We start from the raw sequence: 56,275 nt of genomic DNA, 5'->3' as shown, positions 1-56,275 counted from the left end.
AATCACGATGACGTCCGATCCTGCCAGCGCCTCGATATTTCCGCCGCCGGTCACCGTGTTTGCGCCGGTGAACTGCGTACCGTGGGCCAGGTCCAGCCCCTCGGCTTCGGCCCTGACGGCGTCAATGTCGTAGATCGCAATTTCCCGGGCTGCGTCCCGGATAAGGGCCGCGTAGGCGAGGGATGTTCCCACGCTTCCCGCACCTACGATTCCCAGCTTGGTCACAGGTCGGGTGGTGATATTGGCCATTGCAGAGCCTCGCTCACATAGGTTTGGATCCCTTTTCAGCAATGGTAGGCGCGGGTCCGGTGCAGGGGAACGGCCGGAGCATCCACGGACTCCGGTTCATCGGGACCAGCTGCTTCGGCTGCTGTTCCGCCGGATGTCCGGCTCCCGCCGAAAGGCCCCCAAGAAACTTGTCACCAGGGGGTAGACAGTCATGGAAACCGCGCGCACACTTCAAGACATGAATAGTCACCCCGGGGATGACAGCCCCGAACCACTGTGGGACAGCGTCCTGTCCCACCGGCCCCCGGAAGAGCGGGGAGCCATTGGCGGCCGCTTCGAGGCGGCCGGATTGTCAGCAGAGCAGGTGCGAACCGTCCTGGCCGACGGCGGAGACCGGCTTTACGCTGCAGCCGTCCAAGGATCCCCCGGCTGGGCGGACCCGTTTGGCGGAACCCTGGCCGCAGCCCTCCTGGCCGCTGAGGTCGGTGCCCTGGCAGCCCAGCTGGGCCGCCGGGCCTCGGGCATCAGGTCACTGGCGGCAGCTGACCTCCTCGAGGACTTCAGCGCGGTAACGGTCGCCGAAGAGCTGGGTGTGTCCCGGCAGAAGATATATGAGATTGCCCGGGGCGGCCTGCGCGGCCCGCACCTGGACACGGTCCCTTGGAGGTCTCCGTGAAACAGATCAATGAACGCGTCCAGCTACCCGACGCCAACGAACAGTATCTAGTCCATCCACTGGATCTCGCACCGGCCCGCCGGCCGTTCCTGCTGGCCTGGGTGATGGGCATCATCGGCTCGCCGCAGGTTTTTGCCGCCGTCGCGGCCCTGGTGTGGGTGGGAAGCAACAACTTCGTGGTCCCCTTTATCGCCGCCGGATCGACAATGCTCTTCGCCAACCTGGCAGCGGCCTGGTTCCGGCGCGAGGCGTGGTCCAATATCCCGGGCAAGCGCCGGGACTCGGACCGGCGTCTGCTGGGCCTAAACCTGCTGGCCGCCGTCGTGCAGGCACTGGCGCTGGCGGCAGCGGCGGTGGTGCTGATCCTGTGGTTCATTAACCGCACCGTCTCCCCGGAGGTGGCGGCCTTCGCCACCGGCACGGTCACGGCAATCACGGTGCTGATGGCGGTCGATATGGTGGCGACCGCTGTCCGGTCCCGCAGCGGAACAGCCGCCCTTGCCCCTGCAGTGAACCTGCTCGTGGTGGCGGCGGTCTCCTGGTGGGGATTCCTGGTTATCGCCGGGCGGACCGGACCGCTGGACGTGTCCACCGTCATCATGGGAGCGGCCGTCCTCCTGGCCGTGTGGGGCCTGTGGCTGATCTGGTCGCTCTGGCAGCGCCGGCGGATTGCCCGCGGCCCCAGCGGCGGAAGCGCGGCGTCGGCCGCCTAATCGTGCCAGCCAAACCCGTCGGCTAACCTGCCACCAGCGCAACTGCAGCTGCTGCCCTGACCCGGGGCGGCAGCTGCAGCCGTTATGGAGAGTGCCGGCGGCGCTCCCTAGCGTCCGGCGGCGTACCCCTGCGCTCCCCGCGGATTTGCCGCCGCCCCAAGCACTCCCGTGGCCGGATCGCTGACCACCGAGGACAGGCGGCCCAGGGCCCAGTCTCCTGCCCGGGTCACCACGTGCCCTCGGGCTTCGAGGCCTTCAATGACGGCCTCTCCCAGCCGGTCCTCCACCACGGCGCCGCCCGGGGTCCAGGTCCGCGGATAGAAGGACCCGGGAATGGATGTGGTGTGCAGGGCGGGGGCATCCACTGCCTGCTGCGGCGAGTATCCGCCAACCAGCGTGCGCAGCAGGTAGAGCAGCTGCCACTGGTCCTGCTGGTCTCCGCCGGGCGAGCCCAGGGCCGTGACCGGTTTGCCGTCCTTGAGGACCAGAGTGGGCGTCAGCGTGGTTCGGGGCCGCTTGCCCGCAGCGAGGGTGGACGGCGCGCCCTCCTCAAGCCAGGTCATCTGCAGGCGTGACCCCAGGCAGAAGCCCAGCTCCGGAATGGTGGGCGAGGACTGCAGCCAGCCGCCCGACGGCGTCGCAGAGACCATGTTCCCCCACTGGTCCACCACGTCCACATGGCAGGTGTCGCCGCGGGTCTCCCCCGTGGGAAGAACAGTGGGTTCCCCCACTCCTGCGAAGGCCTGCTGCCCGGCAAGGGCCGACGCGATGTACCCGGTACGCAGCGGCGGGACAAACGGCGTGTGACCGGGCACCGTGCCGGGGCGAAATTCATGCGAGGCCTTATCCGTGATCAGTGCGCGGCGGGTGGCGGCGTATTCCTCGCTCAGCAGGTAATCCATGGGCACATCCGCGTCGCCGTAGTAGGCCTCGCGGTCTGCTATGGCCAGTTTCTGCGCCTCCAGGATCGTGTGGGCGCCCAGCTCAGTGGAGGGGTCCAGGTATTCGTCGTCGTAGCCGGCCAGAATGGCAAGGGTCTGCAGCAGCGCCGGCCCCTGGCCCCAGGGCCCGGTCTTGGCGATGGTGTGCCCGCGGAATTCAAAGGTCAGTGCGGGTTCGTACGAGGCACTGGCGGACGCGAAATCTTCCATGGTCATGACGCCGGCGTGGTCCGCGCCGGAGGAGTGGCGGTGCGGGGCGGACAGGAAGTCCACGGCGGCACGCGCCACGAAGCCTTCGCGCCATTCGCGGCGGGCGGCATCGATCCGTTCCTCACGGCTGTCCCCCGGTTTGCCAGCCGCCGCAAGCCGGTCCAGCACCGCCGCGTAGGCTGCATTCCGGATCATTTCGCCGTCCGCCGGGATCCGCCCGCCGGGCATCCACTGCGCAGCGGAGCTGGGCCAGTGCTCCGTGAAGAGGTCCGCCACCGAGGCGATGGTGCTGCCCACCCGGCCCAGCACCGGATGGCCGTTGCGGGCGTAGCCGACGGCGAAGGCAAGGACATCCCCCAGTTCCCAGGTGCCGTGGTCCCGCAGCAGCAGCAGCCAGGCGTCGACGGCGGCCGGCACCGCCGCGGCCAGGGCCCCGGCTCCGGGAACCAGTTCCAGTCCCTGGGCAAGGTAGTGTTCCCTGGTGGCACCGCCCGGAGCGGCTCCCTGTCCCATCAGGACCACCGGCTCGGACGGGTTGTCGGCGGTCACGAACACTCCGGTCATGTCTCCGCCTGGCCCGTTGAGGTGGGGCTCCACCACGTGCAGGACGAATGCTGCGGCGGTGGCCGCATCAAAGGCGTTCCCGCCGCGTTCCAGCACTGCTTGGGAGGAAGCGGTGGCCAGCCAGTGGGTGGAAGCGCTCATGCCGAAGGTGCCTTGAAGAGTGGGGCGGGTAGTGAAGGAATCGGGGGCTGTGTAGGTCACGGGGTCGCTTTCGGCTGGAGGTGGCCACTGCTGAATACCATCGAAACTACACCCGGTGGATCGTATACAGTTGCCTGCATCACATCCAGATGAAGGAGTTCCCCGGCGTGAAGCGGTTGAATGCGGTGCCCACCGAACGGGTGCACCTGTGGTTGATGCTGGCGCTGACCTTCTCCACCGGAGTGGTGGACGCCGTCGGTTATCTGGGGCTGGACCGCGTGTTCACCGGCAACATGACGGGAAACGTGGTCCTCCTGGGCATGGCCTTCGCCGGCGGGGCCGATCTGCCGATCCTGCGGCCCCTGCTGGCACTGATCTTCTTCATGCTCGGCGCAGCCCTGGCCGGACGGATGCTGCGCAAGGGGCCGGAGGGCTGGTCCTGGCGCACGTCGGTGGCCCTGACCGTGGTGGCCGGGGGTCTCACTGCGCTCGCTGTGTTCGTGGCGGTGGCGGATGTGCAGGGCAACGCCACCCTGGGCAGCCTCACCACGTCCTCCATGGCCACGGTGATGGGGGTGCAGGCAGCCACGGCGAAGCGGCTGAAGGTAGCCGAAATCACCACAGTGGTGGTCACCTCCACCATCACCGGTCTGGCATCGGATTCCAGGCTGGCCGGCGGCAACAGCCAGTTCTGGCAGCGGCGGGCGCTCGCCATCGGGCTGATCCTGCTGGGTGCCCTGGCCGGTGCAGCAGCCTTGAAGGTCGACTTGTGGCTGGGCCTGGCAGTCTCGGCTGCCATCTCTATTGCGGTGGCTGTGATGGGCTACGTTCGCCACCACCGCGAGCTCCGGACCGGCGCCCCAGGCGTGCCTTAGAGTGGATCCATGCCCGCACAGGATGTAGCCGACTGGACTCCGGTCCACACCCGCCGGCTGATACTCCGCCGTCCCGAAGGCAGTGATGAACATGCCGCCCTGGATCTGCACACCGATCCCCGGACCAACGTGCACCATCCCGCTCCGCGCACCGTCACCCGCGCTTCCTCGGCCCGGATTTTCCATGAAATAGGACTCCACTGGTACCGTCACGGGTTCGGTGTTTGGGCCGTCAGCACCCAGGAGGATCCGCAGACACTGATCGGGTTCACCGGCCTCTCCCACCGGCTGGTCCATGCCCGGCCGGCTTTGAACCTCTATTACCGCTACCTTCCTGAAGTCTGGGGCCGCGGCTACGCCACCGAGGGTGCCCGAGAGGCTGTCCGGCTCGCGGATGAACTTCTTCCGGGCCTGCCGGTGGTCGCCTACACGACTGCGGACAACATTGGTTCCCAGCACACTGCCCTTGCCGCGGGATTGGACCGGCGGGAGGACCTCGACGTTGACCGCGGCACCTACCGGGACATCTATCTGGCCCGGGGCTGGTACACCGAGCGCCCATAAGGACCCGTCGGCTGCAAAGATTCTCCGCAGCAAACCCGGGGTGGGCCCGGCCGTCAACCCCGTTCCGCGGTAGCCGGGCATTTTTCCGGTACCGGGCGCCTAAATGCCCTGCCAGATCTACTCTGAGGGTGGGCTCTCCCGTGCTGCCTGCAGCCCGCGTTTTGGCGGCCTTGCCCGCTTCCCGTGTTTTTCCGTTGACGCCGCCATAAGGCGCGACCCGGAGGTAATCATGGACAGCTTCACCCCCAGCACCGACGCGGTAGCCAACAGCATTATCTGGTCAGCACTTCTGGCGCTCGTTCCCCTGCTGCTGTTCTTCTTCCTGCTGGCTGTCGTCAAAACCAGGGCCTACGTTGCCGGGGCCTGGTCTTTGCTGGCAGCCCTGCTCATCGCTGTGCTGGGTTTCTCGATGCCCGTGGGCCTGGCTTTGCTCTCGGCCACGCAGGGAGCAGCGTTCGGCTTGTTCCCGGTGGTGTGGATCATCATCATGGCCGTGTGGCTGTACCAGGTCACGGTCCTGAGCGGCCGGTTCGAGGACCTGCGCCGCGTGTTCGACGCCGTGGGCGGCGGCGACCTGCGGGTCCAGGCCATCCTCGTGGCCTTCTGCTTCGGCGGGCTGCTGGAAGCGCTGGCCGGCTTCGGGGCTCCGGTGGCAATCACCGTCACGATGCTCCTGGCCCTGGGGATCGCCCCCATCCGTGCTGCCGCCGCAGTCCTGGTTGCCAACACCGCTCCGGTGGCGTTTGGGGCACTGGCCATTCCCATTACGACGGCGGCCAACCTCACCAATTACACAGGCGAAGAGATCGGTGCCGTAGTGGGACGCCAAACCCCGCTGCTGGCCTTCTTCATCCCGCTGGTGCTGCTGTTCATCCTGGACGGACGAAAGGGTCTGCGCGACTGCTGGCCCGTGGCCCTGCTCACCGGCGTCGTCTTCTCCGTGATGCAGTTCCTGTGCTCCAACTACTTCTCCTATGAGCTCACCGACATTGTCGCCTCGCTGGTGGCGATGGCTGCCGCCGTCGGCTTCCTGCGCGTCTGGCATCCGCGTAACGGAGCAGAGGCCGACGCGCGGATGAGCGAGGAACTCGCCGCCGCCCGCTCGTCAGGCTGGACTCCGGCCGGCGGCGACGGGAACGCGGACGTCGGCACGGCTGCCACGGACACGGCAGCGGACCGCCTTACGCCGGGCCGGGCGTGGATGGCACTGTTTCCCTATGTCCTGGTGATTGCCGTATTCGGCATCGTGAACCTGTGGACCTGGGGCATCAACATCCCCGAGGCCCTGGAGAAGACGATCATCAAGATTCCCTGGCCTGTCCTGCATGAGAAGCTCCTGGACGCCAACGGGCAGCAGCAGTCCTCCACCGTCTACAACTTCGAGTGGCTGATCAGCCCGGGCACCCTGCTATTGATCAGCGGGCTCATTGTGGCTGTGGTCTATTCCCGGTTCAACGACGGCGGGCGGTATCCGCTGGCCATCGGGGAGGCCGTGAAGGAAATCGGCCGCACTGCGGTCCGGATGCGCTCGGCGGCCATGACCATCCTGGCGGTGCTGGCCCTGGCCTACGTCATGAACTTCTCCGGACAGACCGTCTCGATTGGAACCTGGCTGGCCGGAACCGGAGCGTTCTTCGCGTTTCTTTCCCCCGTGCTGGGATGGATCGGCACCGCCGTGACCGGTTCGGACACCTCGGCGAACGCGCTGTTCGCCAAGCTGCAGCAGACCGCCGGGATTCAGGCCGGGATTGATCCCCAGCTCCTGGTTGCCGCCAACACCGGCGGCGGAGTGATGGGCAAGCTGATCAGCCCGCAGAACCTGGCCATCGGCGCCGCCGCGGTGAACATGAGCGGGCAGGAATCGGTATTGTTCCGCAAAGTGGTTGGCTGGAGCCTCATCCTGCTGCTGGCCCTGTGCTGCCTTGTCTTCCTGCAGTCCACGCCGGTGCTCGGCTGGATGCTGCCATAGACTCCGTCCGGAGCCGGCCGCTCAGGCCCCGCCCGCAGGCGGTTCGCCCGCGACCGGCAACGGTCCGCGTCTAGGATGGGTCCATGCCCCGTCTTTCCCGCTTAGCGGCAGCTGCAGCCGCAACCGCCGCCGTCGCCGCCGCGTTCCGGCTCAGCCCGTGGCCGTCGGCGCTGCTCATCCGGGCAGTGTTCTACCGCGGCGCCCGGCAGACGGCCGCCGTCATGCGCGGCCATGTACCGGCCGGCGGTGTGACGGAACACCGGGGGCTGGCCTTTGAAGCGAACAGCGGCAGCGGCACCCTGGACCTCTTCGTTCCGGAGGCAGCCGGCGAACCGGTGCCCCTGGTGGTGTGGATCCACGGCGGCGCCTGGCTCTCGGGCAGCCGGAACGACGTCGAACCCTACCTGCGCATCCTGGCGGCCTCCGGATTCGCGGCGGCCGGCGTGAGCTACACCCGTTCCCCGCGCGCCGTCTATCCGCAGGCCGTGGAAGAAGTGGCAGCAGCACTGGCTTTCCTGGAAAAGCACTCAGCGGATTATGGTGCGGACCCCCGCCGGGTGGTCCTGGCCGGAGACTCCGCCGGCGCACAGTTGGCAGCCCAACTGGCGGTGCTCGCCACCAACCCGGACTACGCGCTGCGGACCGGGCTCCCTGTTCCCCTGAGCCGCGACGACCTCCGCGGCGTCATTCTGCACTGCGGGATCTATGACGTCGCCGCACTGGACCCGCTGCCGGGGATCCTCGGCTGGGGCTTCCGGACCGCGTTGTGGGCCTACTCCGGGAAACGGGACTGGTCCCCGACCGCCGCCGGGCGTGACATGTCCGTGCTGAACGACGTCACCGGCCTGTTTCCGCCGGCGCTTATTACCGGCGGCAACGGAGACAACCTGACGGGAACGCAGTCCATTCCGTTGGCTGAACGCCTCGTCCAGCTGAAGACGGATGTCAGGTTCCAGTTCTGGCCCGGGGACCATGAACCGGCGCTGCCGCATGAATACCAATTCCTCCTGGACCGGCCGGAAGCGCAGCAGGCCCTGACGGAAACACTCGCCTTCCTCAAGGATGTGTGCTCAACGGACACACCTTCGAAAAGCACTTGAAACAAAAGAAATATCGAGGAAACGCGAATACCCAAAACCTGAAACACGAGTCACCTAAATTGAGGAAACGGCCCGAAGAGAGGCCCGTTCACCGGCTTCGCTGATCATCAGCACGGCCCTCAGAAATAAGGTGCTCAGTGAAAGTACAAAGCATTAAAGGCGCTTTCATTCCCGTTGCAGCCACTGCGCTGGCTGCGGTTTTGGCAGGGTGCGGTTCCCAGATTGCAGACCCCGCGGCGGCCGGCCAGCCCAGCGGCGGAACAGATTCCTGCGTTGACACGTCCGGGGACAGCATCAAGATCGGCTTCCTGAATTCCCTCTCCGGCACCATGGCCATTTCCGAAACCACCGTTTTTGACTCCCTTTCCCTGGCCGCCGAGGAAATCAACGCCGACGGCGGCGTGCTGGGCAAGCAATTGGAAGTCATCAGCGAAGACGGCGCCTCCGAACCCACCAAGTTCGCCGAACGCGCCGGCAAGCTGATCCAGCAGGACTGCACGGCCGCCGTGTTCGGCGGCTGGACCTCGTCCTCCCGCAAGGCCATGCTCCCCGTCTTTGAATCCAACAACGCACTGCTGTTCTACCCGGTGCAGTATGAAGGGCTGGAGTCCTCGGAGAACATTTTCTACACGGGCGCCACTACCAACCAGCAGATCATTCCGGCCCTGGACTACCTCGCGGAGCAGGGCACCAAGACCATCTTCCTGGTGGGCAGCGACTACGTCTTCCCCCGCACCGCCAACAAGATAATCAACGCCTACGCGGAGGCCCACGGGATGGAAATCGTCGGCGAGGAGTACACGCCGCTGGGTTCCACGGAGTTCTCCACCATCGTGAACAAGGTCCGCGATTCCGGGGCCGACGCCGTCTTCAACACCCTGAACGGCGACTCCAATGTGGCGTTCTTCCGCCAGTACACGTCAGTGGGCCTCACCCCCGGCACCATGCCCGTGGTTTCGGTGTCCATCGCCGAGGAGGAAGTACCGGGCATCGGCCTGGAGAACATCGAAGGCCAGCTCACCGCCTGGGATTACTACCAAACCCTGGACACCCCGGCGAACACCGCGTTTGTCAGCGCGTTCAAGGACAAGTACGGCGCGGACCGCGTCACCAGCGATCCGATGGAAGCCGCCTACACCTCCCTTTACCTGTGGAAGGAGATGGTGGAAAAGGCCGGATCCTTCGACGTGGACAAGGTTCAGGACGCCGCCGACGGCGTGAGTTTCGAAGCGCCTGAAGGCACCGTCACGGTCAACGGGGAAAACAACCACATCACCAAGACGCCGCGCATCGGCAAGATCACCTCCGACGGCTTGATCGAAACTGTCTGGGAAGCGCCGGAGGCCGTGGAACCGGACCCGTATCTGGAGAGCTACGACTGGGCGTCGGGCCTGTCCTGATTCCCGCCGTCGTCCCCGCCCGTTCTTCCACCTGAAAGGTCCGCCGCAATGGAACTGCTGATTGGACAAATGTTTGCCGGGCTCAGCCTGGGCTCGGTGCTGCTGCTTGCAGCACTGGGCCTGTCGCTGACCTTCGGCCAGATGGGGGTCATTAACATGGCCCACGGTGAATTCATCATGGCCGGCGCCTACACCGCGTTTGTGGTGCAGCAGACCCTGGGAAGCGCCGGACTCTCCCTCCTGGTTTCACTGCCGGCGGCCTTCCTCGTGGGCGGAACCATGGGGCTGATCCTGGAAGAACTGCTGCTCAAGCGGATGTACCACCGTCCGCTGGATACCCTCCTGGTGACCTTTGGGGTCTCCCTGATCCTCCAGCAGGTGGCCCGGGACATTTTCGGCGCACCGAGCGTGGACGTTCGGGTCCCCGCCTGGCTGCAGGGCAACGTGGAACTGCTCGGCGCGCCCATTCCGCTGACCCGGCTGTTCATCCTTGCCCTGGCACTCACCTGCCTCGCGGCGCTGGCCCTGCTGCTGAAAGCAACCCCGCTGGGCCGGCGGATCCGCGCCGTCGTCGTAAACCGGGACCTGGCCGAGTCCAGCGGCATTTCCTCCCGCCGCACCGACCAGCTGACATTCTTTGTCGGTTCCGGCCTCGCCGGAATCGCCGGAGTCGCAGTAACGCTGATCGGATCCACCAGCCCGTATCTGGGTCCCAACTACATCGTGGACGCCTTCCTCGTGGTGGTGGCCGGAGGCATTGGGCAGATCAAGGGAGCCGCCATCGCCGCATTCGCCCTGGGCGTGCTGCAGTCGGTGTTCGAATTCTCCACCACCGCCAGCATCGGCAAAGTGCTGATCCTCGCGGCCATCGTGATTTTCCTGCAGGTCCGCCCGCAGGGCATCTTCACCCTCAAGACGAGGAGCCTGGCATGAGCACCGATACAGTCCGCAGCACCACCGGCGGTTTCGCCGCCCGCCTTTCTTCCGTACGGCAGTCCCGGGCAGGGGTCCTGGCCGGCTTCGCCGCCGCGGCAGTCCTGCTGCTGGTGGCTGCACCCGCACTGCTTCCGGTCTTCAGCCTGGGGCTGCTCGGAAAATTCCTCTGCTTCGCCATTGTGGCCGTGGGCATCGGTCTGGCCTGGGGCCGCGGCGGGATGCTGACCCTTGGCCAGGGTGTGTTCTTCGGCCTCGGCGCCTACATCATGGCCATGCATATGAAGCTGGCCGACGCCGCATTGTTCGGCGGTTCCGGCGTACCGGATTTCATGGCGCTGTACGGCACCGGCACCGTTCCGGGCTGGTGGGAGCCGTTCCGCAGTCCCGTGGTGACCGTTCTCGCCGTCGTGCTGGTGCCCGGGCTGGTGGCGCTGGTCCTGGGTCTGGCCATCTTCAAGCGCCGGGTCAAGGGTGCCTACTTCGCCATCCTCAGCCAGGCCCTGGCGGCCGCGTTTGCGGTCCTGCTCATCGGCCAGCAGGCCACCACCGGCGGGTCCAACGGGCTCAGCGGTTTCCGTTCCTTCTTCGGCCTGGACCTGGCGGACCCGGCGAACAAGCGGATGCTGTACCTGCTGACCGCCGTGGTGCTGCTGCTGGTCGTGGCAGCGGCACGGCAGCTGATGCACAGCCGGTTCGGTGAACTGCTGGTGGCCGTGCGCGACCAGGAGGAACGGGTTAGGTTCCTGGGCTACGACCCCGCGACCGTCAAAACCGTGGTCTACGTGCTGGCTGCAGCGATGGCCGGCGTGGCGGGCGCGTTGTTCGTGCCGCTCGTGGGCATCATCTCCCCCGCCGACGTTGGCGTCACCCCCTCCATTGCGTTCCTCATCGGGGTGGCAATCGGCGGCCGGTCCACGGTGCTGGGCCCGGTCCTCGGCGCGCTGGGGGTGGCCATCGCGCAAGCCTCTCTCGCATCCTCCTTCCCGTCCTTCTGGGTCTACTTCCAGGGACTGCTGTTTGTCCTGGTCATCGGGTTCCTGCCCGGCGGCCTGGCCTCGCTGCCCGCCGTCCTGGGCAGGCTGCGGCGGAAGAGGAACGACGACGGCGGAGCCGCCCGGGAGTCCGGCCCGCCAACAAGTGCACCGCCTGTCCCGCCGGCCATGCCCCCGGCGCCGGCAATCTCAGCCGTTGCTTCACCGCTTGCCACCGTTCCCGCAGCTAAGGAGCTCCGCCCGTGAAACACCAGACGATTGCCGCGGATCAGCCGCACCTGCTGCTGCCCCAGGGAGAGCCGCAGGCCGGCGGCCAGCGTTCCGGACGGCCGCAGTACCTGGAGGTCCGAAACCTGCGGGTGGTGTTTGACGGGTTCACCGCCGTCGACGGCGTCAACCTTGACGTCACCCAGGGCGACCTGCGGTTCCTGATCGGTCCCAACGGCGCCGGCAAGACCACCATCATCGACGCGATGACCGGACTGGTTCCGGCCACCGGATCCGTCAACCACACCGGTACCGAGATTCTCGGCCGCAAGGTCCACCAAATCGCCAAGCTCGGCGTCGGCCGCACCTTCCAGACAGCCAGTGTCTTCGAGAACCTCTCGGTGCTGCAGAACCTGGACATTGCGGCCGGTGCCCGGCGGCGGCCGCTGGAGTTGCTGCGCCGACGCCGCGGCACCGATCCGGCCGTGGATGAGGCCCTGGAAATCATCGGTTTGGAGCATCTGGCGGCCAGGCAGGCCGGAACCCTGGCGCACGGGCAGAAACAGTGGCTGGAGATCGGCATGCTGCTGGTGCAGAACTCGGAACTGCTGCTGCTGGATGAACCAATCGCCGGCATGAGCCAGGACGAGCGCGCCCAGACCGGCGAGCTGCTGCGCCGGATCGGCGCGAACCGGATCACGCTCGTCATTGAGCACGACATGGATTTTGTCCGTGAGTACGCCACCTCGGTGACCGTCCTGGCTGCCGGCAAGGTCCTCAGCGAGGGCAGCGTGGCACAGGTGCAGGCGGACCCGCGTGTGCAGGAAGTCTACTTGGGCACCACGCCCGCGAAAGGACACTGATGCTGGAAATCAAGGACCTCAAGGCCGGGTATGGGCGCACCGAAGTGCTGCACGGCGTCTCCGTGACGGTGCCCGATGACGCCGTCGCCTCCGTCCTGGGGCACAACGGCGCCGGCAAATCCACGCTGCTGCGCGCCGTCGTCGGCATTATCCGCCCCACAGCCGGAACCATCCGGTTCAACGGCGAAGACATTGCGGGACTGCGCCCGCATCAGCGGGTGGCGCGCGGACTGGCCTACGTTCCGCAGGGCCAGCAATCCTTCGGGCCGCTGACCACCCTGGAAAACCTGCGGCTGGTGGCGGACGGGCGCAAGCGCGGCAAGGCACTGGTGGATGAAGCGCTGGACATGTTTCCGGCGCTGAAACCGCTGCTGGCCCGGCGCGCGGGACTGCTCTCCGGCGGGCAGCGGCAGCAGCTGGCTATTGCCCGCGCACTGATCACCGAACCCACCCTGCTGATTCTGGACGAACCCACGGAGGGCATCCAGCCCAACGTTGTGGCCGAAATTGAGCAGACCATCATGAACCTCGCCTCACGGTCCGGCATGCGGGTACTCCTGGTGGAACAGCACATCGGCTTCGCACTGCAGGCCGCGGACACGTACTACGTCCTGGCGGCCGGGCGGGTCAGCTCAAGCGGCCGCGGCGGTGCATCAGCTGCGGAAACAGTCCGCACGGCCATGCTGATCTGAGAACACCTGCGCTGCCCCACATCTCCGGTGCAGGATCCGGCGGCAGGCTGACCCCCGCCCGGATCCGCGCTAGGCTCGAGCCCAAATCAGTCGTCAACAGAGGGGAAACGATGCGCCGGGCACTGACTACGCTGCTGCTGGTCCTGATCACGCTGACCGGGGGTGCCGCCGCTGCCGCTGCCGTTACCCCGGACGAGGTGATCGTCGAAGACACCGCAGGAGTCCTGGACAGCAATACACTCCTGCCGGCACTGGAAAACATTGAGTTCCGGGAACCCACCACAGTTGCCGTCTATACCTACAACGGGCCGGCGGACAATGAGGACGGAACCGTTCTTAATGCCGAAGTGCTGCGCTTCGCCCGGGCAGAGCACCCCGAGTGGCTGAGCGAAGACGGCCAGAAATGGGCGGACGGACTGTTCATCTTCGCCCTGGATCCCACGGGCCGGTGGACCGGTACGTACTACGGCGAGGACCGCAAGATATCCCTCGATCAGCAGGAGGACATCCGGAGCGAAACCAATGAGCTGTTCGCCGAGGCGAACTGGACCGAAGGAACCATTGCCGCCGTCGAAGAAGCGGCCAAGCTGATCAACCGTCCCTGGTACCTGTCCCGCGGCGCCATCATCGGGTTCATCGTTGCCGGGGTTGCCGCGGCGGGATCGGTAGTCACCTACGTGGTGGTGCGGCGGAACCGCCGGACCAAAAACCGGAAGCTGCTGACCGAGGCCGACGCCAGCTATTCCAGCGTGACCCGGGACCTGGACGCTACGGAGGTCAACGCCAACACCATTCCGGACGATTCCTCCTACGGGTCGCGGGTGCTGGAGGAATACCGCACGTTCATGACTCGCTACAACAAGGCCACGGCGCTGAACAACGCCGCCCACGCTCTCTCCGACAAGGACCTGATGAACCGCAGCAGCACGGTGACGGTGGAAGAGTACGCGGATGCCGCCCTTGAACTGGACGGTCTGGATGACGTCATTGCGGACACGAATGCGCTGCTCAACAAGGCCCCGGGCTGGGAGCGGGCCTGGGACCGCCAGACCGATCCGTTGCAGGAGGATCTGGGCCGCCTCGATGACCTGCTGGAAGGCAAGGACGCCGTGGCCGGGGATTCCGCGACTGCCCGCGCCCTGCTGGCCTTCCGGCGGCAGACCCGCGAGGACCTTGCCGCTGCCGCCACGGAACTGGCTGAGGACCGTATTACCCCCGAACAGGCGCTGGACCGCATCAAGGCCGCGCGGGAAAAGCTCTCGGATCTGCTGGACAAGCACGCCCAAACCGTCATCTCGGCGCAGGCAAAGACAGACAGCGAGCGCAAGCTCATGCAGAAGGAACTGGACAAGGCCTCCGCGCCGGGCCGCCGGGACCGCAGCTACCGTCCCGGAATCGTGGACACGGCCTTCCCCGCCTACTTCTACTACTCGGTGGGAAGCTTCAACACCGGCATCCAGCACGGCACCAGCAGCGTGGAATCGGCCCGCAGCTCCGCGTCCGGCTCCACCGGGTACGGCGGCTCGGGAGGCAGCTTTTCCGGGGCGGGCAGTTCCGGAAGGTTCTGACTGACCTGCAGCAGCTCCCTCCCGTGCGTCTCACACCCTCCAGCTTGTACTGACCTACAGGGGAACCCGGGCGTCCGAATGATCAACAAGCCGGCGGGCCGCTCGAGCATGGGCGGAGGCTTCAGCGGACCGCCGGTCCGATTCAAGCAGGGCCGCGCGCCGGGGACCCGGCACCGGCGCCGGCCTGTCGGAGTGTGGCAGGGAAACCGTCCCTGCATTGCGCCGTGCTTCGGTTTTGGCACGCGCGGCGGCAAGCAGCATTTCCCGGCGGACGGCCGCGCGCTCCCCCGGAGCAAGATACTGCACGTGGCGGCCGCTGCTCAGGCGGCGTGCACCCTGGTTGAGCACAAGCCGCAGATCACGCAACCGGGCTTCAACGCTTCCGCCGGGGCGCTCCGTTGCATTCAGGTAGGTGTCACAGGCCCGATGCATCTCCAGCAAAGTATTCGCGGAGGCAGAAGAGCCGGGACGAAGCTCGCTCAGGGTCTCGCGCACCTGCAGACGGATATCAATAACGGTGGAACGGCACCGCGCAGGATCAAGCCCGGACTCAGCGGTGCCGGGACCGTTTTCGGCTAGCGCCCGTTTCAGGTGCACCTGGGTGATCAGTGCCTGCAGCGCCCTTCTCTCGCGCGCGCCCTGAAGCCAGCGCAGCCCCGGCACGGCGGCCGCGACGCCGAGAACCACGCCAATCAGGCTTCCTACCAGAAAAAACCACCACATGTTTTGTCCCTCCCCCAGGATGCGGCTCCGGTTCCGCCGCTGAAAGGGAACAGTACGAACACATTGGCCGGTGCACCAGAGAGATTCGTGAAACGAGTAGCAGCTGCTTGCACCTGTGCCGCCAAACACCACGGGGCATGAGATTCCTCGCAGCAGCCGGCCGGGACCCGCCAGCTGGCGGTAAACGCGCCGTTTGGCGTCCAGAAGCGCGTCCTAGCTTAAAAAGATGAAGATCTTCTCGCTTCCCGCGGTGGGAGTGGCGGCTGGCGCAGCCGCCACTGCCGGATTGGCCGCAGCTGTGGCGCTGCACCGGCACCCCCTGCCGTCGGCACTGCTTATTCGCGGGGTTTTCTCCAGTGCCAACAGATTCCAGGCAACGAAAATCCAGCCCCATATTCCCGGTTTCCGCGTCACGCGCCACCGCGGACTGCACTATCTCGGGACCGGCGGCAAACCGTCCCTGGACCTGTTCCTTCCGGCCACAGACCGAAAACCGCTCCCCGTGGTGATGTGGATCCATGGCGGGGCCTGGATTTCAGGTTCCAAGGAAGACGTGGCACCCTACCTGAAGGTCCTCGCCGGTTACGGCTACGCGGTGGTGGGCGTGGGGTATTCCATCTCGCCCGAAGCGGTCTATCCCACCGCGGTAAAAGAGCTGAACGCGGCGCTGGCTTTCATACGCGAACACGCGGACCGCTACGGGCTGGACCCGAACCGCATTGTTCTCGCCGGTGATTCCGCCGGGGCGCAGCTGGCCGCCCAGCTGGCGCTGGCCGTCACCAACCCGGAGTACGCCAGGGACACCGGTGTTGTCCCCGCGGCCGCACCCGGGCAGCTGCGCGGAATCCTGCTGAACTGCGGTGTTTTCGATTTGGACGCCGTGGCCAGCATGGCAGGCCCCGTGGGCTGGGGCCTGAGGAAGGCGCTCTGGTCCTACACCGGTTCCAAGGACTGGGCAGCGACCTCGGCCGCAGCCCACATGTCCATCCCGGCGCACGTGGACCACCGCTTTCCGCCCACCTACATTTCCGGCGGCAACGGCGACAATCTGACCCTTACCCAGTCCCTTCCCCTGGCGGACCGGCTGGAGGAACTTGGCGTGCCGGTGGTCCGCAGTTTTTGGCCCCAGGACTACAGGCCGGCCCTGGGCCACGAGTACCAGTTCCAGCTGCACCGTCCCGAGGCAAGGGAATCGCTGCAGCAGACCGTTGCCTTCCTGGAGGATGTGACCGGCGTTTCCGCCCTGCCCCGGCGGCCCCTCGAGAAGGTCATCGCCCTGGAGGAGGACCTGCTGGCGGAACTTCCGGAGATCGAGGAGAAACTCGCAGCGTAGCGGTAACCCGCAGCCTCAGCTGCGGACGATAACGACGTCCAGGTTCCGCGGCCCGTGCACTCCTTCGACCCGTTCCAGCTCGATGTCCGAAGTGGCGCTGGGACCACTGATCCAGGTCAGCGGACGGGTGCCGTCCAGCCGGCGCAGCGCTTCGGGAAGAATCCCGGCGATGTCCCCTTCCCGGACCACACAAATGTGGTGGTCCGGAACCAGCGTGATGGCGCGCCGGCCCTGGTTCGGGCTGCCGTCCAAGATGATTGTTCCGGTCTCCGCCACGGAGACGGCGCTGCCGGTGACCACGGCGTCCACCGCATCCAGCTCCGCCACGCTCAGCGGCGCGTCCGCGGCGTCGACCCGGCGGCGCCCGGGGGCCGCTGCTTCCGCGTCCGCCAGCCAGGCGCCGTCGATCCCGGCGGGAACCACGTAACTGGCGGCGTCCCGGAGCAGCTCGGCGATCCGCGGAGCCAGCCCCGCTTCATCCACCACGGTGACTCCGGCCTTGTAATCCACCAGCCGGTCCACGAGCAGTTCAATGCGTTCTTCGGCGCTCATGCCGGAGTCTTCGCGGTAGGTCCGCGGAATCTCCGGCGCCGCAGGGTGATCCCGCAGCGCTGAGCGCAGCCGGTCCAGGATGTCTGTCCGTGCGCTCATGCCTGTTCTCCCGTGCTCGCGGAATCCGTGGGGGTGGACCCCGCAGCGGGATCCTTGTGGTCCTTGGCCCACCAGTCGCGGAACGATGCGGCGGGCGGAGCCGGGATGTCCCGGCTCTGTGTCCAGCCGCCCACGAGGCCGGGCAGCTTGGTGATCTTCTTCTTGCGTCCGGCAGCAATCCGGCCCAGGGGCAGTCCCTTTTCCAGCAATCCAAGATGCTTGCCGGAGGAGAACGCCCAGGCAGCGCCCTTCATCATCAGGTCCATCTGGGAGGGCAGCTTCTTTTTGCCCCGCTTGCTGTCCACGTCCTCGGCGCGCAGGTGCACCAGGATTTCCGGGATGTTGATTTTTACCGGGCAGGCGTCATAGCAGGCGCCGCAGAGCGAGGAGGCATACGGCAGCGAACTGTTTTCCTCGGAAGTAATGCCGGTCATCAGCGGCGACAGGATGGCGCCGATGGGCCCCGGATAGGTGGAGCCGTAGGCATGGCCTCCGGTGCGTTCGTACACCGGGCATACATTCATGCACGCCGAGCAGCGGATGCAGTGCAGGGCCGAGCGGCCCATTTCATCGGCCAGGGCGGCGCTGCGGCCGTTGTCCAGGAGCACCAGGTGCACGTTCTGCGGGCCGTCGCCTTCGGTGACGCCGGTCCACAGCGAGGTGTAGGGATTCATCCGTTCCCCGGTGGAGGAGCGCGGCAGCAGCTGCATGAACACTTCAAGGTCCTGCCAGGACGGCAGCAGCTTTTCCACGCCCATGACGGTGATCAGGGTTTCGGGCAGGGTCAGGCACATGCGCCCGTTGCCTTCGGATTCGACGACGGCGAGGGTCCCGGCGTCTGCGATCGCAAAGTTGGCACCGGAGATGGCCACCTTGGCGGAAAGGAACTTCCGGCGCAGGTGGGCACGCGCAGCTTCGGCCAGCTTGGCCGGGTTGTCGGTGAGGTCCGGGTCGACGCCGGGCATTTCCCGCAGGAAGATGTCCCGGACCTGGGTGCGGTTCTTGTGGATGGCAGGGACCAGGATGTGGCTGGGCTTGTCATGGTCCAGCTGCACAATCAGCTCGGCCAGGTCGGTTTCAAAGGCGGCAATGCCCTGTTCTTCCAGGTACTCGTTCAGGCCGATTTCCTGGGTGGCCATGGACTTCACCTTGACCACTTCGTCCACGCCCTGTTCGCGGATCAGGTCGCGGACAATCTCGTTGGCTTCAGCAGCGTCCCGGGCCCAGTGGATAATGCCGCCGCGGGCCGTGAAGTTCTGCTCAAACTGTTCCAGCAGCTCGGGCAGCCGGGCCATGACGGCCTGTTTGGTGGCGCTTCCGGCGCTGCGCAGGTCCTCCCAGTCCGGCAGTTCCCCCACCACCCGCAGCCGCTTGTCGCGGATGGTGTGGGTGGCGTGGCCCAGATTGACGCGCAGCTGGCTGTTGCCCAGCTCGCGCTTGGCCGCCGAAGGGAAGGACTCGGTGGCGTTGAGGTTGCCCTGCCCGAAGACGGGCAGCGTTGGCATGCCCAGGTAGGTGGTGCTCATCGGGAAGCCTTTCCGCTCACGAGAACGTCTCCGGTGACGGACACCGGATTTTCACGGGTGCTGGCGAGGATATCGGCGAGGTGCAGGGTGGTGACGCTGCTGCCTTCCCGGGAAAGCCCGCCGCCAATGTGCAGCAGGCAGGAGGCGTCTCCGCCGGAGCACAGCTCGGCTCCGGTGGCTCTAATGTTGGCTGTTTTGTCCTCGAGCATGGCGGTGGAAACATCCGCGTTCTTCATCGAGAAGGTGCCGCCGAAGCCGCAGCACTGGTCAGCCTGGGGCAGCGGCTGCACGGTGATCCCGCCAACGCTCTGGAGCAGGTTCAGCTGCCGGTCACCCAGCCGCAGCAGGCGCATGCCGTGGCAGCTGGGGTGGTAGGTGACGTTGTGCGGGAACCAGGATCCCAGCTGTTCGGCGGCGTTGGTGACGCCGAGAACGTCGGTCAGGAGTGCGGACAGCTCATATGTCTTGGCGCCGACGGCTTCCGCCCGGGCTTCCAGGGCTGCGTCGCCGCAGGACCGGGCCACCATTGCATGCTGGTGTTTCACCGAGGCGACACAGGAACCGGAAGGCGCGACGGCGACGTCGTAGTCCTGCGATTCGAAGGCTTCAATGTGGTTGCGGACCACGGGAACGGCCTCGGGCAGGTATCCGGAGTTCACGTGCATCTGCCCGCAGCAGGCCTGCCCGGCGGGGAACACCACTTCGTGCCCCAGCCGCTCGAGGATGGCCACCGTTGCCCGGGCGGTGCGCGGATACATCGCGTCCACGATGCAGGTGGCGAATAGAGCGATTCTCATGGCTGCCTTTCAGCGGGGCAATGCCCCGAACGTGTGGTCTGACCATAGTAGAACATGTTACGGCGGACACATCCAAGCCCGCCGGTGCTGGTGACCACCATCACAGACATCCGCAATTTGCGCTAGACTCCTATGGTCTGACCACTGTGGCCTGACCATACCTTGCCCCTCAAAGCGGAGGAACCCCGTGGAGTCGTTCATTCCCAGCACTGATCCGGTGCTCAACAGTGTTGCCGTGTCGGCACTGGTGGCCCTTGTGCCGCTGCTGACCTTCTTTGTGTTGCTTGCCTACGTCAAGGTCAAGGCGCACGTAGCGGGCGGGGTGGCCCTGCTGGTGGCGCTCGCCGTTGCCGTCTTCGCTTTTAAGATGCCGGCGGGCCTGGCCGCGCTGTCCGCCACCCAGGGCGCCGTCTTTGGCGCCTTTCCGGTGCTGTGGATTGTCATCATGGCCATTTGGCTCTACCAGATCACCGTCCTGAGCGGCCGGTTCGAGGACCTGCGCCGGGTCTTTGATGTCATTGGCGGCGGGGACGTGCGCGTGCAGGCCATCCTGGTGGCGTTCTGCTTCGGCGGCCTGCTGGAGGCGCTGGCCGGGTTCGGCGCCCCCGTGGCCATCACGGCCACCATGCTCGTGGCGCTGGGCATCAAGCCGCTCAAGGCCGCAGCCGCCGTGCTCGTGGCCAACACCGCACCTGTCGCCTTCGGCGCCATGGCCATTCCGATCACCACCGCCGCATCGCTGACCGGCCTCGATGCCGGCCACATCGGCGCAGTTGTTGGGCGGCAGGCGCCGGTGCTGGCCGTCGTCGTGCCGCTGATCCTGGTCTTCATCCTCGACGGCCGCCGCGGCGTCGGGGACACCTGGCCGGCCGCCTTGATCACCGGTGTTGCCTTCGCCGCCGCGCAGGTGCTCTGCTCCACCTTCTTCTCCTACGAGCTCACCGACATCGTGGCGGCGCTGGCCGGCCTGGGTGCCGCCGTCGTCTTCCTGAAGTTCTGGCAGCCCCGCGGCCTGGAAGCCGCCCGCGAGCGCATGGGCCTGCCGGCCCTGACAGCCGCAGGTTCCGCTTCCGTCAACGCCGGCGGTTCCGGAGACCGCGGCCGCAGTGCCGCAGCCGTGAAGGACGGGAACTCTCTGACCCGCTCCCGCACCCTGCTGGCCCTCTTCCCCTATTTCCTGGTGATCCTGATCTTTGGCATCGCCAAGCTGTGGAAGTGGGGCGCGGATGTTCCCGCTTTCCTGGCCTCCACGGACATCAAGGTGCCCTGGCCCTGGCTGCACGACCGCCTGCTCAGTGACGCCGGTGAGCCCGTCTCCTCCACCATTTACACCTTTAACTGGCTCTCCAGTCCGGGCACGCTGCTGCTGATCACGGGGCTTATTGTGTGTGCGGTCTACGCCAAGTACGACGACGGCGGCCGGTATGCCATGACCGTGGGCAACGGTGTGGCGGAGATCTTCCGCACCATCTGGAACATGCGCTGGGCCGGCCTGACCATCCTCTCCGTGCTGTCCCTGGCCTACGTCATGAACTTCTCCGGACAGACCGTGTCCATCGGCACCTGGCTTGCCGGAACCGGGGCGTTCTTTGCCTTCCTCTCCCCCGTGCTGGGCTGGATCGGCACCGCCGTCACCGGCTCCGACACCTCAGCCAACGCCCTGTTTGCCCGGCTCCAGCAGACCGCCGGCATCGAGGCCGGCATCGATCCGAACCTGCTCGTTGCCGCCAACACCACCGGCGGCGTGGTGGGCAAGCTGATCAGCCCGCAGAACCTCGCCATTGCGGTCACCGCCGTGAAACTGGACGGCCAGGAATCGGTGCTGCTGCGCAAGGTGGTGGGCTGGAGCGTTGGCCTCCTGCTGGTGCTGTGCACCCTGGTCTATCTGCAGTCCACGCCGATCCTGGGGTGGATGCTGCCGTAGCCGGACTCCCCGTTTCGGGGAGCAGTTGCAGCAGGCTGCGGTTGCAGCACAAGTGCGGGGCCGGATCTTCTCCGGCCCCGCACTTTGCTGTCCGGCTACCGCAAGTCCTGAGGGTCGTTTTCCGGTTCCGGCACATGGCAGGATGGAGCGGTGACAGATCAACCGCGGCGCAGTTATGACCTGCTGCTGGAAAACATTGAAGCCGACCTCCGGTCCGGCGCCATCTCCCTCGGTGACCAGCTGCCCGGCGAACGGACACTTGCCGAGACGTACGGCATCTCCCGGGCCTCCGTGCGGGAGGGCATCCGCATCCTGGATGCCATGGGCGTGCTGCGTTCCTCCTCGGGCTCAGGACCCAAATCCGGAGCGATCATCATCTCCGAGCCGTCGGCCGGACTTTCCTCCGCACTGCGCCTGCACATGGCAAGCAGCAGGCTTCCGGTGGCCGATATTGTCCAGACCCGGATTCTGCTCGAGACCTGGGCTGCAGCAGCGGGCGCCGCCCAACCTCCGTCGGACGCTGCGGACACCGCCCTGGCGAGCGCCGCCGCACTCCTGGAAGCCATGGACGCCCCGGGCATTGAGCGCGAGGCCTACCACCTGCTGGACGCACAGTTCCATGTGGTGCTCAGCTCCCTGGCCGGCAACGCGGTCATTGAAACCATGATGGCCTCCCTCAGCGGCGCCATCAGCGGATATGTGCAGAAAGCCGTGGACGGCATGGACGATTGGCCCGCCGTCATGACACAGCTGCAGCGCCACCACCATGGGATCTACGACGCCGTGGCCTCCCGGCGCGGGGATGACGCCGCCGAACTTCTGCGCGAGCACATCCAGTGGTTCTATCTGCAGGTTCCGCGGGAAGAGAAGGACGCCTCCTCCTAACACCCGGCCCGGACCTGGCACGGCGACTACCCGAGTATCGCCGTCGTCTTGCACGGACGGGCGGAGGCTGTGGCCTGACCAACTTTCCTCCGGACGTGTTGACGCTTACATTTGAAGGCGGGAGCACCGTCGTTCCCTCTGGATGGTTGGATCAGGATTAGATGAGCGTTCAAACAGCAGTTCCGACAGCGGCGTCCTTTGCGGCGCTTGGCACACAGGACATCAGCACCCGGGACATCGACCGCCGCAAAATGGCCCACGATGCCTCGCACTACCTGCTGATTCCGGAAGCGGTGGCCACGCCCCGCACGGCAGACGACGTCGGCTCCCTCCTGCGCCGCAGCCGTGAACTGGGGATTCCGGCCACCTTCCGCTCCGGCGGCACCTCCCTGTCCGGCCAAAGCCAGAGCGACAGCCTGCTGATTAACACCCGTCAGCATTTCCGCGGCATCGAGGTGCTCGACGGCGGTGCCCGGGTCCGGGTGCAGCCCGGCGCCACAGTGCGGGCGGTCAATTCCAGGCTGGCAGCCCACGGACGCAAACTTGGCCCCGACCCGGCGTCGGAGATCGCCTGCACCATTGGCGGCGTCGTCGCCAACAACTCCTCGGGCATGGCCTGCGGCACTGAGTTCAACACCTACCAGACCATCGAGTCCATGGTGATGGTGCTGCCCTCGGGCACCGTGATCGACACTGCCGCCCCCGACGCCGAGACCAAGCTGCGGACCCTGGAACCGGAACTTTTCGAAGGTTTGCTGCGCCTGCGCGGACGCATTGTGGCCAACCCGCACTCCGTGGCCACCATCGAGCGGCTGTTCTCCATGAAGAACACCATGGGCTACGGCCTTAACGCGTTCCTGGACTACGAAAGTCCGGTGGACATCCTGACCCACCTCATGGTCGGCAGCGAAGGAACCCTGGGCTTCGTGGCCGAAGCAACCTTCCGCACCATTCCGGCGCTGCCCAAGGTGGCCACCGGACTGATGTTCTTCGACTCGCTGGACGGGGCCGCCACCGCCCTGCCCGAGCTGGTGGCCTCCGGACTGGCCACTATTGAACTGATGGATTCGACGTCGCTGCGCGTGGCCGCGGCGGATCCCGCCGCTCCGCCGGAACTGCGGAATCTGGACATCGTCTCCCACGCCGCTCTGCTGGTGGAGCACCAGGGACGCACCGCGGAAGAGCTGGCCGATAAGCGCGAAGCCTCGCGGGGCCTTTTTGAATCGCTGGCGCTGGCGGCTCCGTTTGCCATGACGGACAATGCCAAGGACCGCGCTGCCATGTGGCACCTGCGCAAGGGCCTTTACACCACTGTGGCCGGCGCCCGTCCTTCGGGCACCAACGCCCTGCTGGAGGACATTGTGGTTCCGGTGCCGTCACTGGCTTCCACCTGCAAGGAACTGTCACGGCTCTTCACCGAGCACCGCTACCAGGACTCGGTCATCTTCGGCCATGCCAAGGACGGCAACATCCACTTCATGCTCAACGAGCGCTTCGATGATCCGGTGGAACTGGCCCGTTACCAGGCGTTTACCGAGGAGATGGTGGACCTGGTGCTGGACAACGGCGGCTCGCTGAAGGCCGAGCACGGCACCGGCCGGATCATGGCCCCCTTTGTCCGCCGGCAGTACGGCGACGAGCTGTATGAGGTCATGTGCGAGCTGAAGGCCCTGGTTGATGCACCGAACCTGCTCAACCCCGGCGTCATCATCAACGATGACCCGGCGTCCTACATCGCGGACCTCAAGGTGGCCCCTACTGTTGAAGCCGAGGTGGACCGCTGCGTGGAGTGCGGCTACTGCGAGCCGGTCTGCCCCAGCAAGGACCTCACCACCACGCCGCGCCAGCGCATTGTGCTGCGCCGGGAAATTGCCGCCGCCGAAGCCCGCGGGGACGCTGTCCTGGCCAAGGAACTGCGCAAGGACTATGAGTACGACGGCGTCCAGACGTGCGCTGCGGACGGCATGTGCGTCACGGCGTGCCCGGTGCTGATTAATACCGGCGACCTGGTGCGCCGGCTGCGCAAGGAAAACGCCAATGCAGTTGCCGATGCCGGGTGGAAGACCGCCGCGGAGCACTGGTCTACTGTCACGGTGGCTGGCGGCAAGGCGCTGAGCCTGGCCAACGCCATGCCGGCGCTGCTGCCCAAGGCGGCCACCGCCGTCGCCCGAGCCGTGGCCGGCACCGAAAACGTTCCCGCCTATGAAACCGTGCTGCCCGCCGGCGGCTCCAAACGCACACCGCGGGAGGACCCGGCCGCCGTGGCCGTCTACTTCCCGGCCTGCATCGGAACCATGTTCGGTCCGGCCGGCAAAGGGGAGGGCGTCTCCGCGGCCTTCCTGGAGCTGTGCGGGCGCGCGGACATCGGTGTGCGGATTCCGGCGGGCATCGAAGACCTGTGCTGCGGCACGCCCTGGAAGTCCAAGGGCTATGGCAAGGGCTATGCGGTCATGACCGAACGCGTGCTCGCGAACCTGTGGGAAGCCACCGGCGGCGGCGCGCTGCCTGTGGTCTGCGACGCAGCCTCCTGCACCGAGGGCCTGGACACCATGAAACGGCTGGCCGGGGAAAGCCCGGACTATCCCGGGCTGCAGTTCATCGATTCGGTGGACTTCGTCCGGGACACCGTCCTGCCGCAGCTGACCGTGACGCGGAAGCTGCCGTCCATGGCCCTGCACCCCACGTGTTCCTCCACCCAGCTCGGGGCCAACGATGCCCTGCAGGCGATTGCCCGGGCTGCGGCGGAGGAAGTGTTTGTGCCGCCAAGCTGGGGCTGCTGCGCCTTTGCGGGTGACCGCGGGCTGCTGCATCCGGAGCTGACGGCTTCGGCCACGGACAAGCAGGCGGCTGAGATCAACGAACGCGAGTTCGCTGCCTATGCCTCCGTGAACCGGACCTGTGAGATCGGCATGTCCAAGGCCACCGGCCACACCTACCGGCATGTGCTGGAGTATCTGGCCGAAGCCACTCGGTGAGTCTCGCGTTCGCCGACACTCAGGGATGCTGGGACTCCGACGGCAGCGTGGGCGGAATCTCGGGGAGCTCCTGCAGCGACCACTGGTTGCCGTCCGGATCGCTGAAATACACGAAGGTCCCCCAATCCAGCGGGGTGATGTCGCTGGCGGCCACGCCATGGTCCACCAGATGCTGCCGTGCATCCGCTGCGCTGGGAACCACCACCTGGATCCGCTGCGTACCGGGGACCATGTCCGTGGTCCCCGGGCCGATGACCACGGAACAGGCCGATCCCGGCGGCGTCAGCTGCACGAAGCGCAGCTCCGGATTCACGCGCTCATCGAAGTCCGCGTTGAAACCGAGCTGGTCCACGTAAAATGCCTTGGAGGCGTCTACGTCGGACACCGGTACGGGTACAAGTTCGATCTTCCAGTCCATGCCTTTCACGTTAGGACCGGTTTGTCCGGCGGAGAATCCCTCCGCGGCCAACTACGGTCCGCAAGAGACGCGAACATGTGCTGCGCCCCTCCTGCGGACGAAAACGGCATGAGGGCAAACATCAGGGTGCTGAGGAATAAACCCCCGGCCGCACCTTGTTGGCGCTTATATGACTGATACGACGGAAACTTCACCCGCCCTGTCCCCCACCATCGACCTCAAGGACCTCGGCACCGTTCACCGCCTGGGCTTCGGCGCCATGCGGATTGTGGGACCCGGTGTGTGGGGCGAACCTGAGAGCCGGGGCACCGCCGTCGACGTGGTGCGCCGCGCCGTCGAGCTGGGCGTTGACTTCATCGACACCGCCGACTCCTACGGCCCGAACATCAGCGAAGAGATCATCGCCGAGGCGCTCTACCCCTACCCGGACGGCGTGCGGATTGCCACCAAGGTCGGCTTTGTCCGCACCGGACCGGACGTCTGGGTCCCGGTGGGCCGCCCGGAGTACCTGCGCCAGCAGACCGAGCTGTCGCTGCGCAAGCTCAAGGTCGACTCCCTTGACCTGCTGCAGCTGCACCGCATTGACCCGAAGGTGGACCGTGACGAGCAGTTTGCCGTGCTGCGCGACCTGCAGCAGGAGGGCAAGGTCAAGGCCCTGGGCCTGTCCCAGGTCTCCGTCGAGGATCTGGAAGCGGCGGCCAAGTTCTTCACCGTCTCCACTGTGCAGAACCGCTACAACCTCACCGACCGCTCCTCCGAGGATGTCCTGAAGTATTCCGAGGACAACGGCATCGGTTTCATCCCGTGGGCACCGATTTCCGCCGGCGAGCTGGCAAAGCAGGGTGGCCCCGTTGATGAGGCAGCCAAGCGCCTCGGCGCCAGCACCTCGCAGGTGGCCCTGGCCTGGCTCCTGCGCCGCTCCCCGGTCATGATGCCGATCCCGGGCACCGGTTCCATCGCCCACCTCGAAGACAACCTGGGTGCCGCCAACATCGCGCTCGACGACGCCACCTTCGCGGAGCTCGACGCCGCCGGCGCCGCCGCAGCCGCCAAGTAAACAGACTTTCCCCACTGTTCCGCATTTCCGCCAAGCAAAGGAGCCACAACGCATGGCTAACATCCTGATGGTCGTATCAGCCGCCGATTCCCTCACCATGAAAGACGGCAGCGAACACCCAACCGGCTACTGGGCCGAAGAGCTCGTGGAATCCCACCGTGTGCTGCGCGAAGCCGGGCACACCGTCCGCATCGCCACCCCGGGCGGCACCAAGCCGACGGTTGACCAGGTGTCCCTGGCCCCCGAGTCCGCCGGCAGCCCGGAAAAGGCCGCCGCCTTCACCCAGTACATCTCCTTCATCGACGCCGAGCTGTCCTCGCCGCTGGTGCTCGCTGACGCTGACATCTCCGAGTACGACGCCGTTGTCATGCCGGGCGGGCACGGCCCCATGGCGGATCTGGCCTTCGACAAGGATCTGGGACGGATCCTCATTGCAGCCGACAACGACGGAAAGATCATCGCTCCGTTCTGTCACGGCCCGGCAGGTTTGCTGAGCGCCGAGACCGAGAACGGCGACTTCGTCTTTGCCGGCCGCAAACTCACCGTCTTCACGGACGAAGAAGAGCTGGGCGGCGGCACCGGAGAAAACACCCCTTGGTTCTGCGAGGACGTGCTGCGCAACAAGGGCGCCGTCGTGGAGTCCGGCCCGGCATGGACCAGCTATGTGGTCCGCGACCGGAACCTGATTTCCGGCCAGAACCCCCAGTCCAGCGAAGACGTGGCCAAGGCCGTGCTCTCCGCCCTGGCTGAGTAAAACCATGACGGTCCTGATCGCCGGCTGCGGTGATCTGGGCACGGAAGCCGGCCTGCGGTTCGCCGCGGCCGGCTTTTCCGTGCTCGGATGGCGCCGCTCCCCCGAAAACATTCCTGCTCCGATCATGGGCCGGGCCGCCGACCTGACCGGTTCCAGCGGTGAGCTGCCGCGCATTCCTGCGGACACCGACGTCGTCGTCATTGCCGTGGCCGCCGGCCGGCGCAGCGAGGACGCGTACCGCGCTGCATATGTGGACGGCACCGCCAACGTCCTGGACGCACTGGAACGCGACGGCGTGCACCCGCAGCGGATCCTGTTCGTGTCCTCCACAGCCGTGTATGGCGATGCCGGAGGTGCCTGGGTGGACGAGAACACACCGGCGGCACCGGCGTCCGCCACCGGCGCCGTGATCCTCGAGGCCGAGGAGCTGCTGCACTCGCGCCGGCCGGACGCCGTCGTGCTCCGGCTGTCCGGAATCTACGGACCGGGCCGCACCCGGCTGATCGACTCCGTCACGGCCGGCACCGCCGCGGTTCCGGCCGTCCCGCAGCTGACCAACCGTATCCACCGGGACGACGCTGCGGCGGCGATTGTGCATCTGACCACGGCGGTGGCGGATCCCGCTCCGCTGTATGTGGGCGTTGACGATGAGCCGGCGGACCTGGCCGACGTGCTGCGGTTTCTGGCCACGGAACTCGGACGGGACCTGCCGGAGCCTTCGCTGACGGAATCCAGCAGGGGCGGGGACCGCAGACTCTCCAACGCGCGGCTGAGTGGCACCGGGTTTACGTTTACCTATCCCACCTTTCGGGAAGGGTATCGGGCGGTGCTCGCCGGGGCCGGCGTCCGGCACGGCTAGCGGGTCGAGTCGCTGTCAGTAGGTCCGGATCACCTGGGAGTCATCCTTCGAGCCCAGCCACGCTCACTGGGTGCCTGAAACTGCCCTCGTCACCTCGGCATCGAGTCCCTGCAGCATGCGGGGGCCGCGATCGGAAAGCATCCAGGATCCGCCGGCACCGCCGACGACTGCAGGCAGTACCTTCGTCAGGTCCAGGCCGAGCCTTTCCGCGAGGGCAAGAGCTTCGCGGCCTGCCCTGCGGCTACGTGGCGGAGCCCAGCAGATCCACAAAGGCAGCCGGATAGTCCGTAATGATCGCATCCACGCCAAGCCCAATCATCCGGGACATTAGCCTGCTCGTTGACCGTGTACACCCACAGCCCCAGCCCGGCGGCCCGGATGGCCTCAGTACCGGAGACGTCCAGCGAGGAGTGATCCGCAACAATTCCCTGCACGCCCCGGCTGGCGCTTTCGGACAGGAGAGCCGCGCCCGGAACCGTTTCGACCAGCTGCCACACGGGAATGCCCGGCGCCGCTAAGGCGAAGGCGCGAACCGCCCCCGGGTCAAAGGAGCTGACTGCAACGGGGTTGTGCCGGAGCAGTCGGCTCCAGGCCGGTCCTTTCAATGCGGCAGCGAGGGCCTCCTCCACGCCGGGTGAGTCCTGCGGTGCCTTGATGTCGAGGTTGACGCCCAGGGCGAAGTCGACGGCGGCAGGCAGGTCGGCCAGGAACAGGATCGGTTCCCCGGCATAGCGCCCGTCGAAATAGCTGCCGGCATCCAGGCGCCGGAGTTCATCAGCGGTGAAGGACGTGATGGGAGCGTCGGCACGGTCGGGAAAGACCTCGGACGCATTGGTGGTGCGGGTGCCGGTTCCGTCATGGAAAAGGAACAATTCTCCGTCGGCGCTGAGCCGGACATCCGTCTCCACCATCTCGGCCCCGGCGTCGCGCGCCTGGGCGAAGGACACCGCCGTGTTTTCCGGTGCCAGCCCGCTGTTGCCGCGGTGTCCCACCACCAGCGGTCCGTGCATGTCGCCTGTCGCCATTTTCCGCATGCTCCCTCAGTTGCCGCTGGTTCTGTCCTCCCCCACTGTATTCCGGCTTGTATGCAGCCACTTGCCGTTCTTTAAGACGCAAGAGGCGGCCTTCCCTCCAGGGAAAGCCGCCTCAGTGACGTTATTGCCGGCCGGGTGTTCAGATCAGCCCTTCGGAATGGGCGGGCCCAGGATCAGGAGAACGAAGAAGACCGCGGCCACCAGTACCAACGTCACCAGGGCAGCTGCCACCGGACGGCGAAGCACCAGAGCGGCGACCTTGTCCACCGGGTTGGAAGGTTCCTCGCCGCCCGGCGCCATGCGCCAGCCGCCGTCCAAGAGCCCGCGGCGGTCCACGGAGCGTTCAAACGGAATGGTCGCCCAAGGAACGACGGCGAGCACCACGCCCAGGATGCCGGTGCGTGCCGGCCACTTCTGGTTGGCCCAGACAAAGAGGGTCACCGCTGCGTAGGACAGGAACACGAATCCGTGCAGGCCTCCTGCGACGGGGGTGAAGCTCTCATTGTCGAAACCGTATTTGGCCACCAGGGCGGCGATGAGCAGTGTCCATGTAACAGCCTCCGCAAAGGCCAGGGAGGTGAAGAGTTTTCGGGGGGTCATGGTGGTGCGCTTACCTTCCACAGGGGTCTTGCCAACAGTATGTCAGGATCGTGCGGGCGGTGGCCAATCGGCGTCCGCGTCCCTCATACCCCTGTGTTCATTCGATTGCCGGAGCGAAGCGGGGGCCGGTTTCCCATCTCAAGAAACCGGCCCTCTCCTCCCCCGCGGCTGCTACTGCACGGAATTGTTGTAGTTCTCGACTTCCCGCTGCAGCTCGGTGACCGCATCGGTCAGCTCGGTCTTGCTGTCTCCGCCCAGCAGCGCGCCTTCGAGCGCATCTTCTGCGGCTTTGCGGGCCTGCGGCATGGATCCGGCCGAGCAGCCCTGCGTTGCCGAAGTCAGCTGTGTGGCTTCCAGCTGCTGCACAGCAACATCGAACTGCGGGTACTGCTTGCGCCATTCAACATCCTTGGGCTCGTCCAGGGCAGCCTTTGAGATCGGGAAGTACCCGGTGCCGGTGTGCCAGGTTGCTTGGGTTGCCGGCTCGGCCAGGTACTGCATGAACTGCCAGGAGGCCTCCTTCTCGGCGTCGGAATGCCCCTCTCCGGAAACCCAGAGCGAAGCTCCGCCAATGATCGGACCGGAATCGTTCTCCTCGATCTTGGGATAGAACCCCACACCCAGTTCAAAGCCCTGTTCCTCGGCTGCCTTCTGCATTCCGCGCAGGGCGCCCGTCGACTCCAGCGTCATTCCGATGGTTCCGCTCTTGAAGGCATTCTGGGCATCAGCAGTCACCCGGCCCGTGTTGCCCGCGACGCCGGTGGCCACCAAATCCTTCCACCAGTCGACAAACTCCACCGCGGAATCATTGTTGAGCGTGTACTCCGTCGCCCGCTCTCCGGAACGGCCGTTGTCCGGGCTGCAGTAGAGCTCTCCGCTGGCAGCAATTTCCTGCTCCAGGAGCCATCCGTAAATGGCTGCGTTGAAGCCGAATTCGGCCGGGCCGCCGTTCACCTTGGACAACTGGTCCGCCGCGGCACCCACCTCGTCCAGGGTCTCCGGAGCTGTTTCCGGGTCCAGCCCGGCTGCCTCAAACAGGGTTTTGTTGTAGTAGAGCACCGGCATGGAGGTGTTGAACGGCATGGACCAGAGCTCGTCGTTGATCGAGTAGTAGCCGGCGATGTTGGGCTGCAGATCGGATACGTCGTATTCGTCCCGGTCGATGAAGGCCTGCGTGGGCAGCACCGCCCCGGAATCGATCATGAACTGGGTACCGATGTCATAGATCTGCACCATGGTGGGCGTGCTGTTGGACTGCACTGCCGCCTTGTACTTGGTGATCGTGGTGTCGTAATCGCCCTGGTAAACGCCCTTGACTTCAATCTTGCCCTGATTGGCAGCGTTGAAGTCAGTAATCAGCGCGTCCAGCGTCTCGCCATTGGTACCGTCCATGGAGTGCCAGAAATTGACCTCGGTCACGCCGTCGGCCTGTTCCAGGACATCGGCAGCCGGTGCCCCGCTGTCATCGGCCGCTTCGCCGCCTCCTGAGCCGCAGGCGGACAGGGTCAGGGCCAGGGCGGCGGTTCCTGCCGCCAATGGCAGGAATCGACGTCGTCGTATGGTGCGCATGTGGTTCCCTTCATCGGTTGTCGCAGTCGAACATGATCGGGCCGTCATTTGAGCGAACCGGCGGTGAGGCCGCGGACAATGAAGCGCTGGCCGAAAATCACCAGCAGCAGGGTGGGAATGATGGCCAGCACGGTTCCGGCAAGAACCAGCCCGGCATTGAAGTTGTCTGCTGAACGCAGCTGCGTGATGCCGATCTGGATGGTCTGCATCTCGGGCGTTTGGGTCACCAGCAGGGGCCAGAAGTACATATTCCAGGCAGACAGGAAGGACCAGATGCCCAGGGCGGCCAGCGTCGGCTTGGACAGCGGCACCAGCACGGAGACCAGGAACCGGAAGTGCCCGGCACCGTCAATCCGCGATGCCTCCCACAGTTCCACGGGGAAGGACAGGAACGCCTGGCGGAGCAGGAAGATGCCAAACCCGTGGGCCAGGAACGGCAGCACGAGCGCGGGTGTGGTGTTGATCAGTCCCAGCGAGCTCATCGTCAGGTAGTTCGGGATGATGATGGCCTCAGACGGCACCATCATGCTGCACAGGAACAGAGCGAACCAGAAGGAGCGCCAGCGGACCTTGAGGAACACCAGCGCATAGGCGGCCAGCAGGGAGGTAACCAGCTGGCCCAGCGTGATGAGGCCGGCCATGACCACCGAGTTCACGTACTGACGCCCCAGCGGAATACTGCTTAGGGCTCCGGTGAAGTTTTCAACCCGGAAGCCGTCAAACGGCCACAGCGAAGCAGGGTAGGAATTGATGTCCCCGGGTCCCATGAAGGATCCGACAAAACCAAAATAGACCGGGAAGAGCACGACGACGGCGCCGGCTGAGAGCGCCAGATACGTCAGGACACGGCCCAGGGTGAGGGGACGGCGGCCGCGCCGCGGTGTGCCTGCGTTTCCCGGCGGGGTGAGGTTTCCGGCACCGCTGCGGGTGGCCGATCCGGCTGCGGAGGGGGTTGCTGTGCGGCTCACCGGTAAAACACCTTCCGCTCCAGGATGCCGAATTGAATCACGGACACCACCACCACGATGATGAGCAGCACCACGGCCTGCGCGGAGGCGTAGCCAAAGTTGGAGTTGTTGTTCGCAAAGGCCTGCTCGTAGATGGAGTACACCAGCGTGGTGGTGCTGTCCTGCGGGCCGCCCCTGGTGAGGATGTGGATCTGGCCAAAGCTCTGCAGTGCGTGGATGGTTCCGGTCACCAGCAGGAAGAACAGCTGCGGGGTCAGCAGCGGCATGATGATGGAGCGCTGCATCCGCCATCCGTGGGCGCCGTCGAGCCGGGCAGCCTCAACAATGTCTTCAGACACGGCGCCGAGCCCGGCGGAGAGGACCAGCAGGTTGTAGCCAAGCTGCATCCATACGGTGGCCAGCGACACTGACAGCAAAGCCCATGCCGGATCGGTCAGCCAGCCCACCCGTTCCACACCGAAGAACGCCAACATGCCGTTAAGCACCCCGGTGGCCTGATTAAACATGACGCCGAAGATCACGGAGGCAGTGGCCACTGAATAGGCGAACGGAAGGGCGAAGGCGGTGCGGAAAAAGCGCACCGCCTTTATTTTCTGGTGCAGCAGCAATGCAAGGACAAGGGCCAGCACAATGGACGGGACCACCGTGAGGACAGTGAAACCCAGGGTCACCAGCATGACGGTCCGAAATCCGCCGTCCGTAAACAACCTTAGGTACTGGTCCAGGCCAACAAATCCCGAGGGCCGCCCAAAAAGATCACTCCCTTGAAAAGAAAGGAACACCGAGCGTCCCAGCGGATAAAACAGGAATGCGGCGAAGACCAGCAGCGCGGGCAGCAGGTACCACCAGGCTTTGATGCTGCCCCGGTCAGTGGTGCGGGCCGCCTGCGGATGTGTCCGCTTCCGCCTGGTGCGGAGTTCCGTTGGCACAACTCCAGGAACGCTCACCTATCCACCCTGCCGAAATCCCTCATTCGTTCATTCCCATCCGGAGGGCAACGTTGCTCCGTCGGCGTGCTGTGATGGCGCCACAGTACCTACGGGGATTAAACGAAAGCAAGGAAACCGGAGATGAACTTTTGGATTTCGCTTTTACCGCAACGCGCCCGGGGATGTGAGGACGCATGGCAAGCGAAGAAGGGACCGGCGATTGCCGGTCCCTTCTTTTGTTAGCCGTTCAATGCACGATGTCCGGTCACACAGATTCCTCGGCCAGTTCGTCTTCCTTCATTTGGCCATCCTGGCGCCGATGGCGCGGAGGAGGAGGCCGCTGAGCAGGCGGCCCGGTCACGGCAGTTCACCGACTTGATGCGGCTGGAGGCTCTGCTGGAACGGGACCGCAAACTCTCGAGTCCGGATGACCACACCCGGATCACCACCAACCTGGAGTTCCATGCCGCCGTCTGGGAGTGCGCGCATAACCCGGTTCTGACCGATCTATTGGAACGTCTCTCCACCCATCTGATTCATGCCCCCCCGCCCCACGCTCTCCGTAGACCAGCGGTGGGATGACGCTTTGGACGAACATGAGGCACTCATCGCTGCCATCGACCGGCAAGATGTTGAGGCCGCCCGCGAACTGGCCCGGGCACACATGGAAACTGCCCGGCGGATCCGGCTCAAGCTGCTGCGCGAGGGTGCTCTGGAACAGCCGCTGCGTCCCTATGTCCGCTAGCTTCCGCCGCCGGACCGCGGGGGCTGCTTCCCGTAGGTCAACGGTTCCGTGATCCAGTCCAAATCCTTCCAGCGGTCCACCCGCTGCAGGATTCCGAAGCTGGAGCGGAAGAAGTCCTCCACCGCCTTTTGCGGGTCAGGCGAGGCAAAAGCATCCTCCAGCCGCAGCACAAACTCGCTCTCCTCAGGTAAAAACTGGGCCATAGACGGTTCCAGCAGGGATCCGTAGGTGCCGATGTCCGCCAGGAACGGATAGGGCAATGCGTAGAACGACGGCGCATTGTTCTTGGTGTCGCCGGGCCAGAATCCCACTTCGAAGAACTTCTCGTCGAAACCGTTCCTTCCAATCACATCCGTACCCGAATACGGTGCCGGCTGCCCGCTGAAGACGTTGCCGGAGAGGTCCATGGTGCCGAACCAGTACGCCGGCATGTCCACCTTCCCGCGCATCGGGGCGAGGAAGCCGGCCAGGCACCGGTAGGCGAACTGCAGGTTCGCCAGAAAAAGTTCCACAGCTTCCCGGTCATAGGAATGATGCTTGGCGTCCTGGTCAAAAGGAACGGGATCGTGGAACTCCTGCGGAGCCGTGTTGATCGGCGTGGGAGTCCCTGCGACCTCCAGCGCCTCCATGAGCTGCCCGTAAAAATCCGCGACGCTGAGTCCGTCCACCAGCGGTATTCGTACCCGCGCGCCCAGGCTGTTCTGCACGTCCACGTGATGCTGCGCAAGGTTGAAGTAAATCTCAAAGTTGCAGGCATCCGCCGGAATGATGCCGGTGCCGATGCCCTGAATGGTGCAGTCCATCCGGACGTGCGCCCACTCCGGCCGTTTGTAGCTGCGCCCCAGCTTCACCTTTCCGGCCATCTGCAGGAACAGATGCAGGGTGTCGGCGGTGTCCTGCCAGTCGGTGTAATTTCGAAATCTCTGATCCATGGGAGGGGCCTTCTCACGGTTGCGGAGCCAGCGGCCGGACCTGCCGCGCCGGGTTCCTCCCAGTGTGAAACGTGCCTGTTTCACGGTCAATGACCAGCGGGACGCTGGCTAGACTGAAAATCCCAAACCCGACGGAGCACTGATGAATCCCGCCCCCGAAAACGCTGCCGTTCCCGCAGCCGTAATCGCCGACGTCGACACCGGAATGGACGATGCCCTGGCACTGGTGTTCCTGGCCCGCGACCCGCGGATCGACCTGCTGGCCGTGACCTGCGTGGCCGGCAACACCGATGTGGACCAGGTGGTTCGGAACACCTTGGACGTGCTGCATGCCGCCGGAGCCGGCAGCGTTCCCGTGGCCCGGGGTGCGGAGCGGCCGCTGCTCAACGAGCCCCGGAACGCCCACGCCTTCCACGGCGCCAACGGATTGGGCGGACTCGAGCTTCCGCGCAGCCCGCACTCCCCCGCAGCCATGGCCGCCGTCGAACTGCTGCACCGCACCGTTGAGGACTCTCCGGTTCCCGTAACACTGCTGGCACTCGGGCCGTTAACCAACGTGGCGCTGTTCCTGCGGGCCTACCCCGCCACGGCCCGCAAACTGGACCGCATCGTGTTCATGGGCGGCTCGGCCGGCATCGGCAACGCAACCTCACATGCCGAGTTCAACGCCTGGCATGACCCCGAAGCCCTGGCCATGGTGATCCACAGCGGCATTCCCACCGTCATGTACGGCTTGGACGTGTTTGTCCAGGCGACGCTGGAACCCGCACAGTACCTTCCGCTCGCCCGGTCCAACGACGACGGCGTCCGTCTGGTCGGAGATATCCTCACCGTGGGCGGGCTCCGCGGCGGCGGAACCGATCCGAAGCCGGTAACCATCGGCGACGCCGGAGCTGCCTGCCTCGTTGCCGTTCCGCAGACGGTGGAGCTGCTGCGGTACCCGGTACGGGTGGAACTCTCCGGGCACAGCCGCGGCCAGACACTGGTGGACCGGCGGCTGCAGCCGGGAGAAAGTGAGCACCACGGCGACGCCGGACCCGTACCGGTCATCGAGGTGGCGCTCGGCCTGGATCATCCGCTCATGGTGCAAGCCTTTCTGGACACCGTGCAGCTGCGGGCCGAACGGCAGCCCTAACTCCTGCCGGGTGCGGCTAAACCTTGGCCGCTCAGAAGCACAGGATTCCGGCCGTCAGTGGTGCACGCCACTGCCCGGCACCCTTGTTCCGCTGCACCCTAGGCGCCTAGGCTGGACGGGGAGTTTGTTGCCTGCGCGCACATTTTTCCGCCACTCTCCACACCCTCTCCCCCACACACTTCGAAGGAACCCGTTGAGCACTTCCCCCAGGACCCCGGGCGTCCGCCCCAGCTACCGTCCAGGGATCAAGTACATCCTGATGCTTGGTGCCCTCGCGGCGCTTCCGGCGGTCACCACGGACATGTACCTGCCATCGCTGCCAACCGTTGCCTCGGAGCTGAACACCAGCCAGGCCGCAGCCCAGTTCACCATGTCGGGCACCCTGATTGGCGCTGCCGTCGGACAGCTGGTGATCGGTCCCTTCTCGGACCGGTTCGGACGCCGCCTGCCGCTGCTGATCGGCATCAGCCTTCACGTCATTGTTTCGCTGCTGTGTGCCGTGGCGCCCGGAATCGGAACGCTGATCGGCTTGCGGGTGCTGCAGGGATTCTTCAATGCGGCGGCCGGCGTGGTGGCGATCGCCGTCATCCGGGACCGCTTTGTCGGTTCGGATGCCGCCCGGCTGCTGTCGCGGCTGATGCTGGTCATCGGGCTGGCACCGCTGCTGGCACCAACCATCGGCCAGGCGGTGGCCGGCATCTGGCAGTGGCGGGCGGTTTTTGTTGCCCTCGCCCTCATCGGGCTGGTGCTGGTCCTTATTGTCTGGCGGTTCATGCCCGAAACACTGCCTGCGGAGCGCCGGCGCACCCGTGGGGGTCCGAGCGTCTTCCGCGGCTACAAGGTGCTGCTGCGGGACCGGCATTTCCTGGCCCTGGCATTCATCCCCGGCCTGGGCATGGCCGTCATCATGAGCTATGTGGTGGGTTCGCCGTTCGTGTTCCAGGATGAATACGGCCTGACGCCGGGCCAGTATGCCCTGGTGTTCGCCATCAACGGCGCCGGCATGGTCATCTCCGCCCAGGTCAACGCCGCCCTGGTCCACCGCTCCTCGCCCACCCGCATCCTCCGGGTGACCGTGCCGGTAATTCTGGGGCTGTCCCTGCTGCTGCCTGTCGTGGTCATCACCGGGATCGGCGGAGTCTTTGGGCTGGCCGCCGGACTCTGGCTGGTGCTGGGCATGCACGGGCTGATCGCGGCCAACGCCACCGTCATCGCGCTGGGCAACTACGGCCACATGGCCGGTTCGGCCGCAGCCATGATCGGTGCGCTGCAGGTGGGCGTGGCCGGCGTCGTCAGCCCCCTCGTGGGCGTGTTCGGCGGCGGGGCGCTTGCCATGTCCGGCGTGATCATTGCCTGCTGCGCCGTCATGTTCCTGGTTCTTGCGATCGCCACGCCGGCCTACCGGCGGGGCGGCCCGGCGACATTGGAAGGCGCAGCCGCTTCACCGGAGCCGGACACTGCAGACCAGCCCGATGCCGCAGCCCGCACCGCTACCGAGGCCGAACTGCCGGAGCGCTAACGTCCTTCAGCCCGCTCCCCGGGTGGGGGTTTCCAGCGAGGGCGGCGAAGTGGCCCCGCACCAGCACGACATGACCCCGGCACCGGATCTGGTCGAAATCCTGCCGCACGGTCTGGGCCAGCTGACCCGGCCCTTCGGCACCAAACCCGTGGATGCCGCCGTCGGCGCCCTGTCCCTGATGCGCACACAGCCGCGCATCGTTGCTGCCAACCCGGTTCGGCATCCCGGCCATGGCGGCCGGTGGACCACACCCGGCGGCTGCACTGTGATGTCCGGGTCACCCGCTAGGCTTACCGCATGTATTCCGACCTGCCCGCTGACCAGCTCGCGGCCTACACGTCCACCCAGACCCGTCCCGAGGACTTCACCGATTTCTGGTCCGAAACCCTGGCACAGGCACGCTCGCACCCTCTGGACCTTCAGGTCGCTGCGGAGCCCACGGTGCTGGAAGCGATCGACGTGTACGACGTGCAGTTCGCCGGCTGGAATGGTGAACCGGTGCGGGCCTGGCTGCGGGTGCCGCACGGGGCCGCCGGGCCGCTGCCCTGCGTGGTGGAGTATGTCGGTTACGGCGGCGGGCGCGGCGAAGCGCACGAGAACCTCTTGTGGGCTGGCGCCGGATTTGCCCACCTGCACATGGACACGCGCGGCCAGGGTGCTTCCTGGAGCAAGGGGGCGACGCCGGACGGTGCCGGCAGCGGCGGACCGCAGGTTCCCGGCGTGATGACCCGCGGCATCCTGGATCCGCAGACCTACTATTACCGCCGGTTGTTTACCGATGCCGTCCGGGCTGTTCAGGCCGCCCGCGAACTGACCGTGGTGGACCCGGACCGGGTGGCGGTGACCGGGATCAGCCAGGGCGGCGGCGTCGCCCTGGCTGTTGCCGGACTTTGCCCGGACCTGCGGGGCGCCGTGGTGCGGGTGCCGTTCCTGTCTGATTTTCCGCGCGCCCTGCAGATCACCGATGCGTACCCCTACCGCGAAGTGTGTGATTTCCTCGCCGTCCACCGTACCGAGGCCGGGCGGGCGCAGAATACGCTGCGCTATTTCGACGGCGTGAACTTCGCCGCCCAGGCTACGGTTCCGGCTCTGTTCAGTGCCGGCCTCATGGATACCACCACTCCCCCGTCCACCGTGTATGCCGCGTACAACGCCTATGCCGGGCCCAAGCAGATCACGGCGTGGCCGTTCAACGGGCACGAGGGCGGCGGTGCCGAGGACGACCTCGCTGCCGTACACTTCCTGCGCGAGATGACTGCCGCCGGCTAACTGCCTACCCCACGGCAAAGGAGAGAACGACGACGGCGGCCAGCACGCCCGCGCGCACTGCCACTGCCGTCCGTCCGGGTTCCTTCTTCTTGGACTTCTTCTTCACCTTTCGCGACGGCTTGGTCCGGAGCGTGACTCCGCTGCCGGGCTCGGGGCTGTCGGATTCCGTGGTGCCGGGTTCGGATTCCTCGAAGTCCAGCAGCCCGGCATGCGACGGCAGCTCCGGCCAGCGGATGACCGCTCCGGCGACGGCCACTGCCAGAGCAACCATGGCCACCACCCACAGCAGTATTGTGCCAGGACTCCACGGCACCACCAGCCGGAAGAATGCCGCGGTTGCTACTGTCTCCAGAAGGCTGGACAGCAGCGCCATCCGGCTGATGCCGGGACCCCGTCCGCCAAAGTTCCACGCGGACCGGGCCACGGACAGGCAGGTCACGGCCAGAACTCCGGCCAGCAGCCAAGAGAGGAGGGAGAAGGCCATCAGATGCCCTCCTTCAGCAGGGTCAGGGCGGCTTCTTCCTGGCCTGTTGCCACATTGGAGAAGATGAGCACCGCCCGTCCGGCGTCGCGCTCCAGTGCCGCCATGGCAGCGAACCCGCCGGTCATACCGTTGTGCCACGTCACAGCTCGGTCGGGTGCTTCGGATGAGACCTGGGTGAACCAGGCCAGTCCCACCTGTTCGCCGTCGCCGGCATCCCACTGCGGATCGAGAGCCTTTGAACCCGGTGCGGTGCCCGCCAGCATCGCCTGGGTGTACCGCGCCATGTCGGCAGCGGTTGAGCGGATTCCGCCGGCCGGAGCCGTGCCGTTGCCTGTCCAGGCTCCCTGGCCCAGCCCGCCGGCGCTTCGGCCGGTCGGGGCATCTGGCCGCAGGTTGTCCGCTGTCACCGGCGCATACGTGTCCTTCATATCCAGGGGATCCAGGATGCGCTGCTGGAGCAGATCGGCGTAACTCATGCCGGCTGCTTTGGCGAGGAGTTGGCCCAGGAAGGCGTAGCCGAGGTTGGAGTAGCTCACGCTGCCCCGCCCGCCCACCGGGGCCGACTGGGCGTGCTCCAGAATTGCGGCCGGTGAGGCCGGATACGGATCGCGGTGCAAAGCCACCCCCAGAAAAGCGAAGACCAGAGACCCCGGATCGGTAGCCAGGCGGGGAAGCCCGGAGCGGTGGCTCGCCAGCTCCGCCAGGGTGACTGTGCCGATTTCGGCGTCAGAGTCGGCCAGATCAGGCCCCAGGATGTCCGCGACGGTCGTCTCCAGGGTCAACTCACCGCGCTCGACGGCGTCGGCCAGCAGCGCTGCCGTGAAGGTCTTGGATATCGAGCCAATTTCGAATTCGGTGTGTTCGTCGGCTCCGAATCCGGCGAACTTGGCAGTGCCGTCCTCAAGATAGACCACGCTGACCTGGTGGGCAGGTTTCTGCAGAAGGGGCCGGACGGCTTCGGCCAAGGCTCTGTCCCCGGAGATATCGGAAGACAACCGAGGCGTCCAGGGTGCGGCCAGGAGCCCGCAGGCCAGGACCGCGGCCGCGGTCAGGATCCCCAGGATCTTTCGTCGTTGATTTCCCATTTCAGTTACCTCCGGAGGCAGCGGTCAGAATGGCCAGCAGCGGAATGACCCGTGCCGGGGGAATCGCATAGCGGGACCGGGCGTGCGGCGTCAGCCAGCCGGCGGCCGTCAGTTGGTGGATGTGGTGGTACATCTGGCCTGAGGTTCCCAGCCCCAGATCGTCCACCAGGCCGGCCACGGTTTCTGTTCCGCCGAGGACCGCCCGCAGGACAGCCAGCCGGACAGGATGTCCCAGCGAGGCCAGCGAGTCGGCGAATTGGGTCCAGTCGACGTCGAGCAGATGCCCGGTTTCCAGTCCGTATTGATACTCATAGCGCGCACCGCCCGCAGTGCTGGCGGTGCCGGCGAAAAGAACGGCACCGGGATCGGGGTAGCGGTCCCGCAGTCCGTTGAGTGCCCAGAAGACGTCCGTTGGGTCTGCGTCCGGCGATTGCTGCCGCGACTCAACCTGCTGCTCGAGAGCGCCAAGCCTCGTCTCCAGTGCTTCCAGCCGGGCCTCGAGGGCTTCCCGTCCGGCATCTTGTTCTCTGGCCATGCCCAATATTTACGTAAATCCAGATCAATTACAAGGATTCCAGAATTGTTTACGAAATTTCAGAAAGTCGGCCTAATTCGGCCTAACAGGGGCTTAGTGAGGCACCCGATCACGCATGGACCGCGCCTGGAACCGGGGAACCAGCACGCCAAACACGACAAATGCGGCAGTCCAGAGCACGAGCCCCACCAGCAGGAACATCCCCACAATGGCGAAATAGTCCGCGGCCGTCCGGGTGGGGTACCAGCCGCTGAGAAAGAGCAGCGGCAGGACGGTTCCGATCATCACGGCAAAGTGAACCACCGTTTGCCGGCCGAGCGTCCACCTCTCGACGTCGTAAATAACGGATGCTGCCGCTACGACGCCGAAAACGAGCGCGGCGAACAGCGTGCCGCGCCCATCGTCCGCTTCTCCCTGTGCGTAAAGCGCGACGGAGATTCCCGACATGATGATGAGCGGAACTCCACCCCTTAGTACTGCCTGCCCCCAAAGTTTCATGCGCCCAAACCTACCGGACGCACCGCACGCAGGGCGCAGGGGCCGATGTCACCCTGTCTTGGCCGCGGCCTGCCGGTATCGTGCCAGAACCTGCGGCGCGGCGTCTGCGTTCACCACGGATTCGCTCGCGGCCGTCCACTCCGGCCAAGCACCGGTGAGCACGGCGGCCGCCTGCCGCGCGGCCCCGTCTGCCACATACTCCCCTGGGGAGGGCACGGTAACGGGCAGGCCGAACACTGCAGAAACGGCGTGCTGGAGCGCTTCGGAGCGGGCCCCTCCGCCCACCAGGATGACCCGGCGGGCTTCAATGCCCAGGTTTCGCAGCGCCTGCAAGCCGTCTGCCAGGGAACAGGCGATGCCTTCGACGGCGGCGCGCGCCAGATTCTCCCGCGTGAAGTTGGCCAGGGTCATTCCGTCCAGCGATCCCGTGGCGTCGGGAAGGTTCGGGGTCCGTTCCCCTTCAAAGTACGGCACCAGGCTCAGCCCGCCGGCGCCGTCCGGGGCCGTCAATGCGAGCCGGGTCAGTTCCGGAAGGTCCACTGACAGCAGCGCCGCGGTGGCATCCAGGACCCGTGAGGCATTAAGCGTGGCGGTTAGCGGCAGGAAATGGCCGGTGGCATCGGCAAATCCGGCCACCAGACCGGTGGCGTCGGCGGAAGGATCGTCGGTCACCGCAAACACGGTGCCGGAAGTACCTACGGACACGACGACGTCGCCTACCCCGGCTCCCACGCCCAGGGCGGCACCGGCGTTGTCCCCGCTGCCCGGTGCAATGAGAGCGCCCGACGGCGTCCGCTGGTCCGCTTCCAGCGGCCCAAGCACCCGAGGCAGCAGCGGTACGTGCCCCAGAGTCTGTTCCAGCACGGCGGGAAGGTATTCGCCGGTGGCCGGTGACCAGTAGCCGGTTCCTGACGCGTCCGAGCGGTCGGTGCGCAGTGCCTCGAGCCCGGCGCGGCCGCTGCCGGGTCCGTAGCCGGCCAGCCGCCAGCTCAGCCAGTCGTGCGGCAGGCAGACCGCGGCCGTGCGGGCAGCATTTGCCGGTTCATTCTCCGCCAGCCAGCGCAGCTTGGCCGCAGTAATCGAGGCCACCGGCACGGTGCCGGTCTCTTCCGCCCAGTAGGCCGCGCCGTCGGGTCCGGCCTCGGAGACCATCTTGTCTGCCGCCGCCGCGGAACGCACGTCGTTCCACAGCAAGGCCGGGCGGACCACCGCGCCGTCCTCGTCGAGGCACACCATGCCGTGCTGCTGGCCGGAGACCGCCACGGCCTCGACGTCGTCGAGCCCGCCCGCAGCCTGGATCGCTTCCTGCAGGGCCCGCCACCAGATTTCGGGATCGATTTCGGTGCCCTCGGCATGCCGTGCGGTTCCGGAGCGGATCAGGGCGCCGGTGGCGGAATCCCGAATGACCACTTTGCAGGACTGAGTGGAGCTGTCCACTCCGGCGACCAGTGCCATGGCGGTACCTTTCATAGTTTGGGTGCAACTCTTTTTCGACACTGCACCGCCGGGCCCGTGGCAACGGACCCGGTGGCAGCAGCACGGCGGCTCTTTAGCGGGCGCCCATGAGGTGTTCCAGCGCGAGCTGGTTCAACCGGACAAATCCGAAGGAGCGTTCGGCCGCCTTGTCTGCGTCGAAGTCTTCGAAGGACGAAGTGTCGGCCAGGAGGTCCGCGGTGCTTTCCCCGGCATCGAGCGTGGACTGGCCCAGCTCGAATACACCGGAGGTCGTCAGCGCTTCCTGGACCTCGGGGTCTTCGCGGAAGGAGAGGGCACGCTCCTTGAGCAGTAGGTACATGGACATGTTGGCCTTCGCGGATTCCCACACACCGTCATAGCCTTCGGTGCGGGAAGGCTTGTAGTCGAAGTGGCGGGGACCTTCGTAGTGCGGGCCGCCGTTGGGGAAACCGTTTTCGAGCAGGTCCACCGTGAAGAAGGCGCTGGTCAGGTCGCCGTGGCCAAACACCAGATCCTGGTCGAACTTGATGGACTTCTGCCCGTTGAGGTCAATGTGGAAGAGCTTGCCGGCCCACAGTGCCTGGGCGATGCCGTGGTTGAAGTTCAGCCCGGCCATCTGCTCATGGCCGGTTTCCGGGTTCAGGCCCACAATGTCGCCGTGCTCCAGCTCGTTGATGAAGGCCAGCGCGTGGCCGACGGTGGGCAGGAAGATGTCGCCGCGGGGTTCGTTGGGCTTGGGCTCCAGCGCCAGGCGCAGGTTGTAGCCCTTCTCCTTGACGTAGCCGGCGACGATGTCGACGCCTTCCTTCATCCGGTCGTAGGCGGCGGCAAAATCCTTGGAGCCGTCATACTCGGACCCCTCACGTCCGCCCCACATGACGAAGGTTTCAGCACCCATTTCCGCGGCCAGGTCCATGTTGGCCATGACCTTGCGCAGCGCGAAACGGCGGATGGAGCGGTCATTGGAGGTGAAACCGCCGTCCTTGAACACCGGATGGCTGAAGAGGTTGGTGGTGACCATGGGAACCTTGAGGCCGGTTTCGGCCAAGGCTGCCCGGAAGTTCTTGAGGATCTGCTCGCTTTCGGAGGCCGTGGCGTTGAACGGAATCAGGTCATTGTCGTGGAACGTGATGCCGTACGCGCCCAGATCGGCGAGCCGGTGGACGGCCTCCACCGGATCCAGCTCCGCACGGGTGGGAACACCGAACGGGTCATTGCCGGTCCAGCCCACTGTCCAGAGGCCAAAGGTAAAGCGGTCGGAAGGTGAGGGCGTCGTTGTCACAGTTCACTCCAAAAGCCGATATTAGTTGGGAACAACAACTTATGGCTCCCAGGCTCAGCTGTCAATGCCTTCTGCTTCCTTAAACGCGGACTCTCAACCCTCCTTGGACCATATTTCTGTCGCCGCACAACAAAACCGGACATCCGCGTCCACATGGGGTTACGCTGAGAAACGGTCCGGTTTGCGGTCCGGAACAACGCAGACAAACAACTTCCCGGCAGAAACGGCAGAGCATGCACAACGGCACCCCCTCCGGCACGGAGAGTATCCGCGCGCAGAACCTCTCCCGTGTCCTGACCCTCCTGCACCGCCGCGGACCGCTCTCCCGTGCCGATCTGACCCGCCTGTGCGGTTTCAACCGTTCCACCGTGGGCGCGCTCGTGGCCGAACTCAGCGAACTGGGACTCGCGTATGAGACGGAGCCGCCGGCCCTCAAACGGGTGGGCCGGCCCAGTCCGCTGGTTCACGCGAACGATCGCATTGCGGCCATTTCCGTGCATCCCGACGTCGATGCGGTCACGGTGGGCGTGGTGGGGCTGGGCGGCAAGGTCCACCGCAGGGTCCGGTACGACGCCGGGTCCCTGCCTTCGGTGACGGAGACCGTCAACATTTCCAAGGCAGTGGTCGAAGGCATGCAGACCGAGCTGGCGGGCATGACCCGGGTAATCGGAGTGGGTGCAGCCGTGCCGGGACTGGTCAACAGCACCGACGGTTCCGTCCTGCTCGCCCCGCACCTGCAGTGGTCCAACGAGCCCCTCGCGGCAGCCCTGAGCACCGGCCTGGGATTACCGGCTCGCGCCGCAAATGATGCCAATCTCGGCTCCCTGGCCGAAAGCCTGTTCGGCGCAGCGGTGGGAGCGTCCGACGTCGTGTATCTCAACGGCAGCGCCAGCGGCATCGGCGGCGGCGCAATGGTGGGCGGCGTTCCGCTCCGCGGGGCGGCGGGCTTCGCCGGGGAACTCGGCCACACCGTGGTGACCCCCGGAGGCACACCCTGCCATTGCGGGCGCCGCGGCTGTCTGGAAACGGAGGTCAGCCTGGGCAGGCTGCTGGCGCTTTTGGGGCTGAACCATGCTGATCAGGACCAGCTCGAAGACGCCATGACGCAGAACAGCTCCCCCGCGCTGATCGCCGAAGCCAACCGGCAGCTGGACCTGCTCGCGGAGGCCTTGACCAACTTCGTGAACATCTTCAACCCGGGCACCATCGTGCTCGGCGGCTTCCTGGGCGTGCTGCACTCTTTCGTCCCCGGCCGTCTGGAGTCCGGGGTGTCGGCCGGTGCCATCGGCGGATTGGGCAGCAAAGTGTCCATCCGCCGCGCCGCCCTGGGCACGGATCTCCTGCTCGTGGGTGCTGCCGAGCTCGTGTTCTCCGGGCTGCTGGCCGATCCGGCGTCGGTGGGTTCGCTTTAGGGGGCCGAACCAGAGGAGACAGCACAAAGCCCCTGGTCCGGGCCTAATAAGCCCGCCGCCCGGTCCGGGCGAGGACCAGACTGCAGCGGTCGACGACGCCGTCCGGAACCAAAACCGGCGGGCCGAAGAGCCCGGGCGCATAGGCCTGCCGGCCAAACACATCCATCGCAGCGTCCACGGCCTCCAGATCCGAGCCGGCAAGCTCGGCGTCCAGCCCTTGGGACACCGCTAGATCCCAACGGTGCACAATAAGGTCGACGCCGTAAAACCCGGCGAGTGTCCCGCCAACGGTATCGGGCCCAAAATAACCGTCAAATACCCGCCCGGCGATGGCAGGATCGGCCAGCAGCCCGGACACGAGGCGTTCATGGCTGCGCCAGATCTCCCCCGGATCACCGCCGTCGGGCATTCGGCCGGCGAGTCCGTGCTCGTCCAGGAATTCCCGCTGGGTAGACACCACGTGGTCCACGATGTCTCGGGCAGTCCATTCCGCGCACGGTGTAGCCGCGTTCCAATCACTGGTCCGGGCGGCCACCGAGCTGAACAAATCCGCGCGGCTGCGCCACACCTGCAAAGCTGTTTCCATGATTCCCTCCACGTGTCGTCCTGGGCTAGGTTTTCCTCAACCTACTCGGCGCCCTGCAGGGTGTCTTGAACAAATCCGACAGCGACCGGGGCGTGAAACATGTTCGACGACGGCGGCGGAAGCGAAATCAGCAGAGGCCACCTGCGTGACGCGAACGACCGGTCATTCACCATCTACCGCTACGAGCCGGACCCGGCGGTGCGGCAGTGGCTGCGCGTCTTCTGGATTCCGGTGTGGGAGGTGCCCGAAGGAGAGTCCCGTGAACAGCGGATCCTTACCTATCCCCTGTGCCTGCTGAGCATCTCCGCAGAATATGCGCGGCTGATCGGACCCCGGACGACGGCGGCCCGGGTGACGCTGTCGGGCAGCGGATGGACCTTCGGAGCGATGGTCCGGCCCGGCGCTGGCAGGACTCTGCTCGGCCGGGATGTTTCCACGCTGGCAAACCGCCACCTGGATCTGGCGGACGTCCCCCTCCTGGCTGATCTGGTGCCCGGCGTGCGTGAGCTGATGCGGGAGCATCCCGCCGTTCCCGAAGTGCATGTTGCGGTGCAGCAGCTGGTTCAGGAACGGTTCACGCTGCTTGGCCCGGACACCCGTGAGGCCGCCCTGGCCAACCGCGTGGCGGCCCGGGTGGAAGAAGACCCGGGCATTGTCAGTGTTGCCTCCCTCGCTGACGCCGTCGGTTTGAACGAGCGGACCCTGCAACGGCTGTGCGGCCGTTTTTTGGGTGTCACTCCTCAGTGGCTGATCCGCCAGCGGCGGCTGCAGGACGCCGGACAGGAGCTGAGGTCAGGCTATGGTTCACTCAGCGGAATTGCAGCAGACCTGGGCTATTCGGACCAGGCCCACTTCTCCCGCGACTTCCGCCGTGCCACCGGATGGACTCCCGGTGAGTTCGCGGCTCTGGCTGACCCGCTGAGGAACGCCAGGCGCCCATAGGCCGGTTAGTGCTGCGAGTGAGTTCTGGACTTAGTGCGCCCGCGGGGTCCGGTGGAACATTGTCGCCTGCACGGCCAGCAGGATGACGGCTCCCAGCACTCCAGCAGCGGTCATGGAAGGCCCCAGCGTATACAGGTTCAGCCGCAGCTCCTGGGATTGCGTCTCGGGCAGTCCGGAACTCTGGGCCTGGTAATCGTCCCACGGGGAAGCGACGAACCCGAAGAGCCACCCCATCCCCAGGACCAGCATCAGTGTCACCAGGGCCCAGGCTGCCCAAAGGCTCCAATTGCGGCGCTGCTGCGGCGAAGGATCCGCAGACGCCGAAGCGGTGACGTTCGCCATGCCGGTGGAGTCCGGATTCTCGACGGCCCCGTACGGCGGACCCGCGGTGTGGTCGGCTTCGATCTGCCGTCCGCCGCCGTCGTCGATCACTTCCACCCAGTCTCCGGCGCGTCCGGGCTCAGGCCGGGCGTAGCGTCGGTATTCCTCTTCCGGTGTGCGCTGTTGGTTTCCCATGCGGGGAGCCTAGCCCAAAGCACTCCGGGGCCAGCTCCAACACGCGAGCATTCTGGAGGGACGGTATCCCTTACCGAACCGGCAAACCTGCGGCCGCGGCCACGGCGTCACGGGCTGTTGCTCCCACACCGATCAGCGTGGCCGATGCCGGTCCGCACCAGTCTCCGTAGCCAAGGAAGAACAACCCGGGGCTGTCGACGGATTGGGCGGGCAGCTGGGCATCAGTCGCCGGAACCCCGTTCCGCAGGGTCAGGCCCAAAGGCTGCAAATGCTGCAGGTCCGGCCGGAAGCCGGTGCACCAGATGATGACGTCAGCATCCAGCTTGCCTCCGTCCTCCTCCTGCACTCCCCCGGGAAGAAGGCGGGCAAACATCGGCCGGGCGTCCAACAGCCCGGCGTCACGGGCCTTTCGCACCGCCGGAACGGCAACAATGTCTCCCAAGGAAGCGACCCCGCCTGTTCCGGGTTCCCCGGCAGCGAGAGCCTTTACCCGGCGGGTGGCGATGTCAAACAATGCCCGGCCGTCGACGTCGTCGGGCAGGTACCGCGGCGGCGTCCGGGTCACCCAAGTGACATGGGCGGTCGGGACAAGGTCCGCGGCGATCTGAGCCCCGGAATTGCCGCCGCCCACCACCACAACGTTTCGTCCCGCGTAAGACTCCGGACCCCGGTAGCCGGTGGTGTGCAGCTGCTGTCCGGTGAACCCGTCGCTGCCGGGCAACCGCGGAATGTCCGGGGTGTTCCAGCTTCCGGTGGCGTTGATGACCACCCGGCTGGTCCACCGCCCGTGGTCGGTATCAACGACGTATCCGCCGCCCTCACCCATGCGAACAGCTTCCACCCGGACCGGGCGGTGCACCGGCAGGTCATAGCGCGATTCATAGGTGCGAAGATAGTTCGCGACGTGGTCGGCGGAGGGGTTGCCTTCGCCCTGCCAGGCAGGCATCTGGTAGCCGGGCAGGGAGCTGTAGGCGGCCGGGGAGAACAGTTCCAGACTGTTCCAGTAATACTGCCAGGCGCCTCCGGGCTCCGCGTTGGCGTCCAGGATGGCAAAGGTTGGAGCCGGACCGGAGCGGCCCGAGGCCTCGTCCCGCCGCAGCCGGTTCAGGTAGAACCCGGCGGCGAGACCGGCCTGGCCGCCCCCGATCACCAGGACATCGACATCCCGCCCCGAGGTGACGGGCAATCAGCTCTCCCGTGCCGCGGAGCGGCCGTGTTCCAGGCCGGTGGGAATACCTAGGAACTGCGGTTCGGGTGCGCTGCAGCAGGACGACGCCGCCGGGGCAGGTTCCGGTGCCGCTTCGGGAGCACCGCAGCACGACGACGACGCTTCCGGTTCCGCTTCGGGTACACCGCAGCAGGAGGCTGCTTCCGCTGCCCCGTCAGCAGGCGCATCGCAGCTGCCGCCGAGGTCCGTGGAGCAGACGCCGGTTTCGGGCAGGACCAGCTGAACGTCGTCGGCGGCCTGCTGGTCTCCGGCCAGGGCGGCGGCGATGGAGCGGACCTGCTCGTAGCCGGTGGCCATCAGGAACGTGGGGGCACGTCCGTAGGACTTCATGCCGACAATGTAGAAGTCCTTTTCCGGGTGGGAGAGCATCTTGGCGCCGTGCGGTGCCACGGTTCCGCAGCTGTGGAACTCGGGGTCGATCAGGGGACCGAGTTCCCTGGGTGCCTCGACGGCGGGGTCAAGGTCCAGCCGGATTTCGCGCAGCAGGTCCAGGTCCGGACGGAAACCGGTGGCGGGCACCAGCAGGTCCACGTCCAGCTGCTTCTCGCCGGCCGGCGTATTGCCGATCACGGCGAGGGTATCGGAGGTTTTGAAGCCGGTGATGGTGAAGGAGGTGTGGAGCTCGATCCGGCCGTCCGCCACCAGGGTGCGCAGCCGGCTTCCCAGCGCGCCGCGGGCGGGCAGGCCGTCCAGGTCGCCGCCGCCGTAAACCCCGTTGGCGGAGGCGCTGTGGATGGCCCAGCTGATCCGGGTGCCGGGTTCCTGCTCCGCCAGTTCGCCCAGCGCCAGCAGGGTGTTCGCCGCCGAGTGCCCGGCGCCGACCACCAGGACGTGTTTGCCGGCAAACCGGGCGCGGTCGCGGCCAACGACGTCGGGCAGCGGGCCGGTGATCAGCCCTGCCTCACACGCGTCGGTTTCCCCGACTGCCCGCAGCCCTGCCTGGCCCAGCGGGTTCGGAGTGTGCCAGGTGCCGGAGGCGTCGATGACGGCGCGTGCCCGGTAATCGGTGACCGCACCCTCTGTGTCTTCCACGCGGAGAAGGAACGGCGTGTTCTCCCGGCCGCCGGTGCGGGTCTTGTCCAGTCCCTCGCGGCTGACGGCGAGAACCCGGGTGGAGGTGTGCAGCGCGTCGGCGATCGCGGGGACGGCGGCCAGCGGTGACAGATACTGCTCATGGAGCTCGGCGCCGGTGGGAAGGGTTTCGGCGTCCGGTTCCTGCCACCCCGTGGGGACGAGCAGGCGGCGGGCGGCGGCGTCGACGTCGTACTGCCACGGCGAGAACAGGCGGATGTGGCCCCAGGATGCGACGGCGGAAGCGGGTGTGGCGCCGGCTTCGAAGATGATCGGGGTCAGGCCGCGTTCAAGCAGCTCTGCGGCGGCGGCCAGGCCCACGGGTCCGGCGCCGATCACGGCGACGGGAAGTTCGGAAATCTCGGTGTTCTCAGGCATGGGTGTTCTCCTTTATGCGTGCTGGGGCAGCAGGTCTGCAATCAGATCCTGAATCCGGGCCTTGATGTCGTCCCGGATGAGCCGGACCGCTTCCACGCCCTGTCCGGCAGGATCCTCGAGTTTCCAGTCCTCGTAGCGTTTGCCGGGGAAGATCGGGCAGGCATCGCCGCAGCCCATGGTGATCACGACGTCGGACTCCTGCACGGCCTCGGTGGTCAGGACCTTCGGCAGTTCCGCGGACATATCGATCCCGTCCTCTGCCATGGCCACCACGGCGGCGGGGTTAACGGAGTCTGCGGGTGCGGAGCCGGCGGAGCGGACCTCGATCCGCCCCCGGCCCAGGGTGCGCAGGTAGGCGGCGGCCATTTGCGACCGGCCGGCGTTGTGTACGCAAACGAAGAGGACGGAGGGCTTGGCTGTGGTTTCGGTGGTGCTCATCGGTTCGTCATTTCTGGAGAGGCGGGTGCGGCGGAGGGCCAGTACTTTTTCTGCGCCCACAGGGCAACGTAAACCAGGGCCACCAGCACCGGGACTTCGATCAGGGGCCCGACGACGCCGGCCAGGGCCTGCCCGGAGGTCACCCCGTAGGTGCCGATGGCCACGGCGATAGCCAGTTCAAAGTTGTTGCCGGCGGCGGTGAACGCCAGTGTAGTGGTGCGCGGGTAGCCCAGGTTCAGGATCTTGCCGAGCAGCATGCCGACGCTGAAGACAACCACGAAGTACACCAGCAGCGGCAGTGCGATCCGGGCGACATCGAGCGGGTTCGAGGTGATTTCGTCTCCCTGCAGGGCGAACAGCAGCACGATGGTAAACAGCAGACCGTAGAGAGCCCACGGGCCCAGCTTCGGCAGAAACGTACCCTCGTACCAGTCCCGGCCCTTCGCTTTTTCGCCGAAGGTGCGGGTCAGGAAGCCGGCGAGCAGCGGGATGCCCAGGAAGATCAGGACGCTGAGCGTGATGGCCCAGAAGGAGAACTCAACACTGGTGGTTTCCAGTCCCAGCCAGCCGGGCAGCACCTGCAGGTAGAACCAGCCCAGGGCGCCAAAGGCCAGGACCTGGAAGACGGAGTTGATGGCCACCAGCACGGCGGCGGCTTCGCGGTCCCCGCAGGCCAGGTCATTCCAGATCATCACCATGGCGATGCAGCGGGCCAGGCCCACAATGATCAGTCCGGTGCGGTACTCGGGCAGGTCCGGCAGGAAAATCCAGGCCAGAGCAAACATGAAGGCGGGAGCGGCCACCCAGTTCAGCACCAGCGAGGTGATCATCAGCTTCCGGTCCGCCACCACTTTGGAGGTTTCGTTGTAGCGGACCTTGGCCAGCACCGGATACATCATCACCAACAGGCCGACGGCGATGGGCAGGGACACGTTGGCGACCTTGACCGAGTCCAGGGCCGGGCCGATGCCGGGGACCAGCCGGCCCAGCAGCAGGCCGGTCACCATGGCGGTGAGGATCCACACGGGCAGGAAGCGGTCCAGGGTCGACAGCCGGGCAGTGACCTGACCGGTTTGGGGTGGTGTGGCGGGGATGCTCACGTAACTCCTTGAGGCAATTGAGACAGCAGGCATCGAGAAAGATCGATATCCTTCAATCCCGAGTATTCTCCCAGACATCGACGGATGTCAATCTAGGTGCATAATGGACGAGTGACCACCGTTTCTACAGCCACCGATCCCGTCGCCGAAGCCTGCTGCACGCCGGTAACGTCCGAAGCGCTCAGTGCCGAGGATGCCCAGCGTTTTGCCCAGCTGCTCAAAGCCGTGGCTGAACCGACGCGGCTGCGCCTGGTCTCGTTGATCGCCGCACAGGAGAACAAGGAAGCATGCGTCTGCGATCTCACCGAGCCGGTCGGCCTGGGCCAGCCCACCGTGTCGCATCACTTGAAGATCCTTGTGGACGCCGGCATCCTGCACCGCGAGAAGCGGGGAGTCTGGGCCTACTACTCCATCATCCCGGGGGCACTGGAACGGGTTGCCGCCGTCCTCAGCCCCCGCTGAGCGGAGGGTGAAGCGCGCCTCGGCAGACCAGCCCGTCCTCAAGGTCCTTGCTCCAGGCACGGGCGTACAAGCCGAGTGCGGCCTCATCACGCACGGAGATGCCCAGGCGGTTGAGCATATGCCTGCCCTGGGTCATGGTCATCTGCTGGGCACTGCGGCTGACCCGCGCCTTGTACGCGCCGTAGAGGTACTGGTCGATAGCACGCACCCAGCGCTTGCGCCAAACGTCAACGGAAGGCTCAGAGGCAAGGGCGGCCATAATCCGGTGGGCAGGAACAATCCGCGGAGCAAGCTGGTCCTTCAGCATCTGGCGCGCATGCTCCGAGCGGAGTCCGTAGGAAGCAGTGCAGCTGCGCAGGTGCGTGTCCCAGTAGTACGTCCAGCTCACTGTCCGGCGGTCAGCCCACACAGCCGACCGCGGCCCCCGCATCATGCTGTGGCACGTGTCGAAGAGCAGCAGAGCGGCCAGCGGCGAGCGCATGTTGCTGCCGGGGAAACGGCCGACCGCCCAAATAGCCAGGTCAGAGGAAAGCTCCGCAATCTCGCCCGCCAGCTCCATACCTTGGATGCCACCGTACTTTGCCACTAGTGGTTCCAGTTGCCGTGGCACCGGCCCCGCCCACGGCAGGGTGAATGCCTTGGTTTGGGTTTGAGCAAGCCTTACGGAGCCAAGCGTCGGGCCGGACCGGAGAGCCAGCGCGTTGGCAAAGTCCCACACACGGTCCACCACGTCGGCGGGGGCCACCACATTCATGTTTAGGGAGGGGCTGTTCTCATCTTCGCTGCGTGAGAAGCCCGCCCGGCCGGCACCCCAGTTCCGCGCCTGCGCGCTCAGCGGCGCAACAACATGCTTGACCCACCCGTCACACGACCCCTTCTCCTCCGGTTCAATAGTCATGGCCCACCAAAGGCTGGTCTTTCCGGCCCGCTGCCTGCCGGATCTGTCCGCTGACCCTTCAACTGTCCTCGGTATCGTGGTGTGACTCATTCCATCCTCCGGATTCGTGGCTGCTGAGGCGGGACTGCCTGGACTCGAAAGTGTGACACAGGAACCGCGTGAGCCATGTCCAAGCGAAAACAAAGCGTGACCTGCACGAAGTTCTCTCTTGAAAGCCCCTCACCGGCTGCGTAGTGTTTCAAAGTTAGCCGAAGACCCCGGCGTTCCCGGCCCGCACCGGAACGTCGCCTGCCATCCGCTCCGGCCGGAACGGAGCCAACATCGGATGCCGCCGGCCGGAGAGGATTTCCCGCGCCAGCAGCTCACCGGCAATCAACCCGAGAGTCGCTCCGGAATGCGTAAACGCCACGTAGCAGCCGGGCAGCCCGGTCAGCTCCCCCAGCACGGGCCGGCCGTCGCCGGGCACCGGCTTCAACCCGATCCGCCAGCTCTGTGCCACCAGCCGCGGGTGGCCGGCAAGCAGAGCCGAGGCCTCGTCCACCAGGTCCAGCACCACCTGCGGATCCACCGACCAGCCGCCGTCGTCATTGGGTGTGATCTGATCCAGATACCAGGTGGAATCCATCGCGAGCCGGGAGCCCGGATGCGGCCGCACGGATACCCGCGGGGTGTTCAGCACTGCCCTGAGGCCGTGTGCCTTGGGTTCGGTCACCACCAGCATGGCCAGATCCGATCCGTCCTGCAGCTGCACGCCCAGCCCATCAAGCAGGGCGGGAGTGCCGGCGCCGGCGGCCACCAGCACCACGTCAGCCGGACACACCTCCCCGGATTCAGTGCGGAGCCCGACGGCGGCGCCTCCTTCCACGATCACGGAGGCCTGTCCCGCTGCGGTGACCAGGGTTCCGCCGAGCAGCGCGAATTCTGCCAGCAGGTGCCGGATGAGGTGTGGCAGGCTCACCCAGCCCTCGCCGGGATTGAACAGCACTTCGGCCGGCAGTGCCGCCGGGTCCAGGCCGGGGGCCACGCCGGCAACGCCGCTCGCCGGAACCAGCCGTGCGTCATATCCGCGGTCCCGCTGCGCCTCGCACCTGTCCGAGAGCGCACCGCCGTCCCAGTACACGCCGCCGTCGAACCGGAGCCAGTCGAGGTCAGGGTTTTCCGCGAGCAGGGTCCGGTAACGGTCCAAGCCGGCCAGCCGCAGCTGGTGATACTCCGGCGGATAGCCGCCGCCGGAGTTCAACCACGAAAGGGAGCGACCCGATGCTCCGCTGGCCGGATGCGCCTCAGTCACCAGGGTGACGGACGCTCCGCCGCGCAGCAGCTGCACCGCCGTCGACACTCCCAGAATCCCGGCGCCGAGCACGGCGATCTGCGGCCCGCTCCCGGAGCCCCCAGCAGCGGTGCCCCCGGCAGCGGAAGAACTCACAGCCGCACCTCAGATCTCGCCCAGGGCCATCTGCGCCGACAGGTACTCCGCCTGCCGGATCGCCAGCGCCACAATGGTCAGCGTGGGGTTCGCTGCCGCGCCGGTGGTGAACTGCGAGCCGTCGGAAATGAACAGGTTCGGCACGTCATGCGTCTGCCCGAACCCGTTGCACACCCCGTCCTCCGGCCGCAGGCTCATCCGCGCCGTGCCCATGTTGTGGGTGGAGGGATACGGCGGCGTCCGCACCGCCGAGGTCGACCCCACAGCTTCATACAGCGCCTGTCCCTGCCCGTAGCCGTGTTCGCGCATGGCGACGTCGTTGGGATGGTCGTCGAAGTGCACGTTCGGTACCGGGAGTCCCAGCGGGTCGGTGACCGTGGTGTTCAGCGTGACCCGGTTGGTTTCCTGCGGCATGTCCTCCCCCACAATCCACATGCCGGCGGTGCGCCGGTAGCCGTCCAGGATGGAGGCGAAGCCCGGTCCCCACGCCCCGGGGTCCACGAAGGAGGCCAGGAACGCCGGACCGAGCGAAATGGTTTCCATGTAGTAGCCGCCGGCGAACCCGCGGTCGGGATCATGCCGGGACTCGTCCGCGATCAGCCCGGCCATGGTCTCACCGCGGTACATGTGCACCGGCGCCTCGAACTGGGCGTACACCGAACCGGTGGTGTGGCGCATGTAGTTCCGCCCCACCTGCCCCGAGGAATTCGCCAGCCCGTCGGGAAACAGCGGCGAGCCCGAGAGCAGTAGCAGCCGCGGCGTTTCGATCGCGTTGCCCGCCACCGCCACCACCCGCGCCTTTTGATGATGCAGCTGTCCGTCGCCGTCGGCGTACACCACCCCGTCCACCCGGCCCTCGGGGGTGGAGGTGATCTGCACGGCCTGGCTGTCCGGGCGCAGGTCCAGCCGGCCGGTCTTCAAGGACTTGGGAATCTCGGACACCAGCGTTGACCATTTGGCGCCGGACTTGTCGCCCTGGAAGTTGAAGCCGTCCTGCACCGAGGCCGGCCGTCCTTCATAGGGTTCGGCGTTGGTGGCGTAGGGACCGGTGGCAAAGTGACGGTAGCCCAGCTTCTCGGCACCGTTGGCAAACACCTTGTAATTGTTGTTCGCCGGAAGCGGCGGCCTGCCGTGCACATGGGTGGAACCCATCTTCCGCTCGGCGCGGTCGTAGTAGGGTTCCAGGTCCTCCAGGGTGAGCGGCCAGTCCAGCAGGTTGGCGCCGTCGATCCGTCCGT

55 protein-coding genes and 1 pseudogene (2 of these 56 only partly in view) are annotated in these 56,275 nt (G+C 66.2%); 27 read left to right on the top strand and 29 right to left on the bottom strand.

Annotation, left to right across the window (positions count from 1 at the left end; all coding sequences use genetic code 11):
• Window positions 1-249: the 5' end (the start) of an L-lactate dehydrogenase gene (locus tag CXR03_RS13480; protein WP_104104293.1), read on the bottom strand. It extends 714 nt beyond the left edge of the window; the window shows 249 of its 963 coding nt (coding positions 1-249); it begins with the start codon at window positions 247-249; its stop codon lies off the left edge, out of view.
• Window positions 250-466: 217 nt separating this feature from the next.
• On the opposite strand from CXR03_RS13480, the gene CXR03_RS13475 reads away from it, so the two are divergent.
• Both CXR03_RS13475 and CXR03_RS13470 read left to right on the top strand, forming a co-directional pair.
• Complete coding sequence (locus tag CXR03_RS13475) at window positions 467-904, top strand: hypothetical protein (protein WP_146070518.1); 438 nt, start codon at window positions 467-469, stop codon at window positions 902-904.
• Entirely contained in the window at window positions 901-1,617 is a 717-nt protein-coding gene (locus CXR03_RS13470; RefSeq protein WP_146070517.1) for a hypothetical protein, read from the top strand. Before CXR03_RS13475 ends, CXR03_RS13470 begins: the two co-directional genes overlap by 4 nt.
• Window positions 1,618-1,724: 107 nt before the next feature.
• On the opposite strand, the gene CXR03_RS13465 is transcribed toward CXR03_RS13470, so the two are convergent.
• A complete protein-coding gene (locus tag CXR03_RS13465; protein WP_258073646.1) occupies window positions 1,725-3,473 on the bottom strand; it encodes a gamma-glutamyltransferase family protein in 1,749 nt (582 codons plus the stop codon).
• 167 nt (window positions 3,474-3,640) lie between these two features.
• Here CXR03_RS13465 and CXR03_RS13460 point away from each other — a divergent pair, with 167 nt between their 5' ends.
• The 10 genes from CXR03_RS13460 to CXR03_RS13415 all read left to right on the top strand — a co-directional run bounded on the left by CXR03_RS13460 (window position 3,641) and on the right by CXR03_RS13415 (window position 14,639).
• The gene (locus tag CXR03_RS13460; protein ID WP_104104665.1) at window positions 3,641-4,348 is read left to right on the top strand and encodes a YoaK family protein; all 708 of its coding nucleotides are present in this window, start codon (window positions 3,641-3,643) and stop codon (window positions 4,346-4,348) included.
• A gap of 9 nt (window positions 4,349-4,357) precedes the next feature.
• Entirely contained in the window at window positions 4,358-4,912 is a 555-nt protein-coding gene (locus CXR03_RS13455) for a GNAT family N-acetyltransferase (RefSeq protein WP_104055064.1), read from the top strand.
• Window positions 4,913-5,141: 229 nt separating this feature from the next.
• Window positions 5,142-6,881, top strand: coding sequence for an L-lactate permease (locus tag CXR03_RS13450; protein ID WP_104104289.1), 1,740 nt, complete (start codon window positions 5,142-5,144; stop codon window positions 6,879-6,881).
• An 83-nt stretch (window positions 6,882-6,964) separates the two neighbouring features.
• Entirely contained in the window at window positions 6,965-7,981 is a 1,017-nt protein-coding gene (locus CXR03_RS13445) for an alpha/beta hydrolase (RefSeq protein WP_104104288.1), read from the top strand.
• 137 nt (window positions 7,982-8,118) lie between these two features.
• On the top strand, window positions 8,119-9,381 hold the full coding sequence (urtA, locus tag CXR03_RS13440) for an urea ABC transporter substrate-binding protein (RefSeq protein WP_181034604.1): 1,263 nt from the start codon (window positions 8,119-8,121) through the stop codon (window positions 9,379-9,381).
• Window positions 9,382-9,429: 48 nt separating this feature from the next.
• Entirely contained in the window at window positions 9,430-10,314 is an 885-nt protein-coding gene (gene urtB, locus CXR03_RS13435; protein ID WP_104104287.1) for an urea ABC transporter permease subunit UrtB, read from the top strand.
• Window positions 10,311-11,555 (top strand): urea ABC transporter permease subunit UrtC, encoded by a 1,245-nt coding sequence (gene urtC, locus CXR03_RS13430; protein WP_104104286.1) that lies wholly within the window; start codon window positions 10,311-10,313, stop codon window positions 11,553-11,555. The genes urtB and urtC overlap by 4 nt, the downstream gene beginning before the upstream one ends.
• The gene (gene urtD, locus CXR03_RS13425; protein ID WP_258073645.1) at window positions 11,552-12,379 is read left to right on the top strand and encodes an urea ABC transporter ATP-binding protein UrtD; all 828 of its coding nucleotides are present in this window, start codon (window positions 11,552-11,554) and stop codon (window positions 12,377-12,379) included. Before urtC ends, urtD begins: the two co-directional genes overlap by 4 nt.
• Window positions 12,379-13,071, top strand: coding sequence for an urea ABC transporter ATP-binding subunit UrtE (gene urtE / locus CXR03_RS13420; protein ID WP_104104285.1), 693 nt, complete (start codon window positions 12,379-12,381; stop codon window positions 13,069-13,071). Before urtD ends, urtE begins: the two co-directional genes overlap by 1 nt.
• Before the next feature lie 110 nt (window positions 13,072-13,181).
• Window positions 13,182-14,639, top strand: coding sequence for a DUF5129 domain-containing protein (locus tag CXR03_RS13415; protein ID WP_104104284.1), 1,458 nt, complete (start codon window positions 13,182-13,184; stop codon window positions 14,637-14,639).
• 54 nt (window positions 14,640-14,693) lie between these two features.
• Here the strand turns inward: CXR03_RS13415 and CXR03_RS13410 are convergent, their stop codons facing one another.
• Window positions 14,694-15,362 (bottom strand): hypothetical protein, encoded by a 669-nt coding sequence (locus CXR03_RS13410; RefSeq protein ID WP_104104283.1) that lies wholly within the window; start codon window positions 15,360-15,362, stop codon window positions 14,694-14,696.
• A gap of 226 nt (window positions 15,363-15,588) precedes the next feature.
• Here CXR03_RS13410 and CXR03_RS13405 point away from each other — a divergent pair, with 226 nt between their 5' ends.
• Entirely contained in the window at window positions 15,589-16,695 is a 1,107-nt protein-coding gene (locus tag CXR03_RS13405) for an alpha/beta hydrolase (protein ID WP_104104282.1), read from the top strand.
• Window positions 16,696-16,710: 15 nt separating this feature from the next.
• Here CXR03_RS13405 and CXR03_RS13400 read toward each other — a convergent pair whose 3' ends face one another.
• From CXR03_RS13400 to CXR03_RS13390, 3 genes are read right to left on the bottom strand one after another with little or no spacing between them, the layout of a single operon-like run.
• On the bottom strand, window positions 16,711-17,346 hold the full coding sequence (locus tag CXR03_RS13400; RefSeq protein WP_104104281.1) for a lactate utilization protein C: 636 nt from the start codon (window positions 17,344-17,346) through the stop codon (window positions 16,711-16,713).
• Window positions 17,343-18,872, bottom strand: a complete 1,530-nt coding sequence (locus tag CXR03_RS13395) for a LutB/LldF family L-lactate oxidation iron-sulfur protein (protein ID WP_104104280.1) — start codon at window positions 18,870-18,872, stop codon at window positions 17,343-17,345. The genes CXR03_RS13400 and CXR03_RS13395 overlap by 4 nt, the downstream gene beginning before the upstream one ends.
• Window positions 18,869-19,669 (bottom strand): (Fe-S)-binding protein, encoded by an 801-nt coding sequence (locus CXR03_RS13390; protein ID WP_104104279.1) that lies wholly within the window; start codon window positions 19,667-19,669, stop codon window positions 18,869-18,871. Before CXR03_RS13390 ends, CXR03_RS13395 begins: the two co-directional genes overlap by 4 nt.
• Before the next feature lie 187 nt (window positions 19,670-19,856).
• Between CXR03_RS13390 and CXR03_RS13385 the strand changes: the two genes are divergently transcribed.
• The 3 genes from CXR03_RS13385 (at window position 19,857) to CXR03_RS13375 (ending at window position 25,453) form a co-directional block, all read left to right on the top strand.
• Window positions 19,857-21,593: an L-lactate permease gene (locus tag CXR03_RS13385; protein ID WP_104104278.1), complete on the top strand. Its 1,737-nt coding sequence runs from the start codon at window positions 19,857-19,859 to the stop codon at window positions 21,591-21,593.
• 150 nt (window positions 21,594-21,743) lie between these two features.
• The gene (locus CXR03_RS13380; RefSeq protein ID WP_104104277.1) at window positions 21,744-22,478 is read left to right on the top strand and encodes a FadR/GntR family transcriptional regulator; all 735 of its coding nucleotides are present in this window, start codon (window positions 21,744-21,746) and stop codon (window positions 22,476-22,478) included.
• Window positions 22,479-22,639: 161 nt separating this feature from the next.
• Window positions 22,640-25,453 (top strand): FAD-binding and (Fe-S)-binding domain-containing protein, encoded by a 2,814-nt coding sequence (locus CXR03_RS13375; RefSeq protein ID WP_104104276.1) that lies wholly within the window; start codon window positions 22,640-22,642, stop codon window positions 25,451-25,453.
• A gap of 19 nt (window positions 25,454-25,472) precedes the next feature.
• Here CXR03_RS13375 and CXR03_RS13370 read toward each other — a convergent pair whose 3' ends face one another.
• Complete coding sequence (locus CXR03_RS13370) at window positions 25,473-25,871, bottom strand: VOC family protein (RefSeq protein ID WP_181034603.1); 399 nt, start codon at window positions 25,869-25,871, stop codon at window positions 25,473-25,475.
• Window positions 25,872-26,040: 169 nt separating this feature from the next.
• Between CXR03_RS13370 and CXR03_RS13365 the strand changes: the two genes are divergently transcribed.
• From CXR03_RS13365 to CXR03_RS13355, 3 genes are read left to right on the top strand one after another with little or no spacing between them, the layout of a single operon-like run.
• Window positions 26,041-26,928, top strand: coding sequence for an aldo/keto reductase (locus CXR03_RS13365; RefSeq protein WP_104104275.1), 888 nt, complete (start codon window positions 26,041-26,043; stop codon window positions 26,926-26,928).
• Between the two features lie 52 nt (window positions 26,929-26,980).
• Window positions 26,981-27,682: a type 1 glutamine amidotransferase domain-containing protein gene (locus CXR03_RS13360; RefSeq protein WP_104104274.1), complete on the top strand. Its 702-nt coding sequence runs from the start codon at window positions 26,981-26,983 to the stop codon at window positions 27,680-27,682.
• A gap of 4 nt (window positions 27,683-27,686) precedes the next feature.
• Window positions 27,687-28,541, top strand: a complete 855-nt coding sequence (locus tag CXR03_RS13355) for an SDR family oxidoreductase (protein WP_104104273.1) — start codon at window positions 27,687-27,689, stop codon at window positions 28,539-28,541.
• 108 nt (window positions 28,542-28,649) lie between these two features.
• Here the strand turns inward: CXR03_RS13355 and CXR03_RS13350 are convergent.
• The 6 genes and pseudogenes from CXR03_RS13350 to CXR03_RS13325 form a co-directional block, all read right to left on the bottom strand.
• Window positions 28,650-28,766: pseudogene (locus CXR03_RS13350) on the bottom strand (NAD-binding protein); the annotation flags it as partial.
• Entirely contained in the window at window positions 28,727-29,551 is an 825-nt protein-coding gene (locus tag CXR03_RS13345; protein WP_258073693.1) for a glycerophosphodiester phosphodiesterase family protein, read from the bottom strand. The pseudogene CXR03_RS13350 and the gene CXR03_RS13345, both read right to left, overlap by 40 nt.
• A 168-nt stretch (window positions 29,552-29,719) precedes the next feature.
• The gene (locus CXR03_RS13340) at window positions 29,720-30,175 is read right to left on the bottom strand and encodes a DUF3817 domain-containing protein (RefSeq protein ID WP_104104271.1); all 456 of its coding nucleotides are present in this window, start codon (window positions 30,173-30,175) and stop codon (window positions 29,720-29,722) included.
• Between the two features lie 171 nt (window positions 30,176-30,346).
• Complete coding sequence (locus CXR03_RS13335; RefSeq protein ID WP_104104270.1) at window positions 30,347-31,744, bottom strand: ABC transporter substrate-binding protein; 1,398 nt, start codon at window positions 31,742-31,744, stop codon at window positions 30,347-30,349.
• 44 nt (window positions 31,745-31,788) lie between these two features.
• Window positions 31,789-32,712, bottom strand: coding sequence for a carbohydrate ABC transporter permease (locus tag CXR03_RS13330; protein ID WP_258073644.1), 924 nt, complete (start codon window positions 32,710-32,712; stop codon window positions 31,789-31,791).
• Complete coding sequence (locus CXR03_RS13325) at window positions 32,709-33,659, bottom strand: carbohydrate ABC transporter permease (protein WP_258073643.1); 951 nt, start codon at window positions 33,657-33,659, stop codon at window positions 32,709-32,711. Before CXR03_RS13325 ends, CXR03_RS13330 begins: the two co-directional genes overlap by 4 nt.
• Window positions 33,660-34,019: 360 nt before the next feature.
• On the opposite strand from CXR03_RS13325, the gene CXR03_RS18665 reads away from it, so the two are divergent.
• Both CXR03_RS18665 and CXR03_RS18660 read left to right on the top strand, forming a co-directional pair.
• Entirely contained in the window at window positions 34,020-34,223 is a 204-nt protein-coding gene (locus CXR03_RS18665; RefSeq protein ID WP_258073692.1) for an FCD domain-containing protein, read from the top strand.
• Entirely contained in the window at window positions 34,180-34,386 is a 207-nt protein-coding gene (locus tag CXR03_RS18660) for an FCD domain-containing protein (RefSeq protein WP_258073711.1), read from the top strand. Before CXR03_RS18665 ends, CXR03_RS18660 begins: the two co-directional genes overlap by 44 nt.
• Here the strand turns inward: CXR03_RS18660 and CXR03_RS13315 are convergent.
• Window positions 34,383-35,318, bottom strand: coding sequence for a DUF5996 family protein (locus tag CXR03_RS13315; protein WP_104104659.1), 936 nt, complete (start codon window positions 35,316-35,318; stop codon window positions 34,383-34,385). The genes CXR03_RS18660 and CXR03_RS13315 overlap by 4 nt on opposite strands.
• Window positions 35,319-35,460: 142 nt before the next feature.
• Here CXR03_RS13315 and CXR03_RS13310 point away from each other — a divergent pair, with 142 nt between their 5' ends.
• From CXR03_RS13310 to CXR03_RS13295, 3 genes are all read left to right on the top strand, one after another.
• Window positions 35,461-36,453 (top strand): nucleoside hydrolase, encoded by a 993-nt coding sequence (locus tag CXR03_RS13310; RefSeq protein WP_104104269.1) that lies wholly within the window; start codon window positions 35,461-35,463, stop codon window positions 36,451-36,453.
• A gap of 193 nt (window positions 36,454-36,646) precedes the next feature.
• Window positions 36,647-37,972 carry a multidrug effflux MFS transporter gene (locus CXR03_RS13305; RefSeq protein ID WP_308470582.1) on the top strand — a complete coding sequence of 442 codons (1,326 nt, stop codon included), beginning with the start codon at window positions 36,647-36,649 and terminating at the stop codon, window positions 37,970-37,972.
• Window positions 37,973-38,269: 297 nt separating this feature from the next.
• Entirely contained in the window at window positions 38,270-39,241 is a 972-nt protein-coding gene (locus CXR03_RS13295; RefSeq protein ID WP_104104268.1) for an acetylxylan esterase, read from the top strand.
• 4 nt (window positions 39,242-39,245) lie between these two features.
• Here CXR03_RS13295 and CXR03_RS13290 read toward each other — a convergent pair whose 3' ends face one another.
• The 6 genes from CXR03_RS13290 to xylA form a co-directional block, all read right to left on the bottom strand.
• Window positions 39,246-39,725, bottom strand: coding sequence for a hypothetical protein (locus tag CXR03_RS13290; RefSeq protein WP_104104267.1), 480 nt, complete (start codon window positions 39,723-39,725; stop codon window positions 39,246-39,248).
• The gene (locus tag CXR03_RS13285; protein ID WP_104104266.1) at window positions 39,725-40,810 is read right to left on the bottom strand and encodes a serine hydrolase; all 1,086 of its coding nucleotides are present in this window, start codon (window positions 40,808-40,810) and stop codon (window positions 39,725-39,727) included. The genes CXR03_RS13290 and CXR03_RS13285 overlap by 1 nt, the downstream gene beginning before the upstream one ends.
• Before the next feature lies 1 nt (window position 40,811).
• A complete protein-coding gene (locus CXR03_RS13280) occupies window positions 40,812-41,345 on the bottom strand; it encodes a helix-turn-helix transcriptional regulator (protein WP_104104265.1) in 534 nt (177 codons plus the stop codon).
• Between the two features lie 93 nt (window positions 41,346-41,438).
• Window positions 41,439-41,843, bottom strand: coding sequence for a DUF3021 domain-containing protein (locus tag CXR03_RS13275; protein WP_104104264.1), 405 nt, complete (start codon window positions 41,841-41,843; stop codon window positions 41,439-41,441).
• A 48-nt stretch (window positions 41,844-41,891) separates the two neighbouring features.
• Window positions 41,892-43,298, bottom strand: a complete 1,407-nt coding sequence (locus CXR03_RS13270; protein ID WP_104104263.1) for a xylulokinase — start codon at window positions 43,296-43,298, stop codon at window positions 41,892-41,894.
• Between the two features lie 94 nt (window positions 43,299-43,392).
• Window positions 43,393-44,580 carry a xylose isomerase gene (xylA, locus tag CXR03_RS13265; protein ID WP_104104262.1) on the bottom strand — a complete coding sequence of 396 codons (1,188 nt, stop codon included), beginning with the start codon at window positions 44,578-44,580 and terminating at the stop codon, window positions 43,393-43,395.
• Between the two features lie 233 nt (window positions 44,581-44,813).
• On the opposite strand from xylA, the gene CXR03_RS13260 reads away from it, so the two are divergent.
• Entirely contained in the window at window positions 44,814-45,992 is a 1,179-nt protein-coding gene (locus CXR03_RS13260) for an ROK family transcriptional regulator (RefSeq protein WP_104104261.1), read from the top strand.
• Between the two features lie 43 nt (window positions 45,993-46,035).
• On the opposite strand, the gene CXR03_RS13255 is transcribed toward CXR03_RS13260, so the two are convergent.
• A complete protein-coding gene (locus tag CXR03_RS13255) occupies window positions 46,036-46,578 on the bottom strand; it encodes a maleylpyruvate isomerase family mycothiol-dependent enzyme (RefSeq protein WP_146070516.1) in 543 nt (180 codons plus the stop codon).
• Between the two features lie 99 nt (window positions 46,579-46,677).
• Between CXR03_RS13255 and CXR03_RS13250 the strand changes: the two genes are divergently transcribed.
• Window positions 46,678-47,520, top strand: coding sequence for a helix-turn-helix transcriptional regulator (locus CXR03_RS13250; protein ID WP_104104259.1), 843 nt, complete (start codon window positions 46,678-46,680; stop codon window positions 47,518-47,520).
• Window positions 47,521-47,550: 30 nt separating this feature from the next.
• Here the strand turns inward: CXR03_RS13250 and CXR03_RS13245 are convergent, their stop codons facing one another.
• From CXR03_RS13245 to arsB, 5 genes are all read right to left on the bottom strand, one after another.
• Window positions 47,551-48,036 carry a hypothetical protein gene (locus tag CXR03_RS13245; protein WP_104104258.1) on the bottom strand — a complete coding sequence of 162 codons (486 nt, stop codon included), beginning with the start codon at window positions 48,034-48,036 and terminating at the stop codon, window positions 47,551-47,553.
• Between the two features lie 70 nt (window positions 48,037-48,106).
• Window positions 48,107-49,222 carry an ArsO family NAD(P)H-dependent flavin-containing monooxygenase gene (locus CXR03_RS13240; RefSeq protein WP_104104257.1) on the bottom strand — a complete coding sequence of 372 codons (1,116 nt, stop codon included), beginning with the start codon at window positions 49,220-49,222 and terminating at the stop codon, window positions 48,107-48,109.
• Window positions 49,223-50,713 carry an FAD-dependent oxidoreductase gene (locus CXR03_RS13235; RefSeq protein ID WP_104104256.1) on the bottom strand — a complete coding sequence of 497 codons (1,491 nt, stop codon included), beginning with the start codon at window positions 50,711-50,713 and terminating at the stop codon, window positions 49,223-49,225.
• A gap of 12 nt (window positions 50,714-50,725) precedes the next feature.
• Window positions 50,726-51,151 carry an arsenate reductase ArsC gene (locus CXR03_RS13230; RefSeq protein ID WP_104104255.1) on the bottom strand — a complete coding sequence of 142 codons (426 nt, stop codon included), beginning with the start codon at window positions 51,149-51,151 and terminating at the stop codon, window positions 50,726-50,728.
• The gene (arsB, locus tag CXR03_RS13225) at window positions 51,148-52,284 is read right to left on the bottom strand and encodes an ACR3 family arsenite efflux transporter (RefSeq protein ID WP_104104254.1); all 1,137 of its coding nucleotides are present in this window, start codon (window positions 52,282-52,284) and stop codon (window positions 51,148-51,150) included. Before arsB ends, CXR03_RS13230 begins: the two co-directional genes overlap by 4 nt.
• A 78-nt stretch (window positions 52,285-52,362) precedes the next feature.
• Here arsB and CXR03_RS13220 point away from each other — a divergent pair, with 78 nt between their 5' ends.
• Window positions 52,363-52,713, top strand: coding sequence for a helix-turn-helix transcriptional regulator (locus CXR03_RS13220; RefSeq protein WP_104104253.1), 351 nt, complete (start codon window positions 52,363-52,365; stop codon window positions 52,711-52,713).
• On the opposite strand, the gene CXR03_RS13215 is transcribed toward CXR03_RS13220, so the two are convergent.
• From CXR03_RS13215 to CXR03_RS13205, 3 genes are all read right to left on the bottom strand, one after another.
• On the bottom strand, window positions 52,700-53,611 hold the full coding sequence (locus tag CXR03_RS13215) for a lantibiotic dehydratase C-terminal domain-containing protein (RefSeq protein WP_181034600.1): 912 nt from the start codon (window positions 53,609-53,611) through the stop codon (window positions 52,700-52,702). The two genes, CXR03_RS13220 and CXR03_RS13215, sit on opposite strands and share 14 nt — an antisense overlap.
• Window positions 53,612-53,855: 244 nt before the next feature.
• On the bottom strand, window positions 53,856-55,037 hold the full coding sequence (locus CXR03_RS13210; protein WP_104104251.1) for an FAD-binding oxidoreductase: 1,182 nt from the start codon (window positions 55,035-55,037) through the stop codon (window positions 53,856-53,858).
• A 9-nt stretch (window positions 55,038-55,046) separates the two neighbouring features.
• A protein-coding gene (locus CXR03_RS13205; RefSeq protein ID WP_104104250.1) for a GMC family oxidoreductase crosses the window boundary here: on the bottom strand, window positions 55,047-56,275 show its 3' portion. Its footprint extends 397 nt past the window's final position; 1,229 of the gene's 1,626 nt are visible here — the last part of the coding sequence; its start codon lies off the right edge, out of view — the gene reads right to left on this strand; the stop codon is at window positions 55,047-55,049.

The sequence above is a fragment of the Arthrobacter sp. 08Y14 genome (assembly GCF_002929455.1).
Classification (GTDB): Bacteria; Actinomycetota; Actinomycetes; order Actinomycetales; family Micrococcaceae; genus Arthrobacter_B; species Arthrobacter_B sunyaminii.
Note: the sequence above shows the minus strand (reverse complement) of the source record. Positions and strands in the feature narration are given on the sequence as shown.

Coding starts and splice junctions, on each gene's coding strand:
- CXR03_RS13465 (WP_258073646.1), bottom strand. CDS start 3,473: ATGAGCGCTTCCACCCACTGGCTGGCCACCGCTTCCTCCCAAGCAGTG.
- CXR03_RS13275 (WP_104104264.1), bottom strand. CDS start 41,843: ATGAAACTTTGGGGGCAGGCAGTACTAAGGGGTGGAGTTCCGCTCATC.
- CXR03_RS13285 (WP_104104266.1), bottom strand. CDS start 40,810: ATGGGAAATCAACGACGAAAGATCCTGGGGATCCTGACCGCGGCCGCG.
- CXR03_RS18660 (WP_258073711.1), top strand. CDS start 34,180: ATGCCCCCCCGCCCCACGCTCTCCGTAGACCAGCGGTGGGATGACGCT.
- CXR03_RS13235 (WP_104104256.1), bottom strand. CDS start 50,713: ATGCCTGAGAACACCGAGATTTCCGAACTTCCCGTCGCCGTGATCGGC.
- CXR03_RS13455 (WP_104055064.1), top strand. CDS start 4,358: ATGCCCGCACAGGATGTAGCCGACTGGACTCCGGTCCACACCCGCCGG.
- CXR03_RS13405 (WP_104104282.1), top strand. CDS start 15,589: ATGAAGATCTTCTCGCTTCCCGCGGTGGGAGTGGCGGCTGGCGCAGCC.
- CXR03_RS13310 (WP_104104269.1), top strand. CDS start 35,461: ATGAATCCCGCCCCCGAAAACGCTGCCGTTCCCGCAGCCGTAATCGCC.
- CXR03_RS13365 (WP_104104275.1), top strand. CDS start 26,041: ATGACTGATACGACGGAAACTTCACCCGCCCTGTCCCCCACCATCGAC.
- CXR03_RS13375 (WP_104104276.1), top strand. CDS start 22,640: ATGAGCGTTCAAACAGCAGTTCCGACAGCGGCGTCCTTTGCGGCGCTT.
- CXR03_RS13395 (WP_104104280.1), bottom strand. CDS start 18,872: ATGAGCACCACCTACCTGGGCATGCCAACGCTGCCCGTCTTCGGGCAG.
- CXR03_RS13290 (WP_104104267.1), bottom strand. CDS start 39,725: ATGGCCTTCTCCCTCCTCTCTTGGCTGCTGGCCGGAGTTCTGGCCGTG.
- CXR03_RS13450 (WP_104104289.1), top strand. CDS start 5,142: ATGGACAGCTTCACCCCCAGCACCGACGCGGTAGCCAACAGCATTATC.
- CXR03_RS13340 (WP_104104271.1), bottom strand. CDS start 30,175: ATGACCCCCCGAAAACTCTTCACCTCCCTGGCCTTTGCGGAGGCTGTT.
- CXR03_RS13270 (WP_104104263.1), bottom strand. CDS start 43,298: ATGGCACTGGTCGCCGGAGTGGACAGCTCCACTCAGTCCTGCAAAGTG.
- CXR03_RS13260 (WP_104104261.1), top strand. CDS start 44,814: ATGCACAACGGCACCCCCTCCGGCACGGAGAGTATCCGCGCGCAGAAC.
- CXR03_RS13230 (WP_104104255.1), bottom strand. CDS start 51,151: ATGAGCACCACCGAAACCACAGCCAAGCCCTCCGTCCTCTTCGTTTGC.
- CXR03_RS13400 (WP_104104281.1), bottom strand. CDS start 17,346: ATGAGCGCACGGACAGACATCCTGGACCGGCTGCGCTCAGCGCTGCGG.
- CXR03_RS13295 (WP_104104268.1), top strand. CDS start 38,270: ATGTATTCCGACCTGCCCGCTGACCAGCTCGCGGCCTACACGTCCACC.
- CXR03_RS13335 (WP_104104270.1), bottom strand. CDS start 31,744: ATGCGCACCATACGACGACGTCGATTCCTGCCATTGGCGGCAGGAACC.
- CXR03_RS18665 (WP_258073692.1), top strand. CDS start 34,020: ATGCGGCTGGAGGCTCTGCTGGAACGGGACCGCAAACTCTCGAGTCCG.
- urtC (WP_104104286.1), top strand. CDS start 10,311: ATGAGCACCGATACAGTCCGCAGCACCACCGGCGGTTTCGCCGCCCGC.
- CXR03_RS13245 (WP_104104258.1), bottom strand. CDS start 48,036: ATGGGAAACCAACAGCGCACACCGGAAGAGGAATACCGACGCTACGCC.
- CXR03_RS13255 (WP_146070516.1), bottom strand. CDS start 46,578: ATGGAAACAGCTTTGCAGGTGTGGCGCAGCCGCGCGGATTTGTTCAGC.
- CXR03_RS13475 (WP_146070518.1), top strand. CDS start 467: ATGAATAGTCACCCCGGGGATGACAGCCCCGAACCACTGTGGGACAGC.
- urtB (WP_104104287.1), top strand. CDS start 9,430: ATGGAACTGCTGATTGGACAAATGTTTGCCGGGCTCAGCCTGGGCTCG.
- CXR03_RS13250 (WP_104104259.1), top strand. CDS start 46,678: ATGTTCGACGACGGCGGCGGAAGCGAAATCAGCAGAGGCCACCTGCGT.
- urtE (WP_104104285.1), top strand. CDS start 12,379: ATGCTGGAAATCAAGGACCTCAAGGCCGGGTATGGGCGCACCGAAGTG.
- CXR03_RS13345 (WP_258073693.1), bottom strand. CDS start 29,551: ATGCACGGACCGCTGGTGGTGGGACACCGCGGCAACAGCGGGCTGGCA.
- CXR03_RS13360 (WP_104104274.1), top strand. CDS start 26,981: ATGGCTAACATCCTGATGGTCGTATCAGCCGCCGATTCCCTCACCATG.
- CXR03_RS13390 (WP_104104279.1), bottom strand. CDS start 19,669: ATGAGAATCGCTCTATTCGCCACCTGCATCGTGGACGCGATGTATCCG.
- CXR03_RS13415 (WP_104104284.1), top strand. CDS start 13,182: ATGCGCCGGGCACTGACTACGCTGCTGCTGGTCCTGATCACGCTGACC.
- arsB (WP_104104254.1), bottom strand. CDS start 52,284: ATGCCTGCTGTCTCAATTGCCTCAAGGAGTTACGTGAGCATCCCCGCC.
- CXR03_RS13215 (WP_181034600.1), bottom strand. CDS start 53,611: ATGACTATTGAACCGGAGGAGAAGGGGTCGTGTGACGGGTGGGTCAAG.
- CXR03_RS13445 (WP_104104288.1), top strand. CDS start 6,965: ATGCCCCGTCTTTCCCGCTTAGCGGCAGCTGCAGCCGCAACCGCCGCC.
- CXR03_RS13355 (WP_104104273.1), top strand. CDS start 27,687: ATGACGGTCCTGATCGCCGGCTGCGGTGATCTGGGCACGGAAGCCGGC.
- CXR03_RS13370 (WP_181034603.1), bottom strand. CDS start 25,871: ATGGACTGGAAGATCGAACTTGTACCCGTACCGGTGTCCGACGTAGAC.
- CXR03_RS13280 (WP_104104265.1), bottom strand. CDS start 41,345: ATGGCCAGAGAACAAGATGCCGGACGGGAAGCCCTCGAGGCCCGGCTG.
- CXR03_RS13315 (WP_104104659.1), bottom strand. CDS start 35,318: ATGGATCAGAGATTTCGAAATTACACCGACTGGCAGGACACCGCCGAC.
- CXR03_RS13410 (WP_104104283.1), bottom strand. CDS start 15,362: ATGTGGTGGTTTTTTCTGGTAGGAAGCCTGATTGGCGTGGTTCTCGGC.